The 56,687-nt window shown below is 60.5% G+C and carries 55 protein-coding genes and 2 pseudogenes (1 of these 57 running past the window's edge); 27 read left to right on the top strand and 30 right to left on the bottom strand.

Going from position 1 to position 56,687, the window contains the following annotated elements:
• Positions 1-490, top strand: the 3' portion of a protein-coding gene (locus tag EOS_RS07270; RefSeq protein ID WP_047845927.1) for a S1C family serine protease. Its footprint begins 539 nt before the window's first position; 490 of the gene's 1,029 nt are visible here — the last part of the coding sequence; its start codon lies beyond the left edge, outside the window; the stop codon is at positions 488-490.
• 36 nt (positions 491-526) lie between these two features.
• On the opposite strand, the gene EOS_RS07265 is transcribed toward EOS_RS07270, so the two are convergent.
• From EOS_RS07265 to EOS_RS07245, 5 genes and pseudogenes are all read right to left on the bottom strand, one after another.
• The gene (locus EOS_RS07265) at positions 527-1,066 is read right to left on the bottom strand and encodes a cytochrome b (protein ID WP_047845926.1); all 540 of its coding nucleotides are present in this window, start codon (positions 1,064-1,066) and stop codon (positions 527-529) included.
• Positions 1,063-2,156 (bottom strand): annotated as a pseudogene (locus tag EOS_RS07260) (catalase family peroxidase). Before EOS_RS07260 ends, EOS_RS07265 begins: the two are co-directional and overlap by 4 nt.
• Before the next feature lie 226 nt (positions 2,157-2,382).
• Entirely contained in the window at positions 2,383-3,246 is an 864-nt protein-coding gene (locus EOS_RS07255; RefSeq protein ID WP_047845925.1) for an anti-sigma factor family protein, read from the bottom strand.
• Positions 3,243-3,761 carry an RNA polymerase sigma factor gene (locus EOS_RS07250; RefSeq protein WP_047845924.1) on the bottom strand — a complete coding sequence of 173 codons (519 nt, stop codon included), beginning with the start codon at positions 3,759-3,761 and terminating at the stop codon, positions 3,243-3,245. Before EOS_RS07250 ends, EOS_RS07255 begins: the two co-directional genes overlap by 4 nt.
• Before the next feature lie 151 nt (positions 3,762-3,912).
• Positions 3,913-4,641: an anti-sigma factor gene (locus EOS_RS07245; protein ID WP_047845923.1), complete on the bottom strand. Its 729-nt coding sequence runs from the start codon at positions 4,639-4,641 to the stop codon at positions 3,913-3,915.
• Between the two features lie 245 nt (positions 4,642-4,886).
• Between EOS_RS07245 and EOS_RS07240 the strand changes: the two genes are divergently transcribed.
• The 5 genes from EOS_RS07240 to EOS_RS43465 all read left to right on the top strand — a co-directional run bounded on the left by EOS_RS07240 (position 4,887) and on the right by EOS_RS43465 (position 7,891).
• Positions 4,887-5,159: a DUF4148 domain-containing protein gene (locus EOS_RS07240; RefSeq protein ID WP_047845922.1), complete on the top strand. Its 273-nt coding sequence runs from the start codon at positions 4,887-4,889 to the stop codon at positions 5,157-5,159.
• 72 nt (positions 5,160-5,231) lie between these two features.
• Positions 5,232-5,552 carry a DUF4148 domain-containing protein gene (locus EOS_RS07235; protein WP_047845921.1) on the top strand — a complete coding sequence of 107 codons (321 nt, stop codon included), beginning with the start codon at positions 5,232-5,234 and terminating at the stop codon, positions 5,550-5,552.
• Positions 5,553-5,706: 154 nt separating this feature from the next.
• The gene (locus EOS_RS07230) at positions 5,707-6,126 is read left to right on the top strand and encodes a secondary thiamine-phosphate synthase enzyme YjbQ (RefSeq protein WP_047845920.1); all 420 of its coding nucleotides are present in this window, start codon (positions 5,707-5,709) and stop codon (positions 6,124-6,126) included.
• 81 nt (positions 6,127-6,207) lie between these two features.
• Positions 6,208-7,452, top strand: a complete 1,245-nt coding sequence (locus EOS_RS07225) for an aspartate carbamoyltransferase (RefSeq protein WP_047845950.1) — start codon at positions 6,208-6,210, stop codon at positions 7,450-7,452.
• A 94-nt stretch (positions 7,453-7,546) separates the two neighbouring features.
• Positions 7,547-7,891, top strand: a complete 345-nt coding sequence (locus tag EOS_RS43465) for a hypothetical protein (RefSeq protein ID WP_053063791.1) — start codon at positions 7,547-7,549, stop codon at positions 7,889-7,891.
• A gap of 9 nt (positions 7,892-7,900) precedes the next feature.
• Here the strand turns inward: EOS_RS43465 and EOS_RS07215 are convergent, their stop codons facing one another.
• The 3 genes from EOS_RS07215 to EOS_RS07205 form a co-directional block, all read right to left on the bottom strand.
• Positions 7,901-8,608: an aspartate/glutamate racemase family protein gene (locus tag EOS_RS07215; RefSeq protein ID WP_326972907.1), complete on the bottom strand. Its 708-nt coding sequence runs from the start codon at positions 8,606-8,608 to the stop codon at positions 7,901-7,903.
• 70 nt (positions 8,609-8,678) lie between these two features.
• On the bottom strand, positions 8,679-9,443 hold the full coding sequence (locus EOS_RS07210; protein ID WP_047845947.1) for a CDP-diacylglycerol diphosphatase: 765 nt from the start codon (positions 9,441-9,443) through the stop codon (positions 8,679-8,681).
• Between the two features lie 87 nt (positions 9,444-9,530).
• Positions 9,531-10,922, bottom strand: coding sequence for an aminotransferase-like domain-containing protein (locus tag EOS_RS07205; protein WP_047845919.1), 1,392 nt, complete (start codon positions 10,920-10,922; stop codon positions 9,531-9,533).
• Between the two features lie 403 nt (positions 10,923-11,325).
• Here EOS_RS07205 and EOS_RS07200 point away from each other — a divergent pair, with 403 nt between their 5' ends.
• The 8 genes from EOS_RS07200 to EOS_RS07165 are packed head-to-tail and all read left to right on the top strand — an operon-like array spanning position 11,326 to position 18,244.
• Entirely contained in the window at positions 11,326-11,808 is a 483-nt protein-coding gene (locus tag EOS_RS07200; protein WP_047845918.1) for an MSMEG_0572/Sll0783 family nitrogen starvation response protein, read from the top strand.
• A 36-nt stretch (positions 11,809-11,844) separates the two neighbouring features.
• Entirely contained in the window at positions 11,845-12,864 is a 1,020-nt protein-coding gene (locus tag EOS_RS07195; protein ID WP_047845917.1) for a Nit6803 family nitrilase, read from the top strand.
• Positions 12,857-13,933, top strand: coding sequence for an MSMEG_0568 family radical SAM protein (locus EOS_RS07190; RefSeq protein WP_047845916.1), 1,077 nt, complete (start codon positions 12,857-12,859; stop codon positions 13,931-13,933). Before EOS_RS07195 ends, EOS_RS07190 begins: the two co-directional genes overlap by 8 nt.
• Before the next feature lie 2 nt (positions 13,934-13,935).
• Entirely contained in the window at positions 13,936-14,496 is a 561-nt protein-coding gene (locus EOS_RS07185) for an MSMEG_0567/Sll0786 family nitrogen starvation N-acetyltransferase (RefSeq protein ID WP_047845915.1), read from the top strand.
• Complete coding sequence (locus EOS_RS07180; RefSeq protein ID WP_047845914.1) at positions 14,493-15,476, top strand: sll0787 family AIR synthase-like protein; 984 nt, start codon at positions 14,493-14,495, stop codon at positions 15,474-15,476. The genes EOS_RS07185 and EOS_RS07180 overlap by 4 nt, the downstream gene beginning before the upstream one ends.
• Positions 15,476-16,642, top strand: coding sequence for an MSMEG_0565 family glycosyltransferase (locus tag EOS_RS07175; protein WP_047845913.1), 1,167 nt, complete (start codon positions 15,476-15,478; stop codon positions 16,640-16,642). Before EOS_RS07180 ends, EOS_RS07175 begins: the two co-directional genes overlap by 1 nt.
• Positions 16,643-16,651: 9 nt before the next feature.
• Positions 16,652-16,936: an MSMEG_0570 family nitrogen starvation response protein gene (locus tag EOS_RS07170; protein WP_047845912.1), complete on the top strand. Its 285-nt coding sequence runs from the start codon at positions 16,652-16,654 to the stop codon at positions 16,934-16,936.
• 27 nt (positions 16,937-16,963) lie between these two features.
• Positions 16,964-18,244: an MSMEG_0569 family flavin-dependent oxidoreductase gene (locus EOS_RS07165; protein WP_047845911.1), complete on the top strand. Its 1,281-nt coding sequence runs from the start codon at positions 16,964-16,966 to the stop codon at positions 18,242-18,244.
• 81 nt (positions 18,245-18,325) lie between these two features.
• On the opposite strand, the gene hydA is transcribed toward EOS_RS07165, so the two are convergent.
• From hydA to EOS_RS07140, 5 genes are all read right to left on the bottom strand, one after another.
• Positions 18,326-19,804, bottom strand: a complete 1,479-nt coding sequence (gene hydA / locus EOS_RS07160; RefSeq protein WP_047845910.1) for a dihydropyrimidinase — start codon at positions 19,802-19,804, stop codon at positions 18,326-18,328.
• A 152-nt stretch (positions 19,805-19,956) separates the two neighbouring features.
• Positions 19,957-21,465 carry an NCS1 family nucleobase:cation symporter-1 gene (locus EOS_RS07155; RefSeq protein ID WP_047845909.1) on the bottom strand — a complete coding sequence of 503 codons (1,509 nt, stop codon included), beginning with the start codon at positions 21,463-21,465 and terminating at the stop codon, positions 19,957-19,959.
• A gap of 134 nt (positions 21,466-21,599) precedes the next feature.
• The gene (gene preA / locus EOS_RS07150) at positions 21,600-22,892 is read right to left on the bottom strand and encodes an NAD-dependent dihydropyrimidine dehydrogenase subunit PreA (RefSeq protein WP_047845908.1); all 1,293 of its coding nucleotides are present in this window, start codon (positions 22,890-22,892) and stop codon (positions 21,600-21,602) included.
• Between the two features lie 30 nt (positions 22,893-22,922).
• Positions 22,923-24,260, bottom strand: a complete 1,338-nt coding sequence (locus tag EOS_RS07145) for an NAD(P)-dependent oxidoreductase (RefSeq protein WP_047845907.1) — start codon at positions 24,258-24,260, stop codon at positions 22,923-22,925.
• 52 nt (positions 24,261-24,312) lie between these two features.
• Positions 24,313-25,578, bottom strand: coding sequence for a Zn-dependent hydrolase (locus tag EOS_RS07140; RefSeq protein WP_047845906.1), 1,266 nt, complete (start codon positions 25,576-25,578; stop codon positions 24,313-24,315).
• 333 nt (positions 25,579-25,911) lie between these two features.
• Here EOS_RS07140 and EOS_RS07135 point away from each other — a divergent pair.
• Positions 25,912-26,653, top strand: a pseudogene (locus EOS_RS07135) (TetR family transcriptional regulator C-terminal domain-containing protein).
• Between the two features lie 242 nt (positions 26,654-26,895).
• Here the strand turns inward: EOS_RS07135 and EOS_RS07130 are convergent.
• From EOS_RS07130 to crcB, 4 genes are all read right to left on the bottom strand, one after another.
• Entirely contained in the window at positions 26,896-27,228 is a 333-nt protein-coding gene (locus EOS_RS07130; RefSeq protein WP_047845904.1) for a DUF4148 domain-containing protein, read from the bottom strand.
• A gap of 330 nt (positions 27,229-27,558) precedes the next feature.
• Complete coding sequence (hutC, locus tag EOS_RS07125; protein ID WP_047845903.1) at positions 27,559-28,254, bottom strand: histidine utilization repressor; 696 nt, start codon at positions 28,252-28,254, stop codon at positions 27,559-27,561.
• Positions 28,255-28,295: 41 nt separating this feature from the next.
• Positions 28,296-29,819 (bottom strand): histidine ammonia-lyase, encoded by a 1,524-nt coding sequence (gene hutH / locus EOS_RS07120; RefSeq protein ID WP_047845902.1) that lies wholly within the window; start codon positions 29,817-29,819, stop codon positions 28,296-28,298.
• A gap of 234 nt (positions 29,820-30,053) precedes the next feature.
• Positions 30,054-30,431: a fluoride efflux transporter CrcB gene (crcB, locus tag EOS_RS07115; protein WP_047845901.1), complete on the bottom strand. Its 378-nt coding sequence runs from the start codon at positions 30,429-30,431 to the stop codon at positions 30,054-30,056.
• A gap of 191 nt (positions 30,432-30,622) precedes the next feature.
• Between crcB and EOS_RS07110 the strand changes: the two genes are divergently transcribed.
• Together EOS_RS07110 and EOS_RS07100 are read left to right on the top strand one after the other, a co-directional pair.
• On the top strand, positions 30,623-31,945 hold the full coding sequence (locus tag EOS_RS07110; RefSeq protein WP_047845946.1) for a mechanosensitive ion channel family protein: 1,323 nt from the start codon (positions 30,623-30,625) through the stop codon (positions 31,943-31,945).
• 147 nt (positions 31,946-32,092) lie between these two features.
• Positions 32,093-33,124, top strand: a complete 1,032-nt coding sequence (locus EOS_RS07100) for a LysR family transcriptional regulator (RefSeq protein WP_082163249.1) — start codon at positions 32,093-32,095, stop codon at positions 33,122-33,124.
• On the opposite strand, the gene EOS_RS07095 is transcribed toward EOS_RS07100, so the two are convergent.
• Positions 33,125-33,430: a YciI-like protein gene (locus tag EOS_RS07095; protein ID WP_047845899.1), complete on the bottom strand. Its 306-nt coding sequence runs from the start codon at positions 33,428-33,430 to the stop codon at positions 33,125-33,127.
• 427 nt (positions 33,431-33,857) lie between these two features.
• On the opposite strand from EOS_RS07095, the gene EOS_RS07090 reads away from it, so the two are divergent.
• Positions 33,858-34,733, top strand: a complete 876-nt coding sequence (locus tag EOS_RS07090; protein ID WP_047845898.1) for a lipid A biosynthesis lauroyl acyltransferase — start codon at positions 33,858-33,860, stop codon at positions 34,731-34,733.
• 12 nt (positions 34,734-34,745) lie between these two features.
• Here EOS_RS07090 and EOS_RS07085 read toward each other — a convergent pair whose 3' ends face one another.
• Positions 34,746-35,243: a hypothetical protein gene (locus tag EOS_RS07085; protein WP_047845897.1), complete on the bottom strand. Its 498-nt coding sequence runs from the start codon at positions 35,241-35,243 to the stop codon at positions 34,746-34,748.
• Between the two features lie 251 nt (positions 35,244-35,494).
• On the opposite strand from EOS_RS07085, the gene EOS_RS07080 reads away from it, so the two are divergent.
• Complete coding sequence (locus tag EOS_RS07080) at positions 35,495-35,749, top strand: GlsB/YeaQ/YmgE family stress response membrane protein (RefSeq protein ID WP_047845896.1); 255 nt, start codon at positions 35,495-35,497, stop codon at positions 35,747-35,749.
• A gap of 131 nt (positions 35,750-35,880) precedes the next feature.
• On the opposite strand, the gene EOS_RS07075 is transcribed toward EOS_RS07080, so the two are convergent.
• The 4 genes from EOS_RS07075 to EOS_RS07060 form a co-directional block, all read right to left on the bottom strand.
• Positions 35,881-37,071: an ROK family transcriptional regulator gene (locus tag EOS_RS07075; protein WP_235442729.1), complete on the bottom strand. Its 1,191-nt coding sequence runs from the start codon at positions 37,069-37,071 to the stop codon at positions 35,881-35,883.
• 18 nt (positions 37,072-37,089) lie between these two features.
• Positions 37,090-37,872 carry an ATP-binding cassette domain-containing protein gene (locus EOS_RS07070; RefSeq protein ID WP_047845894.1) on the bottom strand — a complete coding sequence of 261 codons (783 nt, stop codon included), beginning with the start codon at positions 37,870-37,872 and terminating at the stop codon, positions 37,090-37,092.
• 12 nt (positions 37,873-37,884) lie between these two features.
• Positions 37,885-38,871 carry an ABC transporter permease gene (locus EOS_RS07065; RefSeq protein ID WP_047845893.1) on the bottom strand — a complete coding sequence of 329 codons (987 nt, stop codon included), beginning with the start codon at positions 38,869-38,871 and terminating at the stop codon, positions 37,885-37,887.
• 111 nt (positions 38,872-38,982) lie between these two features.
• A complete protein-coding gene (locus EOS_RS07060; protein ID WP_047845892.1) occupies positions 38,983-39,978 on the bottom strand; it encodes a sugar ABC transporter substrate-binding protein in 996 nt (331 codons plus the stop codon).
• A 344-nt stretch (positions 39,979-40,322) separates the two neighbouring features.
• On the opposite strand from EOS_RS07060, the gene EOS_RS07055 reads away from it, so the two are divergent.
• The gene (locus EOS_RS07055; protein ID WP_047845944.1) at positions 40,323-40,532 is read left to right on the top strand and encodes a hypothetical protein; all 210 of its coding nucleotides are present in this window, start codon (positions 40,323-40,325) and stop codon (positions 40,530-40,532) included.
• Between the two features lie 835 nt (positions 40,533-41,367).
• On the opposite strand, the gene EOS_RS07050 is transcribed toward EOS_RS07055, so the two are convergent.
• From EOS_RS07050 to EOS_RS07040, 3 genes are all read right to left on the bottom strand, one after another.
• Complete coding sequence (locus EOS_RS07050) at positions 41,368-44,334, bottom strand: EAL domain-containing protein (RefSeq protein ID WP_047845891.1); 2,967 nt, start codon at positions 44,332-44,334, stop codon at positions 41,368-41,370.
• 122 nt (positions 44,335-44,456) lie between these two features.
• Positions 44,457-45,305: an N-acyl amino acid synthase FeeM domain-containing protein gene (locus EOS_RS07045; RefSeq protein WP_326972906.1), complete on the bottom strand. Its 849-nt coding sequence runs from the start codon at positions 45,303-45,305 to the stop codon at positions 44,457-44,459.
• A gap of 630 nt (positions 45,306-45,935) precedes the next feature.
• On the bottom strand, positions 45,936-46,358 hold the full coding sequence (locus EOS_RS07040) for a hypothetical protein (protein WP_031357205.1): 423 nt from the start codon (positions 46,356-46,358) through the stop codon (positions 45,936-45,938).
• A 275-nt stretch (positions 46,359-46,633) separates the two neighbouring features.
• Between EOS_RS07040 and EOS_RS46125 the strand changes: the two genes are divergently transcribed.
• Together EOS_RS46125 and EOS_RS07035 are read left to right on the top strand one after the other, a co-directional pair.
• A complete protein-coding gene (locus tag EOS_RS46125; protein ID WP_152693091.1) occupies positions 46,634-46,840 on the top strand; it encodes a hypothetical protein in 207 nt (68 codons plus the stop codon).
• The gene (locus EOS_RS07035; RefSeq protein WP_047845943.1) at positions 46,840-48,093 is read left to right on the top strand and encodes an EAL domain-containing protein; all 1,254 of its coding nucleotides are present in this window, start codon (positions 46,840-46,842) and stop codon (positions 48,091-48,093) included. Before EOS_RS46125 ends, EOS_RS07035 begins: the two co-directional genes overlap by 1 nt.
• Here EOS_RS07035 and EOS_RS43960 read toward each other — a convergent pair.
• Entirely contained in the window at positions 48,085-49,254 is a 1,170-nt protein-coding gene (locus tag EOS_RS43960) for an alpha/beta fold hydrolase (protein ID WP_235442727.1), read from the bottom strand. The two genes, EOS_RS07035 and EOS_RS43960, sit on opposite strands and share 9 nt — an antisense overlap.
• Before the next feature lie 219 nt (positions 49,255-49,473).
• Between EOS_RS43960 and EOS_RS07025 the strand changes: the two genes are divergently transcribed.
• Entirely contained in the window at positions 49,474-50,187 is a 714-nt protein-coding gene (locus tag EOS_RS07025) for a lysophospholipid acyltransferase family protein (RefSeq protein ID WP_047845941.1), read from the top strand.
• A 51-nt stretch (positions 50,188-50,238) separates the two neighbouring features.
• Here the strand turns inward: EOS_RS07025 and EOS_RS07020 are convergent, their stop codons facing one another.
• Both EOS_RS07020 and pcaQ read right to left on the bottom strand, forming a co-directional pair.
• Positions 50,239-50,607 carry a response regulator gene (locus tag EOS_RS07020; RefSeq protein WP_047845889.1) on the bottom strand — a complete coding sequence of 123 codons (369 nt, stop codon included), beginning with the start codon at positions 50,605-50,607 and terminating at the stop codon, positions 50,239-50,241.
• A 291-nt stretch (positions 50,608-50,898) separates the two neighbouring features.
• Positions 50,899-51,879, bottom strand: a complete 981-nt coding sequence (gene pcaQ / locus EOS_RS07015; protein ID WP_047845888.1) for a pca operon transcription factor PcaQ — start codon at positions 51,877-51,879, stop codon at positions 50,899-50,901.
• A 99-nt stretch (positions 51,880-51,978) separates the two neighbouring features.
• Between pcaQ and pcaH the strand changes: the two genes are divergently transcribed.
• The 3 genes from pcaH to EOS_RS07000 all read left to right on the top strand — a co-directional run bounded on the left by pcaH (position 51,979) and on the right by EOS_RS07000 (position 53,657).
• Complete coding sequence (gene pcaH / locus EOS_RS07010) at positions 51,979-52,689, top strand: protocatechuate 3,4-dioxygenase subunit beta (RefSeq protein ID WP_047845887.1); 711 nt, start codon at positions 51,979-51,981, stop codon at positions 52,687-52,689.
• A gap of 2 nt (positions 52,690-52,691) precedes the next feature.
• On the top strand, positions 52,692-53,282 hold the full coding sequence (gene pcaG / locus EOS_RS07005) for a protocatechuate 3,4-dioxygenase subunit alpha (protein WP_047845886.1): 591 nt from the start codon (positions 52,692-52,694) through the stop codon (positions 53,280-53,282).
• Between the two features lie 69 nt (positions 53,283-53,351).
• On the top strand, positions 53,352-53,657 hold the full coding sequence (locus EOS_RS07000) for a DUF2288 domain-containing protein (RefSeq protein ID WP_047845885.1): 306 nt from the start codon (positions 53,352-53,354) through the stop codon (positions 53,655-53,657).
• 39 nt (positions 53,658-53,696) lie between these two features.
• On the opposite strand, the gene prpR is transcribed toward EOS_RS07000, so the two are convergent.
• Entirely contained in the window at positions 53,697-55,586 is a 1,890-nt protein-coding gene (prpR, locus tag EOS_RS06995; RefSeq protein ID WP_047845884.1) for a propionate catabolism operon regulatory protein PrpR, read from the bottom strand.
• Between the two features lie 188 nt (positions 55,587-55,774).
• Here prpR and prpB point away from each other — a divergent pair, with 188 nt between their 5' ends.
• Positions 55,775-56,659: a methylisocitrate lyase gene (prpB, locus tag EOS_RS06990; protein ID WP_047845940.1), complete on the top strand. Its 885-nt coding sequence runs from the start codon at positions 55,775-55,777 to the stop codon at positions 56,657-56,659.
• The last annotated feature ends 28 nt before the right edge of the window (positions 56,660-56,687 follow it).

Raw genomic sequence — 56,687 nt, 5'->3', positions numbered from 1 at the left:
CGATGTCATTCAGACCGACGCCGCGCTGAATCCCGGCAACTCGGGCGGCCCGCTGATCAACTCGGCGGGTCAGGTGATCGGTGTGAATACCGCGATCATTGCCGGCGCACAGGCGATCTCGTTCGCGACCGCCATCGACACCGCCAAGTGGGTCATCATGCAGCTCTTCGCGCACGGACGCGTTCGGCGTGCGTACATCGGCGTGGCCGGCACGACGTCGCCTATCTCACGCCGCGTGCAACGTTATTTCGACCTGCCGGCGGCGAGCGGCGTGCATGTGATGGAGGTTGTGAAGGCGAGTCCGGCTGCGCTCGGCGGATTGCATACCGACGACAGGATCGTTGCCATCGATACGCTCGCGGTAGATAGCGTCGATAGCTTGCAGCGCGCACTGGATGTTTCGCGGATCGACCGGGCGGTGAAGGTCACCGTGTTGCGCGGTTCGCAAAAGCTGGAACTGGAGGTGACACCGGTCGAACAGGCCGGTTGAAGCTGAAGCGGCCGGCGTGTTTAAGCGGAACGCAGCTTAATCACGCCCCTTCGCCATGCTCGAGAACACGCCGTCGCGTCGGATCAGACCATGAAACAACGCGGCGCCGAGATGCGCGAGGAAGGTCGCGAACAGCAACAAAGCAAGGACCGTATGCGCTGAACGGAGCAACGCGTAAAGTTGCACATCCTGCGGGACGATGGGTGGCAGGTTCACCGGCCCGAACAGATGAATCGGAAATCCGCCAGCCGACAGCATCGACCAGCCGACCAGCGGCATGGCGAATAACAAGGCATAGAAAACCCAGTGCGACAGATGCGCAATGTGCTGCTGCCAGCGCGGCATGTCATTGGGCAACGGCGGCGTGCGATGAGTCAAGCGCACGATGAACCGCACGCTCACCAGCCCAAGGATCGCTATGCCCAGCGGCTTGTGAATCGCGAGCAGCGTCTGATGCCATGAAGATAAAGTGGCAACCATCCCCACGCCGATAAACAGCATCGCGACGACCAGCGGCGCCATGAGCCAGTGAAGCAAGCGGGCTGGCGGACTAAAGTGTTTTTGATCGGCGCTCATTCGTGATCCCGTCCCGGTTGTTGAGCGGAGGCCAGACGCTGCGCCTCTTCATGCGTGCGGCGATTGTAAGAGACCGCGTAGGCGGACGAGCGCGCAGCCAGTAGCGGATCGGCGGACAGCTTGAGTCCATCGGGGAGGATGGTCGGATCGTAATTGATGTCACGGCAATCGCCGTCGCTCTGCGCGCTCTCGTGTTCTATCACCAGCGTACCTGCATCGATGTGCGGCCGGTCGTCAGGCCACGCCTGAGTTGCATCGGTGGTCGGATCGCCGGGCCTGGCTACCGTCAGGATCAGATGCCAGCGCAGCGGGCCGCTTGCCAACCGGCTGCGTAGTTCGTTGTCGAGGAAATCATGCTGGCTCTTTTCCTCTGCGGTGACGGGTTCGTACGTAGCCTCGGGCACCATCGACCACCGGATGAAGTAAGTCTTGCCACTTGCATCGATGGCACGAAATGCGTTAATGCCGTAATACGCCGCATTGCCGAAACTCGACGACGGCGGGTGGCTTTTCACCCAGCTCTGAAACGGCCCGGTCTCGGGGTGCGCGGCAAAGAACGCCTTGAGCTTCGCCGGATCGGCTTGCCCGTTGCGGGATCGGGTCTCGACGCCACCAGTTGAGCGAAGAAAGCCCGTGGCGTATTGACGATAAACACCGGCGTATTGTTCATGCCCGTGCGCCATTGCTGACCATCGGGCAGCTTGAAATCAAGCGCCATGCTGCGCACCGGCACGCTGGCATCCGGCGCCGACGGATTGCTACCCGGAATCGCAAAGCGGCCGATGACCGGCGTCCGCACGGCCTTGAACACGCCAGCGCGAGAGATGTCCCCGGCCTGGCCGTTGCCTTCGAAATATCCCGCCACGCACACGCCCTTCGCATGATTGCGGCGAAACCCCGGATGAACACCCGCGTTCGCTTCGAAGGTATTGACGATACGCTGCGGCGTCAGGCGATGCGGCGTGACGAAACCACCAACATAGACGAAAGCACCGCCGATGGCCGCCACGACCGCGCCGATAGCCGCTAGCCGGAATATCGGGACCGCTTGCCGCCCGCGAGGATGCAGTGAAAATGGGGCATTCTTCATGTGAATTGATCCGGTTACATTGCTGTCGTGATTGATTCGATATCCTGACCGAATCAATCACGACGACCAGCATAATTTACCTTTCGATGTCTGGAACTCAACAACAGGGCGAACGACGTTGCTTAGCCACTTATTCCAGGCCGTCACAATTATTGATCCGGCGCGATGACCGGGAACAAACGCAGCCACGGCGTCGTTCGCCGGACACCGTGGCTGCAAACCCATTTTATTGCGTAGAGACAGGCGCGCTGCCGGGCGCCCTGGCGCCACCCATCGCGGTCAACTGCGAGTAGACGTCATGCGACAGGTCGAGCAGCACCTTGCGGTCGATCGCGCCTGATACGGCGTAGCCGAAATCGCCGTCGATCCAATAGAACACGTTCACCGAACCGTCCTGATACAGCTTGAACGCGGTCGTGTCCGAGCTGACCTTGCGATGCGAGATGCACAGCGTAATACGCTCGCCCTTCGCGTCGTGGTACATGAACTGGGCGACCGGACCGTCGTCGCCGGGCAGCAGACGGCCGCCCATCAACTCGAAGCCCGAGCGGGTCAGGATGGGCGGACGCACGTCCGTGCCCAGCCGGTTCGAGACCCACTGCACCAGTTCCTGCTCGCGGTCCGCACCCACTTCCACCGGCCGAGTCACTTCCGGCGCGTACATCACATGCGCGATGGCCGACTGCCGTGCGAACGACTCGCCGACGCCATAGCTTGCGCGCTGCACGGATCCCCCATTGCTTCCCGGCACCATCGCGTCACGGCCCATGTTGCCTGTCATGCCCGCCACGCCGATTCCCACGCCCAGCACGAGAGCCGCCGCCATGCCCGCGAACTGCGGCCAATTGGCGGCGTCGCGCCAGCGCGTGCGCTCGGGCGGCAGCAGGCGCTGCGGCACGGGTTCGCTTAGCACGCGGTCATAGCGGTCATGGAACATGCTGTTCAGCGAAAAATAGTCGCTGATCTTGGCAGCCAGCGCCTCGTCGCGTTCAAGCAGGCGATCAATCTCCTCGCGGCGATGTTCCGCCAGCGATCCGTCGACATACGCGTGAATTTCGTCTTCACTGATCGGTGTTTGTTGGTCGCTCATCTCACCACCTGTAATTTAGCGCCCGGTTGCGCGCCGGCCATCAGCGCGCGCAGTCTTTCACGTCCGCGCGACAGGCGCGACATGACAGTCCCGATCGGGATTTCAAGCGCCTGCGCCACATCCGCATAGCTCATTTCTTCGAGTCCCACCAGCAGCACGACCTGGCGCTGATCGAGCGGCAAGCGCTGCAATGCGAAATCGAGGTCGCGCATTTCGAGGGACTGCGTTTGTGTGCCCGGCACAGCGAATTCGCGCTCGGAGATGTTCTCGTCATCGACGGAAACATGCACCGCTCGCACGCCCGCGCGACGCGCCTGATTGGCGAACACGTTGTGCATGATCGTGAACAGCCACGCCCGCAGATCGGTGCCGGACTGAAACTTCTCGGTATGCCGGAGCGCGCGTTCGAGTGTGTCCTGAACCAGATCGTCGGCGAGATCGCGATTATTGATCAGCGCGCGCGCGTAGCGGCGCAATCGCGGCACATGTTCCATTAACTCGTCACGGACGCCCATCGGCCTTCCTTCATTTTGTAAGCATATGCAGACGTTCGATATATAAAAAACAAAACGCCGCTCCAATGATGGGCTAACACCGGGCCGTGGCGATTATTCCCGCGTGCGGCGATTTTATGCCGTCGCCGGTTTGCCGGTGTTTCACCGGTGACTAACTACCTGTCATCAGGTCAGCCGCCAGCATCAGGCCGCGAGTCTTGGCACGCCCAGCCAGCACGTAACGCTTGCCACCCGCGGTCCATGCAAGCAAGCGGCTTGCACCTACGCGACGGGCCTTCCACTGCGGCTGAGGATGGGCAAATATTCCCGGCACCACGAGCAGCACGGCAGCCTCGCCGCCTCGATTGCGATAAACGAATTCTGTCGCTGATACGAATGGACCCACGGGCATCGCGCGGCGGGCAATCGGATGGAAACCGACATTGGACAGATTCGGGGCGCTTGCCAAGGCCTTCGCCGAGCTTTCATAGCCGCTCGCGCCCGATGTCATGTCCTGGGCCGCTACCGCTTGTTCGAGCGCCATCATCGAGGCATTGTCGAGCGCCGAGTCGGAAATGTCGAATGCGAAGATTGCCGCGGCGGCGAATGCCAGCGCCGCTATTGTTGCCACAAGCAGCGTGCGAAGGCTACGTTTTGACATGCGCTGCGTGGATTTGGGCGCGGGCGCTTGCGCTCCTTCCTCGTCTTCGGGTTCGTGAAAGGTGTTCTGCATCTGCCAGTTCAAGCGGCCGTAAAACGCGACCCGATGCGCCTCGTCAGGACGGCTTTTCAGGTAAGTCTCTACGCTCGCAGCACGCCTGGGATCGAGCATGCCGTCGGCGAATGCCTGGACATCGGACTCCGAGAGTCTGGGTTCCGCTGGGGGTTTGGCTATGGGCATGATCGGGCGATTTTGGGCTGTTCGTATAGGGGCCAACACCGGGTGCGGGGGTTTATTCCGCATCCGGGCATAAAAAATCCCCTACGCGCGTAAACACCGTCCCCGACGGGTTATTCCGCGAAAACTCAAATAATCTTTCAATTCCTCCGATCGTAAAAATAATCGGCTCCATCGGGAATATCCCTCTCCGACTCCGGGTTCTCTCTATTGCAAGCCGCACACATTCAACCTCTCAGGAGCGAACCATGAAAACTCTCACCGTCGCCGTCATCTTCCTTGCAACCATTGCCTCGGCAAACGCATTTGCCCAATCCAAGACCCGCGCCCAGGTCTATCAGGAACTGATCCAGGCCCAGCAAGACGGGCGCGATTTCGTCACCGATACTTCGTATCCCGACGTCAACCCGGTCTTCGCGCACCAACTCGAACAGCAACAACAAGCACGCCTGGCGCAAAACCAGACGACCAACGCGGTGGCCAGCTCAACCGCCACCAACACCCCCAGCGCAACGAACTGATTCTTAGCGCTTAGTCAACCCGTGCAAGCCGGTTAAATACACCGGAATCCTAAATTTATTATTGAGGTCATCATGAAAAAATTCCTTATCTCCGCCCTGGTACTGTCGTCGGCCCTGGCCGCTCCCGCCTTCGCTTTTGCGCAAAACAACGCCCCGGTCACCCGCGCCCAGGTCAAAGCTGAACTCATTCAACTCGAAAAAGCCGGCTACAGCCCTGGCGGCGAAGACGTCAACTACCCGCAAGACATCCAGGCCGCTGAACAGCGTGTCGCGGAACAACAAAGCGTCGCGTCCTCGTCGTATGGATCGTCGGCCAACGGCACGTCGGCATCGGGTATGCATGCCAGCGTCGCACCGGACGACGCCGCCAAATCGACCTACTTCGGCCATTGAGCCGCATGCATGGCAAGACGCAAGCGCGCCATGACTGCGACAACGACCCGGTCAGTCCACGCGCTCGCAGTCTGCCGAAACCCTCTCCAGCCGATAAACTTCGAAGGCACGCGCGACCGCTTCCCGTCGCGCTTTTCCTTCCGGAGACATCGACATGAAGCAGGCGCTCCACCATCTGACCGTAGACACCCGCACGCGCGGTCTGCACGAAATTACCCGCGACATCCGCCAATGGATCAACTTTCAAGACATTGAGACCGGTCTGCTGACCGTATTCCTCCGGCACACCTCGGCGTCGCTGTTGATTCAGGAAAACGCCGACCCCGATGTCCGCACGGACCTCGAAAACTTCTTCGAGACCATCGCACCGGAAACGCCAGGGCGCTACGTCCACGACGCCGAAGGCCCCGACGACATGCCCGCGCATCTGCGAACCGCGCTGACGCAGGTTCAGTTGTCCATTCCCGTGGACGCCGGCCGCATGGTCCTGGGCACGTGGCAAGGGATTTATGTCTTCGAACACCGACACGCCGCGCATCGGCGCGAAGTCGTATTGCACCTTCTCGGCGAGTGATTTACTATACGCATCGCGTATATAACTATCTCCGGAGCGTCCACCGTGCAAGCTCAACAGCAAACCCTCCTGCGCGACGCCATGCGCCGCCTGAACATGACACGCGACACCTTCGCCAACCGGATCGGTGTGTCGCGACGAGCACTCGACACGTGGCTGCTCCCGGATGAATCGGCCGAATCGCGCGCCATGCCCGAGATTGCGAGCCGCTACGTGATGGAACTGGTGGAAAGAATTCCGTCCGGCGACGAATATGCGCAACGCGTATATTCCCCGTCCATTCTCCATGAAGGCCGGCCGCACCTGCTGTCTGTCGACCAGTTTTCCCGCGACTCGGTCGAGGCGCTGTTCCAGGTCGCCGACACAATGCAACCCATCGCGCGTCGTCAGAAAATCACGCGCGTACTGGAAGGCGCGGTTCTCGCCAATCTGTTTTTCGAAGCCAGCACACGTACGCGCGTGAGCTTCGGCGCGGCGTTCTGCCGGCTCGGCGGCTCGGTGTGCGACACAACCGGCTTCACGTTTTCATCGATGGCAAAAGGCGAATCGATCTACGACACCAGCCGCGTGATCAGCGGTTACGCCGATGCACTTGTCGTGCGTCATCCGGAGAAAGGCTCCGTGGCGGAGTTCGTGCGCGCGACCAATGTTCCCGTGATCAATGCCGGTGACGGCCCCGGCGAACATCCCAGCCAGGCGCTGCTTGACCTCTACACTATCCAGCGCGAATTCTCGCGCGTGGGGAAGATTGTCGACGGCTCGCATATAGCCATGGTGGGCGACCTTAAATACGGTCGCACGGTCCATTCGCTCGCCAAGCTGCTAGCGTTGTATCGCGGACTGAAGTTCACGCTGATCTCGCCCGCATCGCTCGAAATGCCAGCGTCTATCCTCGACCAGATCAATCGCGGCGACCACGTGGTCGAGCAGACCAACGACTTGCAGACGGGGTTGAAGGGAGCCGATGTTGTGTATGCAACCCGCATCCAGAAAGAACGTTTTGCGGACGAATCCATAGAGGGTTACACACCGGATTTCCAGATCAATCAAGCGCTCGTAGAGAGCGTTTGTGGGCCCGATACACTGATCATGCATCCGTTGCCACGCGATGGACGGCCAGGCGCCAACGACCTGAGCACCGACCTCAACCACGATCCAAGGCTTGCCATCTTTAGGCAGACTGACAACGGCATCCCGGTCCGCATGGCAATTTTTGCGGTGCTCTTAGGCGTAGAACGCCAAGTCCAACATTCCATGCGAGATGCAGCATGGCGCTCACCGGCCTACATCGGACCGGACGATGCGGTATTTCACGGCATTGATTAACCGATCTATACAATGCGGCCAGAAATATTAACGCAACGTTTACGCACAAAAAGATACGCTACAAGTGACCCCGAATACAGGAGCTTGCAGCGTTATGAATCTTGTCCTCGAACGAATTGACGACTCGGCTTCGGCTACCCAGAAAAAATCTACCGCGCAGGAAACAACGTTAACGCCCTGCGTCTCCCGCGTTCATCTCTCGGCTGTGCTTCGCAGCAAGCAGGATGAAGCCGCGCGCGAACGCATCAGGCGGCTGTTTCACTCCCCGCTTGGCGTGTACGTTAGTCAGGCATCACGCGATCACGACGACCTTCGGCTGATCTTCGACGTAGCGATGGAAGACCTCGACTTCACGGTCCGCACGCTGCATCAGGTGCTGCCGGAGGCGGTGATTGAAGCCGTGCGTCCGCGAATATTCACGCATCGCCGCGAGCATTGAACCGCGGCTTTATGCCTGCGCCAGCGAGAAATCGACCGCGGCGCGGGCGTGAAGCGTGGTGGTATCGAGCAGCGGCACGGGGCTGTCGGCTTCATTCACCAACAGCATGATCTCCGTGCACCCCAGCACGATTGCTTCGGCGCCGCGCGCCGCGAGCCCGTGAAGGACATCGCGATACAGCTTGCGCGAATCATCGTTGACGATTCCGAGACACAGCTCGCGATAGATGACGTCGTGAACAATCGCTTGCTCGGCAGGCTCAGGCACGAGTGTCGAGATGCCATGCCGTTCTTGCAGGCGATCGCGGAAAAAACTTTCGCGCATCGAAAACGCCGTGCCGATAAAACCTACCTTGCGAATGCCTCGCTTTTGCGCCTCGATGCCTGTCGGATCGACAATGTGAAGGAACGGCACGGACACCGCAGCGGCAATTTGCGGTGCAACGATATGCATGGTGTTCGTGCAGAGCACGATGCAATGCGCACCACCCGCTTCAAGATCTCGCGCGGCTTCGGCCAGCCGGATGCCCGCGATGTTCCATTGCCCGTCGCGTTGCAAACGTTCGATCGGCGCGAAATTCACGCTATGCAGCAGCGCTTGCGCGGAGTTCAGGCCGCCGAGTCGCGTGCGCACGTCCTGATTGATCAACCGATAATATTCAGCCGTCGATTCCCAACTCATCCCGCCGATCATTCCAATGGTTCGCATGCTGTTCATGGTGCCCGTCCTTCTTGTCAGGTAAATCGAAGCGACATGATGCCGCGAAACCCGGTCGGGCGGGTTGATCTTATTGGCTGCGTGCCACGGCGCAGGTATGGTCCTGCAATTCTTCCGATGACGCGAAGTCGCCCGTGGCGTACCGTACGTGATCGTTGAGAAGGAAGAATGCGGGCTTGCCGTCGGGTGCGGTTGCGCCCGCCAACAGCAAGGTCTGGTCGGCCATGGTTTCGCCTTCTTTCGCTACGTCGGGGGCGAGGAGTTTGAAGGGATCGGTGGAGTCGAGGTTGGCGTCGTCTATACGCCGAATGCGATACGCATGTCCGCGCAGCAGCGTTGGAAACGCAGTCCACTCGGTGCCGATCTTCGGACCTTGCTCGCGCAGTGCACGAACAATATCGGGCGCCAAGCAATCGATATGAATGTGCAACTGGTTTTGCGTGCGCCCGCTGGTCGAGTTGATCGCGAGCGAGAGTTCGTCGCGGGGAAGTTCTTCACCGAGTTTCGCTTCGACAAAGCGTCGTGCTTGCCACGCTGCACGCCAATAATTCGGTGAGTCGGGGGAAAGCAGATCGGGGCTTTCGATACCACCCACGCGTGCGGTCGGAATCAACAGATACTGAGCGATGCCGTTGAGATCCTTGAGGACGGCGAAGCCGTGCGAAGCATCCACATCGATACACTTTTGCGGGACATCGGCACCGCGCGCGGCTGGCTCACACGAGTTGTGGACGATCTGCCACAACGCGTCGGGGTTGCCCGCGCGCGCGATGGAGAAGAAAAGCGCTACGGCTGTGAGTGAGGCCAAGCAAGCGAGGAGCCGGACGTTCCGCATGGGGTCAGTGGTCGACACGAAAGCCTGCATCGTAACAAGGCTGCGTGACAACCGCCGACTGCGCGGAAGAAGGTCCCCGGCGAGACCTCACATGACCGGTAAATGCAAATGATGAGGATGTTCGACCGTATCGGCGATAAGCCTGAGCGCGTCTTCACATTCATCGAGATTCTTGGGGCCGCCAAGGCACACGCGAATCGCTTCGGGCGGATTGCCATCGGTAGCAAAAGCAGCCGCTGAAACCGCACCGATCCCTTGCGAACGCAACTGCAACGCAAGCTCGGAAGCGTTCCATCCGCAATCCGCCGGAATGGGCATCCAGAAATGAAACCCGGCCGGATCGGCGTCGAACTTCCACTCGGACAGCACCCGCGAAGTGAGCTCCTGCCGGGCCGCGGACTCGGCACGAATTGCATCGAGCATCACGTCGGCGGTGCCGTCGCTAACCCATTGCGTCGCCAGCAGAACGGTAAAGGGGCTAGCCATTACCGTCGTCGCGCGCAACGCTCCAGCAAGATGTTGGGAACGCCGGGCGGAAGGCGAACGAATGTAAGCAACGCGCAGACCGGCGCCAAAACTCTTGGACAGCCCGGTGACGTAATACGTTAGGTCGGGTGCTAGCGTAGCCAGCGCCTCGGGTGCCTCGACCGGCAACATGCCATAAGCATCGTCTTCGATAATAGGCACGCTATACCGCAGCGCGACGTCGGCCAGCGCCTCGCGACGCTTCGACGGAAGCGTCACCGTACTGGGATTCTGGATCGTCGGATTGACGTAGAACGCGCTAGGCTTGTCACTTTTGCACAACGCTTCGAAAGCATGGGCAAGCGGACCATCGTCGTCGCGCGCCAGCGCCTGCAAACGCACGCCCAGTTGCGCGGCAATCGCCTTGATGCCCGGATAAGCCAGCGTGTCGAGGCAGATAGTCCCGCCCGGCCGCGCAAGCTGCGACACCAGCGCAACCAGTGCGCTATGAATGCCGGGGCAGACCAGCACCTTGTCTTCATCGCAATCGTCGAAACGACGCTTCAGCCATTTCGTGCCGGCGGCACGATCGTCAGCAGTGCCACCGAAATCCTGATACCGCAGTAATCGATACGGGTCTGTCGCCGAAAACAGCCGCGCGGCTGAATCGCGCAAGCGCGCCGCGAGTTCCGCCGGCTCGGGAGGCATGTTCATCGTCATCTCGACACTGCTGCCGCCGGACAGCGGCAGTGTCGCGGTCCGGCCGCGCACGAAGGTGCCGCTGCCGGCACGCGAATCGAGCAGTCCGCGTTTGCGCGCTTCCGCATAGGCGCGCGCAACGGTCGTGTAATTGAGCTGCAATTCGTCGGCGAGATCTCGCAGGCCCGGCAGCCGATCGCGCGGCCGCAAACGCCCGCTAGCCAGATCTTCTTCGATTAACTCAGGAATCAGCAAGTAAGCCGGCTTGCGGCTTTCTGTCAGTTTTTTGATCCAGTGATGAGTAAGACTGGCCATGAAACGCTCTCGAATAAAGGCAGTTAAAAAACGATAGCACGAAAAAAACAATTGATCGCATTGAATGATTGTATGGAGAATCCGATAAACCATCGGTCAATGCACACATCAGGTGTTTATTGCACCAGACCGGCGCGGCCGCACCGCCGTGATCACTCCATGCTGGTGCAGGGCAATCGTCCCATCAGCCTTGAATCCAGGCCCGGAAGGCTCATCCGAGTCGAAATCAAAAAATTTTCGTGGCTTCGCATGCACTGATCGTTTGAATGATCGGGTATTGATCGCATTAACTCACTCATTGAATGGCACGCGCGTTGCATTAACAGTTTCGTATCCCGCAGTTCGGCGCCGGGTTAAAAACTCTGATGCCACCGATTAAATCGTCTATTTACTGGAGATTAGAATGCCTGCCGTCAATATCCCGATACACAAGAAAGGCGATTATCTTGTCGATTATGAAGAGAAGGTGTTTGAGGACGTAAAGGCCGCGCCTGGCGAGAAGGCGCTGGTGACATTCCATACGGTCGCGTTCGAAGGTTCCATCGGCTTCGTCAACCTGCTGCAAGCCACCCGGCTACTGCGCAAGGGCTTCGAAACGTCGGTGCTGCTCTACGGTCCCGGCGTGACGCTCGGGCTACAGCGCGGCTTCCCGACGTTGGGCGACGAAGCGTTTCCTGGTCACCTGAACTTCAACAAGCAGATCCAGAAGTTCATGGAGGAAGGCGGCAAGGTCTATGCATGCCGCTTCGCGCTGCAAGCGCTGTACGGGCAGGGAGAAGCGTCGCTGATCGAAGGCATCAAGCCGATCAGCCCGCTCGACGTGCTCGACATCCAGTTGCTGCATCGCAAGGACGGTGCGCTGATCATCAACACCTGGACCGTCTAAGCCGCGTCTGAAGCCTCTTCTCATCACGGAACGACCATGCCAGAAAAGAGAATCGTCCGCGCTGCCGCGGTCCAGATCGCACCGGACCTCGAACGGCCCGGTGGCACGCTCGAGAAGGTCCTCGAGACGATCGACGACGCCGCACGTCAGGGCGTGCAGTTGATCGTCTTCCCGGAGACCTTCCTGCCCTACTACCCGTACTTCTCGTTCGTGCGGGCGCCGGTGGCATCGGGCGCGGAACATATGCGGCTCTATAACGAAGCCGTGGTCGTGCCCGGCCCGGTGACGCATGCCGTGGCGGAGCGGGCGCGCCGGCATGGCATGGTCGTCGTGCTCGGTGTGAACGAGCGCGATCACGGCAGTTTATACAACGCACAACTGATCTTCGATACTGACGGAGAGTTGCTGCTCAAGCGCCGCAAGATCACGCCGACGTTTCACGAACGGATGATCTGGGGCATGGGCGACGCAGCCGGTCTGAAGGTAGCGGAGACCGGCATCGGCCGAGTGGGTGCGCTCGCATGCTGGGAGCACTACAACCCGCTGGCGCGTTATGCGTTGATGACGCAGCACGAAGAGATTCATTGCAGCCAGTTTCCGGGCTCGCTGGTCGGGCCCATCTTCGGCGAACAGATCGAAGTGACTATTCGGCATCACGCGCTCGAATCCGGTTGCTTCGTGATCAATTCCACGGGCTGGCTGACCGAGCCGCAGATCGAATCGATCACGAAAGATCCGGGCCTGCAGAAGGCGCTTCGCGGCGGCTGCAACACGGCGATCATCTCGCCAGAAGGCCAGCATCTCGCACCGCCGCTGCGCGAAGGCGAAGGCCTGGTGATCGCGGACCTGGACATGTCGCTCATCACCAAGCGCAAACGCATGATGGATTCGGTCGGCCATTACGCGAGGCCCGAGTTGCTGAGCCTCGCCATCAACGACCGGCCGGCCGTCACGTCGGCACCCATGAACAGCTTCTCACCTTCAACCGGGGGATTGCACCTTGACCGCGAACGCGAGCGAGACCTTGTCGGCCGTGAGCCGGCAATTGATGACTGAACTGCAATCGGCGGGCTTGCGTCTCGCCGATCCCGGCGCGGGTCTCAGCGTGGCGAGCCGTCGCGGCGGTGCGGGTCCGTCCGATCATAAGGCGGTCACCATCGACGGCGTGACCATCATGGTGCCCGTGCATACGAACACGGCATGGCATTCGCCGTTCGTGGCATCCGCACCCGATGCCCAGGGCAGCAGCGCGTTGCTGCGCGGCTCGATCCCTATCGCGAACATCAGCTTTCCGAAGGCGCCGCGTTTCTACGCCCTGCAGACCTTCGACGGCGTGCCCTACTCGCACATCGCGACCTTGCATGGCTCGGATGTGCTCGCCACGACCGTGCTGCAAACGTGCATCCGTTACGAGAGCCGCAAGAAGACCTGCAAGTTCTGCGCAATCGGGCAATCACTTGCAGCAGGCAGGACGATCGCCCGCAAGACACCTGAACAATTGGCGGAAGTCGCCCGCGCGGCCGTGTTGCTCGATAGCGTCAAGCATATGGTCCTGACCACCGGTACCCCGCCGACCAAGGATCGCGGTGCGCAGATCCTGTGCGAAAGCGCGTTCGCGATCAAGGCCGCCGTTGACCTGCCGATCCAGGCGCAATGCGAGCCGCCCGACGACGACAAGTGGTTCGAGCGCATGCGCGCAAGCGGTATCGATACGCTCGGCATGCATCTCGAAGTGGTCACGCCCGCGCTGCGTGAACAGATCATGCCGGGCAAAGCAAGCGTGCCCATCTCGCGCTACATGGAAGCATTCAGGGCGGCCGTGGCGGTGTTCGGGCGAGGTCAGGTCAGCACCTACATCCTCGCTGGTCTCGGCGACACGGCAGAGGCGATTCTCTCGATCTCACGCGAGCTTGTGGATCTCGGCGTGTATCCGTTCGTGGTCCCGTTTGTGCCGATCAGCGGCACGCCGCTCGAGGATCATCCAGCACCTTCGCCCGAGTTCATGAAGTCTGTCCTGCAACCGCTTGGCGCGATGGTCTCGGCAGGCGGCATGCGCTCCGCCGATATCAAGGCGGGCTGCGGTAAATGCGGCGCGTGTTCGTCGCTATCGTCCTACGAGGTCTGATCATGCTCGCCGATACCGAAGATCTCATGCGCCTCTATACCCCCGCCAGCTACTCGATCAAGTGGACCACGCTGCCGTGGGAAGCGAACGAAGCGTACAAGCTGCGGCGCGCGGTGTTCTGCATCGAGCAAGGGATTTTTATCGGCGATGACCGCGATGAAATCGACGAGCGCGCGCAACTGATCGTGGCGGTGAGCTGTATCGGCGGGATGCCTGAGCAAGTGGTCGGCACGGTGCGCATTCACGAGGACGAACCGGGCGTGTGGACCGGCTCGCGCCTTGCCGTGCATGCAGCGTTCAGGCGGCACGGCAAGATTGGTGCAACGCTCATCAAGCTCGCGGTGAGCAGTGCGCATGCGCTCGGCTGCACAACCTTCCTCGCGCATGTGCAGAGCCAGAATGCACCGTTGTTTCATGCGCTGCACTGGAGCACGCTCACCGAAGAACTCATGCATGGACGGCCGCATCATCTGATGCAGGCGGACCTTGGCTTTTACCCGCCTTGCGTGACGCCGCAAAGCGGGTTCATGACCCAGTATTCACCCGTGCGGAGTACGCCATGAGCGTGGCCGACCTCGTCGCCGCGCTAAGGGAAACACGCGGCTTTCGCCACAAGACCGACATTGCCGGCGTGATGTCGTCGCTGGCCCGGCATGTGCCGCGCGACGCCTCCGGCCACCCGCAAGTTGCCCTGGGAGACGACTGCGCGGCCATCGCCGACGGCGACGGTTACCTGCTGTTCGCCATCGAAGGTCTGGTCAGCGACTTCGTGCGCGACATGCCGTGGTTCGCGGGCTACAGCAGCGTGATGGTCAACGTCAGCGACATCTACGCGATGGGCGGTCGCCCGATCGCCGTTGTCGATGCGCTTTGGAGCGACGGCTTGCGCGCGGCGGAAGACGTGCTTGGCGGCATAGCGGCGGCATCGTCCGTGTATGGCGTGCCGATAGTAGGCGGCCATAGCAACACGCGCAGCGATCAAGCGCAATTGGCGGTATCCATTCTGGGGCGCGCGAACAAATTGCTGTCCAGCTTCAACGCCCGGCCCGGCGATCGACTGATGATGGCGGTCGATCTGCGCGGCGCGTTCGAAGAACCCTATCCGTTCTGGAATGCATCGGTCGGTGCACCCGCAGCACGCTTGCGCGCCGACCTCGAGTTGTTGCCCATGCTCGCCGAAAGCGGTCTCTGCGATGCCGCCAAGGACATCAGCATGGCCGGCGCGCTCGGCACTGCGCTGATGCTGCTGGAATGCTCGGGCGCGGGTGCGAGCATCGATCTTTCGCGTGTGCCTTCGCCCCCCGGGAAGGATCGCTTGCGATGGTTGAGCGCGTTCCCCAGCTTCGGCTTCGTGATGTCCGTACGCGAGGAATACGCGGCTGAGTTGGAGCGGCTGTTTATTGAACGTGAGCTCGCCTGTGCAGTCATTGGCACGGTTGATGCATCGCGCAAAGTGGTGCTGCACGACGGCGGCGACTCCGCCGAGTTATGGAATTTCGACGATGACGCGTTCATCGTGGGAACGTCAGGGAGTGCAACGTGATGCCTGCCATGATGCGGATTGCCCTCACCACGCATTCGGTCAATCCGCGCGGCGGTGTGGTGCATGCGCTCGAACTCGCGAGCGCACTCGTGGATGAAGGCCACGACGTGACGCTCTTCGCCCCCGCCGCACGTGGGGAAACGTTCTTCCGCGAGTCGCCGTGCCGGGTGATTCTCGCGACCATAGAAGGCTCGCAGTACGACACGGTCGCACTCGTCGACGCGCGGCTTCGGGCGCTCAAGACGAGCGTGAAAGCCTGCGACCCGCGCAGCTTCGACGTGCTGCACGCACAGGACAGCATCAGCGGCAATGCGCTTGCCGAGTTGACTGCCGAAGGTGAAATAGCGGGCTTTGTGCGAACCGTTCATCACCTCGATCACTTCGACAACCCGCGCCTCGCCACATGGCAAACGCGTGCGTGGCAGGACGCGGATCGCGTGCTGTGCGTGAGCGAGATGTGGACGCGGGTGATGCGCGCTACCTACGGGGTAGAAGCGGCGACGGTGCCGAACGGTGTTGACTTGAAACGCTATTCGACCCGGCGTACAAAGCACGATGACATGGTGCGCCAGCGTCTTGGTTTGCAAAACGGTGCACCGGTTGTGCTCGCGGTCGGTGGTATCGAGGCGCGCAAGAACACGCTTGGTCTGCTCGATGCATTCGCCGAACTGGTCAAACGTCGTCCCGATGCGCACCTGGTGGTCGCGGGTGGTGCAAGCTTGCTCGATCACAACGCGTACACGCGCGCCTTCATGGAGCGCGTGGCTGGACTCGGTCTGACGCGAGCGGTGACCATCACCGGCCCACTCGACGACGCCGACGTGCCCGCTCTGTTCCGTTGCGCCGATGTCCTCGCGATGGTCTCGCTGCGTGAAGGTTTTGGCCTCGTCGTACTCGAAGCGCTTGCGTGCGGCACGCCGGTGGTAGCGTCGAAAATTGCGCCGTTCACCGAATATCTCGACCACTCGCTGTGCTGCTGGGCCACGCCCACCGATACGGCGTCAATAGCGAACGCGCTGGAACGGGTGATCGATGGCCGCCATCGAACCGACTTCAACCACGCCGTGCCCGCCCTGCTCAATCGCATGAGCTGGCAGGCGTCGGCACGAAAACATCTCGACATTTATAGCGCCTTGCTTGCAAGCCGCTCTCTTCCAACACTTTAGGAACCCGTCATGCCGGTCATGCATTTTCGAATCCAGTGGCCCGATAACAGCGAAGCGAACTGTTATTCCCCATCGCAAGTGGTCAGCGACTTTTTTACGCCGGGCCAGGACTATCCCGTCCATGATTTTGTCTCGCGCGCCCGTGAAGCGCTGAACATCGCCTCGGAACGCGTGCGCGAAAAGTACGGCTTCGCATGCTCGGCGGCAATGGACCAGCTCGCGCAGATCGAAGTCGAGGCCGAACGTTTTATTAGTGAGCCGGACGCCAGGGTCAAGGTCATCGCGCTCGTCTGAACGCCACACTTTTCGAAAGGACGCATCATGTCGCAGACATCGGACAGCACAACACACTTCAGCGTAATCGTAGTGGGCGGCGGCCAAGCAGGTTTGTCGGTCAGCTATTTCCTGAAGCAGGCGGGAATCGATCATCTCGTGCTGGAGAAAAATACCATCACGCATACATGGCGCACGCAGCGCTGGGACGCGTTCTGCCTCGTGACGCCGAACTGGCAATGTGCACTGCCCGGCTACCCTTATACCGGCGACGATCCGCATGGCTTCATGAGGAAGGACGAGATCATCGATTATCTCGATGGTTTCATCAGGACCGTCGATGCCCCCGTGATCGAGCATACCGAAGTGCAGCGGGTCGCGCGTAACGGCGAAGGCGGATTCAGCGTATCCACCAGCCAGGGACAGTTCACGGCGGACCAGATCGTGGTCGCGTCCGGGGGTTATCACACGCCTATCGTGCCGCGCATGGCGGAACGCTTGCCGCGTTCGATCGTGCAGGTCCAGTCGTCGGAATATCGCAACCCGCAGGCCTTGCCTGAGGGCGCGGTGCTGGTGGTCGGGTCGGGGCAATCGGGTGCGCAGATCGCGGAGGACCTGCATCTCGCGGGACGTAAGGTGATCCTTGCGGTGGGTGAAGCGCCGCGTTGCGCGCGCTTCTACCGGGGCCGCGATGTGGTCGACTGGCTCGCCGACATGAAGTATTACGACATGCCCGTCGATCAGCATCCGTTGCGTGAAGGTGTGCGCGACAACACCAATCATTATGTGACCGGCCGTGATGGTGGCCGTGATATCGATCTGCGCAAGTTCGCGGCCGAAGGCATGGAGCTATACGGCCGGCTTCAGGATCTGCAGGACGGTGTGCTTCATTTTGCACCCAACCTGACCGGGAATCTAGACGACGCGGATAAGACCTTCAACGGCATCAATGCGGGCATTGACGCCTATATCGCGAAGAATGGCATCGACGCGCCACCGGGATCGCGCTACGAAGCCCTGTGGTCGCCCGCCGAAGAACGCACCACGCTCGATCTGCAAGCGAGTGGAATCGGCTCGATCGTGTGGTGTATCGGCTTCACGCCGGACTTTAGCTGGCTCGATGCGCCCATCTTCAACGGCCGGGGGTATCCTGCGCACACGCGCGGTCTGACGCCGCTGGACGGCCTCTACTTCGTCGGCTTGCCATGGCTGCATACGTGGGGCTCAGGACGCTTTTCAGGCGTTGCCCGGGACGCCGGATTTGTTGTGGAAAAGATCGCAGCCTGCCGGGACGTGAAGGTGTTAGTGCACGACGAAGCGACCGTCTGAATAGACAGAGGCCCCACATAAATGAAAGCGGAAAAAAGCCGGCGCGTAAAGCATCGGCTCGTTATCACATTACCGTAAAACCTAAGCCGCCTTAGTGACCTTGTCACCGGCGCGATGGATCGGATGCGGTTCCTTCAACTGGTTCGCGATCCGGGTAGCGTCGAAGTAAGCGCCGTTCGGCGGACGCTTCAGATAGTGCCCCGCGCCACGTACCGCGCGCAGGTCGCCGTCCGCCCATGCAAGCGCACCGCGCGTCAGCGTGTGGGTCGCGACGCCCTGCACGGTCATGCCTTCGAACACATTGAAATCCACTTTCTGGTGATGGGTCTTGACCGAGATCGTCCTGCTCGCCGCCGGGTCCCACACAACGAGATCGGCATCGGCGCCCACCTGGACCGCGCCCTTGCGCGGGAACAGGTTGAAAATCTGCGCAGCGTTCGTGGACGTCACGCGCACGAACTCGTTCGGGGTGAGGCGTCCCTGATTCACGCCGTGATGCCAGAGGATCGACATGCGGTCTTCCACGCCGCCGCAGCCATTGGGAATGCGCGTGAAGTCCTCGCGGCCCATGGCTTTCTGCGATGCACAAAACACGCAGTGGTCGGTCGCCGTGGTATGCAGTTGCCCCGATTGCAGACCACGCCACAACGCCTCGCGATGCTCGCTGGTACGGAACGGCGGACTCATCACGTGCGCGGCGGCGCGCGTCCAGTCCGGGTCGCTATACACCGATTCATCGATCACCAGATGCCCCGGTAGCACTTCGGCGAACACACGTTGGCCTTCGCTGCGTGCCCGCGTGATGACATCGACGGCATCCTTAGACGACACATGCACGATGTAGATGGGCACGCCCAACACCTGCGCAATCCTGATCGCACGGTTCGCCGCCTCGCCTTCCACTTCAGGCGGCCTCGACAACGGATGCGCCTCCGGTCCGGTGAAACCACGCGCGAGCAATTGCTTCTGGAGTTGAAACACCAGCTCGCCATTCTCCGCATGCACGGTGGGGAGTGCACCGAGTTCCAGCGAGCGGGCGAAGCTGTTCACGAGGACTTCATCGTCGGCCATGATGGCGTTTTTATATGCCATGAAGTGCTTGAAACTGGACACGCCATGCTCGTGCACAAGCGTTCCCATGTCGCGATGCACCGACTCGTCCCACCACGTCACGGCCACGTGAAAACCATAGTCGGCCGACGCCTTTTCAGCCCAGCCGCGCCACTCGTGAAACGCTTCCATCAGCGGCTGCTTCGGACTCGGAATCACGAAATCGATAATGCTCGTCGTGCCGCCCGACAACCCTGCCGCCGTCCCCGTATAGAAGTCATCGCTCGCCGTGGTGCCCATGAACGGCAGCTCCATATGCGTGTGCGGATCGATACCGCCGGGCATCACATACTGCCCGGATGCATCGACTGTTTCGGTACCCGCCGGCACATCGAGATCGAGGCCGATCTGCAGGATCGTGCCGCCGTCTTGAGGGTCTGCGCACAACACATCCGCACGATAGGTACGGTCCGCGTCAATCACCGTGCCGCCGCGAATCAGGATCGTCATCTTGCTGTCTCCTGTGTCGACCAGAGTTGGCGCTTTAGCGCCTTACTCTGGTCCCATGCAACTTCAGTTGCGGTCGACCAGAGTTGGCGCTTTAGCGCTTACTCTGGTCCCATAGCGCTTACTCTGGTCCCATTCAATGGTTGCTGTAAAAATCAGGCGCTGGCAATCCGCGCCGTCGGGCGCTTGCCCATCTTCATCCATGCGCCATAAACAATCGATGCGAGCGCGAGGCCCACGAACCATGCATAGGTGTAAAGCGTGTTGAAGAATGCGGGTACGTTAGGGAACGCCGCGGGGAATGCGGTATGCAGGAAACCGGGCAAGTTGGGCAATACGCCCACAAGCAGGGCGACCACGGCGGCCATGTTCCAGCCACCGGTGTAACTGTATTCGCCATTCTCGTTGAAGAGTTCGCGAGTGTTCAGGCGCGTGCCGCGAATCAGGAAGTAGTCGACCATGAGGATGCCCGCCACCGGCCCAAGCAGCGCAGAGTAACCCACCAGCCACGTGAAGATGTAACCCTGCGTGGTCGCCAAAATCTTCCACGGCATCATCACAATAGCGATGAGCGCCGTGATCATCCCGCCCACGCGATACGAAATGCCCTTCGGCCAAAGGCTCGAAAAGTCATACGCCGGACCCACGAGATTGGCGGCGAGATTGCAGCTCATGGTGTCGAGCGTCAGGATGACCAGCGCCACGCCCACGCCAATACCTGTCATGCGGCTAGTGAGATCGATAGGGTCCCAGATCGCCTTGCCGTAGATCACCACCGTTGCTGACGTCACCACCACCGAGATCACCGACAGCAGCGCCATGGGAGCCGGCAGGCCGATCGATTGCCCGATGATCTGATCCTTCTGCGAGCGGGCGAAACGCGTGAAGTCAGGAATGTTCAGCGCGAGCGTGGCCCAGAAGCCGACCATGGCCGTGAGACCCGGCCAGAACGTGGCCCAGAACAAACCCTCTTTCTTGCCGCCGGCTACGAACTGCGACGGCTGCGCAAGCATGGAGCCGAGACCGCCCGCCTTCGATGTTGCCCACCACACCAGCGCGAGGCACATCACGACCTTGATCGGCGCGGACCAGCTTTCGAGGAAACGAATGGAGTCCGTGCCGCGCAAGATGAAATAGACCTGGATGAGCCAGAAGAACAGGAAACACGCGAGCTGCCCGAGCGAGATGTCCAGGAAGGGCAGCGGCGTACCGTGCGTCGTGTTACCGGTGAGGATATTCAGGAGCGTATAGATTGCACTCCCGCCAAGCCATGTCTGGATTCCGTACCATCCACACGCAACGATTGCACGCAGCAGCGCCGGCAGTCTCGCGCCCTTGGTTCCGAACGACGAACGCACCAGCACTGCATAGGGAATGCCATGCTTCGCGCCTGCGTGACCGACCAGCAACATGGGCACGAGCACGATCATGTTGCCGAGCAGCACGGTCAGCACTGCCTGCCACGGCGACATGCCCTCTTCCGTCAGCCCGGCTGCGAGCATGTACGACGCAATGTTCATCACCATGCCGACCCACAGCGCGGCAAAGTGATACCACTTCCAGGTCCGCTGCGCGGCACTGGTTGGCGCCAGGTCGTCGTTATATAGACTGCCGCTGGCGCCGGCCGCGAACTGCGGGTCGGCAGAATGCGCTGTCTGCTTCATCAGGTTGATCTCCTCAGATCGTTGCGGTCCGCGCCTGCGGATCGTTTTGTGAATCATGGTCAGGCGTCGGCCGTCAGGGGACGGTAATAGCGACAAGCGCTGCTTTATGTTGCTTTATGTAAGGCTTCTAAACTCTATGCGGCCTTGACGTTTTCTTCAACGTCGGCGTCCACGCGTGAGGGATTGTTCGGATGCGTCGTCCAGTTCGCATATTCGCCGGCATCCACGCGTTCCATCGTGATGCATTGCTCGACCGGGCACACATGCATGCATAAATTGCACCCGACGCATTCCGAATCGATCACTTCGAAATGGCGCTTGCCATCTTTCTCGCGCATGATGGCCTGATGCGCCGTATCTTCGCAAGCGATGTGGCACAGGCCGCACTCGATGCACTTGTCCTGGTTGATGCGAGCCTTGATGTCGTACTTCAGATTCAGATACTTCCAGTCCGTCACATTCTGCACGGCACGTCCGCGGATATCGTCGAGCGTGGCATAGCCTTTTTCGTCCATCCAGTTCGACAGGCCGTCTGCAAGGTCGGAGACAATGCGAAAGCCGTAGTGCATGGCCGCTGTACAGACCTGCACGTTGCCCGCGCCCAGCACCATGAACTCGGCCGCATCGCGCCACGACGAAATCCCGCCAATGCCGGAGATAGGAAGATCCGGCGTTTCCACATCGCGCGCAATCTCCGCGACCATGTTCAGCGCGATCGGTTTTACGGCCGGGCCGCAGTATCCCCCATGCGTACCCTTGCCGTCGACTGTCGGCATCGGCGCCATGAGATCCAGGTCGACGGCGACAATCGAGTTGATGGTGTTGATCAGCGACACAGCGTCCGCGCCGCCCTTGTATGCCGCTCGCGAGCTCGTGCGGATGTCGCTGATATTCGGCGTCAGCTTGACGATGCACGGCAGCTTAGTGCCCTCCTTGACCCAGCGCGTAACCATCTCCACGTATTCAGGCACCTGACCGACCGCCGCACCCATGCCGCGCTCGCTCATGCCGTGCGGACAGCCGAAGTTCAGCTCGACGCCATCGCAACCGGTGTCTTCCACCAGCGGCAAGATCCATTTCCAGTCGCGTTCGTTGCACGGCACCATCAGCGAAACGATCAGCGCACGATCCGGCCAGTCGCGCTTGACCTGCGTGATCTCCTCCAGGTTGACATCGAGCGGCCGGTCGGTGATCAGTTCGATATTGTTCAGTCCCGCGATGCGCTGGCCGTTCCACTGCACCGCGCCGTAACGTGAGCTCACGTTCACCACGTGCGGGTCGAGGCCCAGCGTTTTCCATACGACACCGCCCCAACCTGCTTCGAAGGCGCGATTGACGTTGTAGGCTTTATCGGTAGGCGGTGCGGATGCGAGCCAAAAAGGATTCGGCGACGTGATGCCGGCAAATGTATTGCGAAGATCGGCCATGAGCTGGCTCCCTTATCGTGGGGTATGTTTTTACGCGGCCTTGATGGCCGTCGCCGCAAAGAATGTGTGGATGGATTCGGCGGCAATCTTGCCGTCCTGCACCGCCTGCACGGTCAGATCCATGCCTCCGCTGGCCGCGCAATCGCCGCCGGCCCAGACGTTATCGAGCGAGGTACGGCCGCTCGAATCCACCGCGATACGGCTGCCGTCGAGCGTGAGCATGCCGCTTTCGAGACCTTCTGACACCAGCGTTTGCCCAATCGCCTTGAGCACCATGTCGGCTTCAATGAGGTAGCGTTCGCCTTGCGGGTTCTCGAACTCGACGCCCGTGGCCTGACCGTCTGTATCGAGCAAACGCACGGGCTTCGCGTGCGTGATGATCGTCACGCCATTGGTCTGTGCGAACTCCCGTTCGGCCCAGGTTGCGCCCATGGTCTCCACGCCACGCCGATACACCATCGTGACCGTTTGAGCACCTAGCTTGCGGCTTTGTACGGCCGCATCGATTGCCGTGTTGCCGCCGCCGATCACCACCACGCGACGCCCCACCGGCACCCTCGCGAGATCTTCCGCCTGACGCACCTGCTCGATGAAATCGACTGCGTTGTACACACCCTGCAAAGTCTCACCTTCCAGTTCGAGCGCACGCACGCCGGCCAGTCCGATTGCGAGGAACACGGCGTCGTGCTGTTTTCGCAAGTCGTTCAACGACACATCGCGGCCGAGCACCACGCCGTTCTTCACTTCGATGCCGCCCACCGAGTACAACCATTCCACTTCGAGTTGAGCGAAATCTTCCACCACCTTGTACGCCGCGATGCCGTATTCGTTCAGGCCACCGGGCTTGGGCAAGGCATCGAAGAGCGTGACCTTGTGACCATCAAGCGCGAGACGATGCGCGCAGGCCAATCCAGCCGGGCCAGCCCCAACCACGGCCACGTGACGCCCTGTGTCCGCAGCGCGCTTGAAGAGCGGCTCGCCGCGTGCCATCGCCCAGTCGGTGGCGTGACGCTGCAATGCGCCGATCGCAACTGGTTTGTCATCCTGATGATTCCTGACGCATGCCCCTTCGCAGAGTATTTCAGTCGGACACACGCGTGCGCACATGCCGCCCAGGGGATTGGCCGACAAGATGTCCATTGCCGCGCCCTTCATGTTGCCGTTGCCGATCTTGCGAATAAAGCTAGGTATATCTATTTTCGTGGGGCACGCGTTGATGCACGGCGCGTCGTAGCAGTAGTGGCAACGGCTCGAAGCAGCCGCTGCCGCGGTGGCGTCGAGCAAGGGTGCCACATCCGAAAACTCGCACGCCAGTTGCGCTTGCGAAAGCCGATGGGAGGCAATATCGCCAATGTGCTTCATGGTCATACACGTTCCTTCGTCTGGGTGAAGAAGCGAATGATCTGCAACTAAGGCTTATTCAGGCTTGCTGAGCCGCGCGTTCGAGCATGGCGTGAAGCAGCACGTTTGCGCCCGCTTCGATCCATTCCTCCGATGCATCCTCGATCTCGTTATGACTGATACCGTCGACGCAAGGCACGAACACCATCGACGTGGGCGCGACTCTGGAGAGGTAACACGCGTCGTGTCCCGCGCCCGACACCATGTCCCGATGCGCATAACCAAAGCGTTCGGCAGCGGCGCGCACGGACTTTACGCACGCGGCGTCGAAGGCGATAGGCGCGTAATAGAAGATCTGTTCAAGCTGCGTTTCGAGCCCCGCGCCGCTCGCGATTTTTTCCACGCCTGCGCGCAACGCCGCGTCCATTTGAGCGAGCACGGCGTCGTCGGGATGACGAAAATCCACTGTGAAAAACACCCGTCCCGGGATCACGTTGCGCGAATTCGGATGCACTTGCATCATGCCGACCGTCGCACAGGCAAACGGCGCATGATCGAGCCCGATGCGGTTCACCAACTCGACTACCCGCGACGCCCCAAGCAACGCATCGCGACGGCGCGGCATGGGCGTGGGACCCGCATGCGCTTCCTGGCCGGTCAACGTGATCTCGTACCAGCGCTGTCCTTGCGCGTCGGTGACTACACCGATCGTCATGTTTTCCGCTTCGAGAATCGGCCCTTGTTCGATATGCAATTCGAACGCCGCGTGCAGCTTGCGTCCGCCGCACGGCTCATCGCCCGCGTAGCCGATGCGCTTCAGCTCCTCGCCAATCGTCTTGCCGTCCACATCCTTGCGGGACAACCCATAGTCGAGCGTGAACTCACCGGCAAACACACCGGACGCGACCATGGCCGGCGCGAAACGCGAGCCTTCCTCGTTGGTCCAGATCACGACTTCCACCGGATGTTCGGTTTCAATGCCGCGATCATTGAGCGTTCGAATCACCTCGATCCCGCCGAGAATGCCGTAGATGCCGTCGAAGCGGCCGCCCGTCGGCTGCGAGTCAGCGTGCGAGCCGGTCACGACCGGCGCTGCATCTACATTGCGGCCGGCGCGCCGCATGAAGACGTTACCCATCTGGTCCACCTTGACCGTGCAACCCGCTTCCTTCGCCCAACTGACAATCAGGTCGCGCCCTTCGCGGTCGAGATCGGTGAGGGCAAGCCGGCATACGCCACCCTTCGGTGTCGCGCCAATTTTCGCCATCGTCATGAGGCTGTCCCAGAGACGTTTGCCGTTGACTCTGATCGACGTATCCAGCGCTGAATCGGTTACCGCGTTCATTTCGCGTCCTCCTTACATGTTGCTCGATTTAAGGGTTTCGACTGATACGAATCTGGTGCATCGGCGTCGGCTTTTGGGGCGTTGGCGCACGGCAGCGGTGCAGTTTCAACGCGATCATCCCATCCGCTTCAAAGCCTCGAATTTGTCACAATCTGCCGCCTTCCAAATCCTGTCCAACTGGACAGGTTGTAGCCGATTAATATTTGCAAATCAACGTCTTTCGGGGTTTCCGATTAGAGTAAAAGCATAGCGAGAAGCGTGCCATTGCAATGCAGCAGAGTCGTCAGGAAGCCCACGAACCGGCAAAACAGCAGTGGCGTTAAAACGCATAGAATGAGGCGCGATCCAGACAGAGAAGGCGCGAGAGCGCCGTGCAAGGAAAATAATGAGAGATGACGAAGCGGCAGCCGAGGCGCCGAAACACGACGCCGCGCCCATTCCATTGCGGCGGCGCAAGGCACACATTCGTGAGACCAATGAGGCGCATCTTTTAGCGTGCGCCGAGGCCGTGTTCGCTGAGCGTGGACTGGAAGGCGCAAGCACCGCGATGATCGCGGAACGTGCAGGCTTGCCGAAAGCCAACCTGCATTACTACTTCCCGACGAAGCTCGCGCTTTACCGTCGTGTGCTCGAAGATCTGTTCGAAGACTGGCATCGCGCGGCCGATACCTTCGAGTCCAGCGACGATCCGGTCGAAGCAATCAGCGGCTACGTGCGCACGAAAATGGAGTTGTCGCGACGGCGCCCGCTCGGCTCGAAGGTGTGGGCGAGCGAGATCATCCATGGCGCGGTACACATGCAGGACATCTTGAACGAGAGCGTCAAGCCGTGGCTTGAAACGCGGGTAATCGTGATCGACGACTGGATCGCGCGTGGCTTGCTCGCTCCCGTCGATGCGCAGACGCTGATGTTCATGATCTGGGCGACCACGCAGCATTATGCGGATTTCGACGCGCAGATCCGGGCGTTGAAGGGCAAGCGTGCGTTGTCGCAGAAAGCCTTCGAGGCCTCCACCGAGGAAGTGATCAAGCTTGTTATCCGCGCGTGCGGGGCTAAATCGCCGGAGCGAAAGTAGTTAATAGTGGTAAAGAGATCAGCTAAGACATAACGACCACAGACCCTGAAAGCAGCAACCGGGCATCAACCCCGACCACTACGCCCCAAAATCCCACCAACCAGAACCCCGTCCACCGGCGCGAGCGAAAAAAACTCGCCGTGCCGCTTTCCAGCGGAGGGCGAGTTTTTCATTTGGCGCGTTATCTTGGACAATCAAGTCCCACGCCGGACCCGGTCAAGCCAGGTCCACTTCAGCGCTCCTTATTGACCGAAGAACACCGAGCCAGGGGCATTTTTTGCCGGCGCAGCCGAGCTACGAACACCTACTGCCGAGGTGCCGCTGGTCGAAGGACCATACGACGTTGCTGCCTGGCCGTTTTCTGCATCCACGCGCGCTTGTGCGGCTTGGATGTTGGCCGGATAGTTGATCTGGTCGCCAGCCGGGTTGTAGCCGGCCTTTTCCAGTTGAACCAGTTGCGCCTTCACTTCAGCACGCGTCAGCGGGCCGTTGTTGTCGGTGCTTTGAGCAAACGCGAACGTCGGAGCTGCAAGTGCCGACACGATAACAACTGCGGGAATAAGTGACTTGAACATGGTGATACCTCCAGTATTTTGTTTGTCGTCTCGAAACAATCTCAGAGGGATATAAGCGCTTTCTGAATCTGTTTCGGATGTAAGAAGTCTATGCTTCGAAACCTTGAGGGAAAACCCTTATTTACGCGAAACATCATTGTTCGATTAGCAATAATCGCGTGGAAATGGCCGACCGGAGGAACTTTGGAGGGGAATTTCGGAAGTTATTACTGGGAAAAGCGCGTGGGGCGCTTCAAAATTCGGGGAAAGCCCGCGCCGCGATGAGTAGTAGTGCAGTTTTCCGCAAGAATCCCGCCGAACCCGAGGCTGGGCCCGGCGCTGGCGCCGGGTCTAGAAATGACCCGTGAATTGATATCGATCGCCGGGATGCCAAAGGTTCGCCACTGACGCCACCGCGTCCCGCGACCAGGTCCGCCGATGCAGCATGAGGCACGGCTCGCCGGCTTTCATCGACAGCGCGAGACCCGTGCTCTCATCGGGAAGTGCCGCTTCAATCCGATATTCAACGCGCTGCAAAGGCGCGGCGACCATCAGGTATTGATTCGGCGTAATCCGCGTGAAGTCCTGGCGCGCGTATTCCGGCGCGAGGGCGGGATTGACCCAGCGTTCTTCCAACTGGATCGGCAGATCGTTTTCGAAGTGCAGCACACGCGAGTGAAACACCGGGCTGCCTTCGGTGAGCTGCATTTCGAGCGCGAGACGTTCGTCGAGTACGGACGCGCCCAGATGCATCACCTCCGCCCGATGCGAATGTCCACGTCCGATGATTTCGTCGGAGATGCTGCGGATTTCGACAAGCGTCGACGCGTATTTCGGCTGCGCCACGAACGTGCCGGCACCTTGCACGCGTGTCAGGATCTGCTCGGCGGTCAGTTCGCGCAACGCCCGATTGACCGTCATGCGTGCGACTTTGAACTCGCGCGCGAGCTCGTTTTCGGAAGGCACCTGGTCACCCTCCTTCCACTCCCCCGCGTGAATGCGCGTGAGAATGTGATCCTTGATTTCCTGATACGCGGGCGTACTCATGCTGGGCGTGTGGCGTCCGGTTAAACGTGCGATTGAGCTTCCTAAACTTCCGAAACAAATGAAAGCGGGCAATGTTTCGCGATCTCGCCGCTTTGCACCTGCTTCGCAATGGCCGCGATATCCGGAGCGAAATAATGATCGAGATCGTAGTGCGCGACTTCCGAGCGCAAGGTCTTCATCACTTCGGCCAGGCGCGGGCTGGTTTGATGCGGCGCGCGCAAGTCTACGCCTTGAGCGGCAGCGAGCAATTCGATCGCGAGAATATGCGCGACGTTCTCCGCGATATAACCCAGCTTGCGGGCCGCGAACGTTGCCATGGAAACGTGATCTTCCTGATTCGCCGACGTAGGCAATGAGTCGACCGACGCCGGATGCGCGTAGGTCTTGTTCTCTGAAGCAAGCGCCGCAGCCGTCACGTGAGCAATCATGAAGCCCGAGTTCACGCCGCCATCGCGGACGAGAAACGGCGGCAAGCCGGAGAGTGTCGCGTCGATCAGCAACGCGATCCGGCGCTCCGCCAGCGCACCAATTTCCGCGGCAGCAAGGGCGAGGTTATCGGCGGCGAACGCAACGGGTTCCGCGTGGAAGTTGCCGCCCGAAAGCACTTCGCCGGTGTCCGGGAAGATCAGCGGGTTATCCGATACGGCGTTCGCTTCGATCAGCAAGACATCAGCCGCATGACGCATCTGGTCGAGGCACGCGCCCATCACTTGCGGCTGGCAACGCAGGCTGTACGGGTCCTGCACCTTGTCGCAATCTTGATGCGAGAGATTGATCGCAGAGCCTGCCAGCAAGGTGCGATACGCAGCGGCCGCATCGATCTGTCCGGCGTGGCCGCGCAACGCGTGAATGCGGGCGTCGAAGGGAACGACGGAACCCATCGCGGCATCGACTGAAAGCGCGCCCGATACCAGTGCCGTGCGGTACAGGTCTTCAATAGCGAACATGTTGTACAGCGCCAGCGCGGTGGAAGCCTGCGTGCCGTTAAGCAGCGCGAGACCTTCTTTCGCCTGCAACGTCAGAGGCTCGAGACCGGCGACTCGCAGGCCGTCCAGCGCACTCGCGCGCTCACCGCGAATCGTCACGTCACCAATACCCAGCAACGCCGTCGACATATGCGCGAGCGGCGCGAGATCGCCCGATGCGCCGACCGAACCCTTGACCGGAATCACTGGCAGGACATCGGCGTTGAACAGCGTGATCATCGCGTCCATCACAACGCGCCGGATGCCCGAGTGGCCGCGCCCGAGGCTCGACAGTTTCAATGCCATCAGCAAACGCACGACCGGCCGCGACATCGGCTCACCCACGCCCACCGCATGCGACAACACCAGATTACGTTGCAGCAGCTCCAGCTGATCGGCGGGAATGTGCGTACTCGCCAGCCGGCCGAAACCCGTATTGATGCCGTAGGCCGGCTCGCCCTTGGCGGCGATATCGGCAACGGTTTGCGCGGAGGCGTCGATGGCGGCAAAGCTGGCCGGATCGAGTCTTAGGTCATCCGATCCGCGCGCGATCCGGCGCAAGTCCGCGAGGGTGAGGTGTCCGGGAGTCAATTCGATCATGGCAAATCCTGTCTATACAAGTTGCGGCCCAGTCTAAACAAACAAATGCCCCAAAACAAGGTCGGGAAACACCTAAATTGGTTTCATCAGTATCGACATGCCGATTTTTCCGCCCGGTTGTCTATACAGCGATCGACCGCTTCTCCATCCGGAAGTTTGTCAGTTGCTGGTCTCGCAACGCCACGACTTGCGAGCGGACGACCTTGAATCCGTGCGCCTCGAAGCATCGCTGAATCAGCGCGTCAGCGAGACCGTCGCTATGCCCAGGATGGTCATCGCGACCGACGCGGCCACGTGAATCGCGATTTCGCCCGCGGCCCAGCCATAGCGCCCTTGCTGCAGATGCGCAACGACTTCGGCCGAGAACGTCGAGAAGGTGGACAGGCCGCCCATCAAGCCGGTAATGACGAACAGCCGCCATTCCATCGATACACCAGGGAAGCGCGCGAACCACGCCACCGCCACGCCGATCACATAACCCGCTATGACGTTCGCCGCAAGCGTCCCTAGCGGGAGATTGGGGAACAACGCGTTCAGGCGCAGGCCGAGCGCCCATCGAAACAGGGAACCGAGCGCGCCGCCAATACCGACAGCCAGAATCGACAGATACATGAGCGAAGGGAAAAGATCAGGGAGAAATCAGGGACAAGCGAGCGCAATACTCGCGAAGGGTGCACAAGGGCGTAATGATAATGGAGCGCACGCAGTCGTCGATGCAGAAAGCGCCGCTCCGCCATTCATGCACAATACGGGTCGCATCTCGTTCGCCCCGCGTTCGCCCTCTTATGCCTCACATTGTCCGCATGAATCTAGACGACCTCGTAGACACCGTCACAGACGCGCTGCAGCAGCACTACCCCACCCATCACTGGGCGCAGTTCGCGCTCGGCATGCTGACGCTCGTGCTGGCCGCACTGTTCGCGCAGTGGGTGGTCGCGCGCATCGTGCTGTATTTCGCGCACCGGCTGCTCGTGCTGACCGAACGTGAAACGTGGGACAAGGCGCTCGCCCGGCATCGCGCGTATCACCAGCTTTGGTATGCGGTGCCGTTCGCGGCGGTGGCGATCGGTATCGGCGATGTGCCGCATATTGGTCACGTGGCGCAGGTGATCGAGCGGCTCGCGCACGCCGGCGCATGGGTCTGCGTCTTCTTCGCCATGGGCGGCGCGCTCAGCGCATGGCAAGACGTGTACGCGGCAAGCATGGAGGCGCAGACACGCTCCATCAAGGGCTACATTCAGATCGGCAAGCTCGCGCTCGCGTTGATATGCGGCGTGCTGGTGTTGTCGATCGTGATCGACCGCTCGCCGCTCTGGATGCTGTCGGGCCTCGGCGCGTTGTCCGCGGTGCTGCTGCTCGTGTTCAAGGACACGTTGCTGTCGCTGGTGGCGAGCACGCAGCTCACGTCAAACGATATGCTGCGCATAGGCGACTGGATCGAGATGCCGCAATCCAACGCCGATGGTTTCGTGAAAGACATCGCGCTGCATACCGTGAAGGTGCAAAACTGGGACAACACGGTGACCACCGTGCCCACGTATAAGCTCTTTTCGGAGAGTTATCGAAATTATCGGCAGATGTTTGAATCGGGCGGGCGGCGTATCAAGCGGACGTTGCGAATAGATGCAACGTGCGTGCGTTTTCTCACCGATGAAGAAACCGCGCGCCTCAAGCAGTTCCGCTTGCTGCACGATTATCTGGAAGAGAAGCAACTCGAAGTCGACCAGGCGAACAAAAACCTCGGCGAGCTCGCAAGCGAGCCGGCCAACCGGCGGCGGCTGACGAATATCGGCACCTTCCGCGCGTATGGGCTCGCATATCTGCAGCGGCATCCGGAGATCAGGCAGGACATGTCGATGATGGTGCGCATGATGGAACCACAGTCGGAAGGCATTCCCGTCGAGGTCTATTGTTTCACCGCCGTCACCGCATGGACACAATACGAACGCATTCAGGGCGACGTATTCGATCACCTGCTGTCGATCCTGCCGGAGATGGGACTGCGGCTGTATCAAGCGCCGTCCGGTGCTGACATGAGCGGACTCGTGAGTGGACGGATTGGCACCGTAAGCAGCATTGGCAGTGCGCAAAGCGGACGCTTACGCGGCGAGTTGCCCACGGTCTAGCTGGAGAAGCAGGCAAGAATCCGCGATTTTTATGTATTCACGCGAAGCTTTCTGATCCTTAAAGTGTGAACCTTGCCGGCATTCCTTCTGCATCACCCGAAGGTGCTCGCCGGTCAACGCATTCATCGCTTCTACAGGAAAACTCCCGTGACCGATCGCGTTCATGCCATGCGTGTTTTCATCCGTGTCGTCGATACCAACAGTTTCTCGCGCGCCGCCGAATCCCTCGGCATGCCGCGTGCAAGCGTCTCGACGACCATTCAACAACTCGAGGCACTGCTCGGCGTGCAACTGCTCGCACGCACCACGCGGCGTCTCAATCTCACGGCCGAAGGGGCCGAGTGTTACGAACGCTGCGTGAGGATTCTCGCGGACATCGACGACCTCGAAGCCGGCTTTCACGGCCGCGACGAGCGTCTGCGCGGCCGTCTGCGCATCGAGCTGCCCGATACCGTCGCGACCGCGCTGGTCGTGCCCGCGCTGCCGGATTTCCATGCCCGTTATCCGCATATCGAGTTGTCGATCGGCATCAGCAACCGTGCCGTCGATCTCGTCGGCGAAGGGGTGGATTGCAGCGTGCAACTCGGCGAATTGCCCGATTCCGGGCTGATCGCACGGCGGCTCGGCAGCTTCGAGCACGTGACATGTGCAACGCCGGCGTATCTGGAAGCGCACGGCACGCCGAAAACGCTCGACGAGCTCTCGCAACACTTCGCCGTGAATTGCGTGTCGGACCGTACCGGCCGGCCATGTGATTTCGACTTCGAAGTCGATGGCGAAGCAGTGACCGTGAAAATGGCGGGGTTTGTACAAGTCACCGACGAACACGCGTATCTCGCCTGCGGACTGCAAGGGCTCGGGCTGATTCAGCCGCCGCGCATTGCCGCGTTGCCGTATCTGCGTTCCGGGCAATTGCGCGAAGTGCTGCCGCAATGGAAGTCGATGCCGATGAATGTCTCGGTGGCGTTCGTCAAGAGCCGGCAAGCGGCGCCACGTGTGAGTGCGTTCGTGGACTGGCTGGCGGAATTGTTCGAGCGCACGCAGGAAATGGACGACACGCTCACGCGCCTGTTCCGCACGGCACGCCGCCCGGCTTCTGCTCCGATCAAGGCCGCAGCGCCGGTGCGTGTGACTCGTGCGGCCCGCGACGAGGACGCGCACGAGGAAACCGCAAGCTAGTCACGACGCCGGCCTGACCGGCTGCGCCGCCCCCTCGCCCGCCACCGTATTCCACTTGCGCACCTCCCAGCGCGTGACCAACCCCTCGGTCACATACGGATCGGCCCGCGCGAACGCCTCCAGCACCTCGGGCGAATCCGCATCGAACAGCAGCATCGCCCGGTCGGCGGGCGCCTCCAGCGCCCCGCCCAGCAACAACTCGCCGCGTTCCGCCGATTGCCACGCGAGCGTTAAATGACGGTCGCGGAACGCCGTACGGCGGTCCAGGTAATCGGCGCTCAATTCGTAGATCAATAAAAAGTGCATCAGCTTGTCTCCAGTTCCGGGCGACGGGACGCGCTCGTTGCGCTTATACCCCCAGCCTCATCCTATTACGCCCGCCCATTACACCCATTACGTCCGTTACGCTCGGTAAGCAAAAGTGCATATGCACAAAGTGTCAGAAACTGTATGTCGCGCACCGTGTGTGCGATCATGACGGGACTTTCGACGCATTCCTTCCGCGCGCCCGTGAATTCCCGGCGGCGGCAAGGGGTCAGGCGGTGCCGGAAGCTAGCCGGAACGCGCCCATTGGCTGCCCGTCCGGCTCCTTTTTCGCCTCCTTTCCCGGTGATTCCCGCTGCGCTTGCTTCGCCGTTACTCCTCTTCGACATCCGGCTCCAGCCAATCGTCGAAGTTCATATTCACCCGGCGCTCGTCATATGTATTTCGCCGCCCGTTTCAAGGGGCAAGTTTGAACAACATCGGTTTCGCGCTGGTCGTAGCACTGCTCCGCGCACTCGCTCACCTGCCCTACGGCCTCGTCGCGCGGTTCGGTAGCGGACTGGGCGCGCTGCTTTATCTCATTCCGAGCCGTCGAAAGCATATTGTGCAGGTCAATCTGCAATTGTGCTTTCCCGGCAAGACCGCCGCCGAATACGAATTACTCGGACGTTCGCATTTCCGCCACGTCGTGCGCAGTTACGTGGAGCGCGGCGTGCAGTGGTTTGGTTCGGCTAGTGCCATCGAAAAACTGGTGCAGCTGGAAAGCCGCATTGACCTCGACGATGAAAACGCACCGCCCACCATTTTCATGGGCTTCCACTTCGTTGCCATTGAAGTGGGCTGCATGCTGTACTCCATGAAGCTGCCTATCACGGCGCTCTATACGCCGATGTCCAGCAAACGGCTCAACACGCTCGCCGTCGAACAGCGCGGCCGTTTCGGCGCCGACATGGTGATGCGCGCCGACAGCGCACGCCGCATTCTCAAGCTGCTGCGCAACGGCGGCTCCGTCATGCTGGCCGCCGACATGGATCACGGCATCGAAAACTCGGTATTCGTGCCGTTCTTCGGCGTGCCGGCCTGTACGCTCACGTCCGTGTCGCGGTTGGCGCGCCTTGGGCACGCGCGCGTGGTCCCGTTCGTCACAGAAGTGCTGCCGGACTACAAGGGCTACAAGATGACAATCTTCGAGCCGCTCGCCGACTTTCCCTCAGAAAGCGACGAAACCGATGCACGCCGCATGAACGAGTTTCTCGAATCGCAAGTGGTGCGTTTTCCGGAACAATACTACTGGGTGCATCGCCGCTTTAAACACCGGCCGGAAGGTGTACCGGCGGTTTATTGAGCGCGCTCAGTATCAGTCGGGCTTGCGGAAGTCGTTGTCCACCCAGGCCTGCGCGCTGGTCTTGGTGAGCTTGAATCCCGCCGATACCCGCACCTGGGCAAGCAGCGCACCGAACGAGTCGAGCGCCCTCAGGTCCGCGTAGGGATCGTCCTCGTCGGGCACTATATCCAGCGTCACTGTCACATCTTCGCCATCTGCGCGAACCGTAAAATCCTTGTGAAGCATCGCGTGGCGCTGTTGCTCGTGACGGCGCAATACTTCGGACGCCGTCTTGACCAGTGTACGGAACGCGTTCGGATCGAGCGGCTTGGGGTTCTTCTTGTCGCGGCCCATGGTCCACGGGCCGGTGAGCGCCGGTTCGGCTTCGCCGTCCTTGATCATCTCGACCGCCCAGCCGTCGTCGTCCTCGTTCTTGATCACCCGCGCAGTCCAGCCGTCGTCGCGCCAGAGGCGGTCTTCGTGGAGCGTGGTGTCTGCGTCGGCGTGGAGAGCGGGATCTGAATCGGTCATGGGGAATAGGTGGTTCGCGTTGCTTGAAACAGGTTGGGAGCACGTCAGTGTTGCACCGTGCATAAGCGACGAATTTTAACCTGCAAGAAGCCCCGGCATCGTCGAAAATGCCCACACGCGGGCTAATCGGTCTACTCGACGGGCACGTTGCGCGCCACCTGCCTTTTTGTCGCAGGAATCTTGTGCGCGAATGTGTGCCGGCGCGCGCCCGGATATCCCGGGCCACTCGCCAACACTACGGAGGAATCATCATGCTTTCACTAATCGGCACCATTATCGTCGGCGGCATCATCGGCTTGATTGCGCGGGCAATTAAACCGGGCGACGACAGCATGGGCTGGATCATGACGATCGTGCTGGGCATTGCCGGCTCGCTCGTCGCAGGTTATGTCGGCCGCGCGCTGGGCTGGTATCACGAGGGGCAGGTAGCGGGGTGGATTGCCTCGGTGGTCGGCGCTATCGTCCTGCTATTCATCTGGGGGCTGGTCGTACGCCGCCGGGCTTGAAACCTGTGAGGCTCGAACCGCGCGAGTGAGGATTTTGGTGAAACTAAAAAGGCTGTTCCAACTTTCGTTGGGACAGCCTTTTGTTTTTCGTTCGATCGAGGGCCGGGCCAGCAAGAACCGCGAGTCCGATATCACGCGCTTAAACCCGACTTCAGGAACAATACATGCCGGGGCGCAAAGTGCGCATACAACGGCAAGATTGCGCCGCCCATTGCCCGGGCATCGGCGCCAATCTCTCCTTCGACCAGTCGAGGGCGCAACATCCCCTGCCAGTCGAAGGCGTCGAGCGCGGTATCGGTACGACTTAATACTTCCCGCAACAACTGCCGATCCAGTTCCCCATCAATCACGATCCCGTCGAGATCGACCAGCGCCGCCGCCGTCGCAATCGCCGCGGCCAAGGCCGGACAAGCGGCATCGAGCCAGGCCTCGCACAAGGGCCACAATTGCGCCGACAGCGCGCGCTGATCGTGAGCAGCAGCGGCTGGAAAACCGGCGTCGGTGAAGCGCTTTTCCAGCACATAGACGGACGCCACGTTAAGCAATTGCGGCGTGCCTTCGCTCATCAGGGGAAACGAGCCGACCGCGCCGGCGTTTCCCTTGGGGCCGGCATGCAGCCGTCCATCGATGACCAGCCCGCCGCCAATGAACGTCCCGATAAACACGTAAAGAAAGTCCCGCAATCCGCGCCCTTGCCCCATCAGCAATTCGGCGGCACACGCAGCGGTCGTGTCCTTCGCGAACTCCACCGGCAACGCGGTCAGCGCCTGGACCCGCGCGCGGATATCGATCTCGTTCCACGCGGCGAATACCTCAGGCGGGGTATCGAAGAAATTGCGCCAGCCGCCAAGCCACAACGGTGCGGCAACGCCAATCCCGACGATTTTGGCGGCGTCATCGCCGAGCGTGGCCATCATGTGGTCGAGTTTCCTGCTGAGCAAAGAGAACACCGTGCGCGGATCGGGATACGCGTACTCGAGCACTTCACGCGCGTGCACGTGCCCCGCGAAATCCATGGTCAGCACGTCGAGACTCCGGCGCCCCATCTTCACACCGATGGAAAACGCCCCATCCGCGCGCAATGAGATCGGCACCGACGGCTGGCCCATGCGTCCCTGCACACGCGTTCGTGCTTCCCGAGCGAGCAGCCCGTCATCTATCAGGCGATCCACGATCAGCGAAGCCGTCTGCGTGCTCAGATGCGTCAGGCGCGCGATATCGGACTTGGGGCATGGGCCGTGGACACGCACCGCCTGAAGCACGATGCGCTCGTTCATCTGCCGCATGCCCACCGACTTCGGCGTTGCCGTACTTGCGGGCATCGAAGGGCTCATCGTCTATCAGGCAATGGCCTGTACGTCGGCTTGCTTCGCACCGGTCATGATCGCCACCGCCTCGGACATGTGGATGTCTTTCGTATTGACGAGCGCCGCGCGCCGGCCGAGCCGCTGGATATGAATACGGTCCGCGATCTCGAACACGTGTGGCATGTTGTGGCTGATGAGAATCACGGGCAGCCCGCGATCGCGCACCCGCCGGATCAACTCCAGCACCATGTTCGATTCCTTCACGCCGAGCGCAGCGGTCGGTTCATCGAGGATCACCACATGCCGCGCAAACGCCGCGCTGCGCGCCACCGCCACGCCCTGGCGCTGACCGCCGGAAAGCGTCTCGACTGCCTGCTTCATCGAGCGGATGCCGATCTGCAAACCCTCCATATGCGCGATGGCTTCCTGCAACATGCGCCGCTTGTCGATCATCATGAACACAGAGCCGAGAATGCCGGGACGCCGCAACTCGCGCCCAAGGAAAAGATTCTCCGCAATGCTCATTGCCGGCGCGACCGCAAGGTCCTGATAGACCGTTTCAATGCCTTGCGAACGCGCATCGAGCGGACTGCGAAAATGCACGGGTTTTCCGTCCAGCAGGATCTCGCCTTCGTCGGGCACGAGCGCGCCGGACAGCGCCTTGATCAACGACGATTTGCCTGCTCCGTTATCGCCGATCACCGCCATGATCTCGCCGGGCAACAGTTCGAAATCGACGCCGTCGAGTGCGGTCACGGAGCCGTAGCGCTTGATGACGCCGCGTGCTTCCAGAACGGGTTTGAGTGTGTCGTTCATGAGCTTGGCTCCTCAGGCGCGGGGACGCGCGAGTTTATCGGCGGCGACCGCGAGAATCACCAGAATGCCTGTTATCAGAATCTGATAAACCGACGACACTCCGATCAGCGTCAGTCCATTGCGGAACACGCCGACAATCAACGCGCCCAGCAAGGTACCGACAATCGTGCCGCGTCCCCCGAAGAGACTCGTGCCGCCGAGTACCACGGCCGTGATGCTGTCGAGGTTCTCGGTCTGGCCCGCCTGCGGATCGCCGACGCCGGTTCGCGCCACCGACAACAGCGCCGCGATGCCGTAGAAAAAGCCCGCGAGCGTGTACACGGTGATCAGGATTTTCTGCGACGAAAGTCCCATCAGCCGCGCGGCTTCCGCGTTGTTGCCGAGTGCGTAGAGATGGCGGCCGGGCACCGTATCGCGCAACACGAACCACACCGCGAGATACATCAACAGGGTCAGCACGGTGCCGTACGTGACCTCCGCCCCGCCGAGATGGAACGTGTTGCCGAAGAACATCATGGCGTCCGGCAGGTTCGAGACGCTCTCGGCGTTCGAGTACACCTGCGTGAGCGCGAACGCTATGTTCAGCGTCCCCAACGTCACGATGAACGCCGGCAATTTGATCTTCGTGATGAGTGTACCGTTCAGTAATCCAAACAATGTGCTCGCCGCTACCCCACACATGATCGCGATCACGGGCGGCACGCCCATCGTGACGGCGAACTTCGTCATCACGATGGAACCGAATGCCATCACCATGCCGCACGACAAATCGATGCCGCCGGTCAGCACGATCAGTGTCTGGCCGATCGCTATCACCGCCACGACCATGGTCTGCTGAAGGATCAGAGAGAGATTTTGTATCGATAAAAACCGGTCACTTTGCCAGATGAAGAAAGCGCACGCGATGACGAGTGCCGCAAGCGGACCGATATCGGCAAGCGACGGCAGGCGGTCGGAGAACGCCGCTCGGCCGGCCGTGGGAGAGGTGGATTGCGTCATGACTCTGGACCTCGACAGCAACATCGAAAAAATGCGCCGCACGCGGAGCTCGGGCCTGAAACGTCTTGACGCTATAGGCCCGGGCTGTACGTTAAAACGCGGCGCGACGGCTTACTTATTGCCCCAGCAGTTGTCCAGCCCGAACTTCGTGTCCTTGGCGGCAACACCGGGCACGGGTTTGTCGGTGATGAGCGTGACGCCGGTGTCGTGATAGCCGGTCGCCTTCTTGCCCGTCTTCGCGTATTCGATGCCCGCCTGCACGCCTTGCTGTGCCATCAGCAACGGGTACTGCTGCGAGGTGGCGGCGAAGCTGCCGGCTTTCACGTTGCGCACGCCTTCACAGCCGCCGTCGATGGACACGATCATCACGTCCTTGTCCTTGCCAGCCGCTTTGAGCGCGCGATACGCGCCGGCCGCCGCGGGTTCGTTGATCGTATAAACGAGGTTGATGCCCGGCGCCTTCTGCAGGCAGTTTTCCATCGCTGTCTGGCCCTTCGACTGATCGCCGCGGGTGTCCTGGCTGCACACCACGGACGGGTCGCCCTCTTTCACGCCGAAGCCCTGCAGGAAGCCGTTATGCCGCAGGACACCGACGGACACGCCGGGCGCGAGGTCAAGCGTGGCGATCTTCGCGGGTTTGCCGGCGAACGCGGCTTTTGCGTATTCGCCGATCAGTACGCCGGCCTTGAAGTTGTCGGTGGCGAAGAGCGCGTCGGTGGCGTCTTGCGGTTCTGTCGGGGTGTCGAGGGCGATCACGAGAACGCCTGCCGCACGCGCTTTCTTGAGCGTCGGAACAATGGCCTTGGTGTCGCTTGGCGTGATGAGGATGGCTTTCACGCCAGCTGTCATCATGTTTTCGACCGCGGTCACCTGGGTTGCGTTGTCGCCGTCGAACTTGCCGGCTGCCGTGATGAGTTTCACGCCGCCTTTCGCGGCGGCTTCTTCGGCGCCCTGTTTCATCTTGACGAAGAACGGGTTGGTATCGGTCTTGGTGATCAGGCCGATAGCAATCTGGTCAGCAGCCAGTGCCGCGCCCGAGCTGGCCAGCGACGCAACTGCAAGTCCGAGGAAGGACGCACGTGCGACAGCACGCCGAAGATTTTTCATGTCTCGCTCCATAGGTTTTTATCCGCCCGCGGCTTCGAAAAGAAACACGCCGGACGCGTTCGCCGACTAAATCAATTGACTTTATTTAGTACAGCAGTGCCGCGGAGACAAGTCAAGAAAATGAAGCGAAACCCAAACGATGCAGTGCAACATAAGAACGATCAGATCGCGAACTTTGGTCAATGGGGGCAATGCATACGGAGATTGTTGCGTTGCGTCTACGTAAAAACACTGACTGACTGAGTTGGGGCTAAAAAAGTGCTGAATTGAATTGTTTTCCGGTTTTTTATCGGGTTATGGTTTACCAGCATTCTTACCAACCTACCATCCTGGTCTCCCGCACCATGAGCGCACTCGAAGCCCTTCACGCGATCGTCACCGACGAAGATTCGCCCCAGATCATCCGCGACCACATTGTGGATTCGCTGCAGTTTGCGTTACGTAACCAGCCCGGCTTTTTCACGACAAAGGAAGTGCAATGGCTCGCGCAATGGGATGACACGCGCATTCCGATTGCCGCGACAAAGATCCTGAACGAGATGAAAACGACCTGAACGGGATTTTCGTTCGCACTCAGGGTAGGTTTGGGTCTGTCGGTGCTCGTGGGGCTGGGTTAATGCCGGGTTGGTGCTTTCGGCGTTAGTGGTCTGCTAGTGGTCTGCGTGAGTTAGCGGATTCTTTATCACTGTTAGCCACTGTGCTTGGCGGCACTTCATTTTTGCAAACGCGCAAAGAAACGAAGCAAAGAAACGCGTTCCAACCATCGGCAAGTTAGTGTCCCTAGCGTGCAGGCTAGAAGTTTCTGGCACCTGATAGCACGGGGCTCGCAAGACTCACCGATGTTTGAACCCCTCCTTCTCGCGAATCCTGACACGAACACGCTTCGCCCCCAACGCTCTCGGGCTAGCACCATGCCCCCCAGACCATGACGGCCTCACGTGTGCTGGTTGCCCCATTTCGTGGTGGGTTGGCCACGTGGACTGCGAGGTTATTTCTTGAGGGGGTTGTACGCGGATAGCGCGGGGTGAACCTGTGGCAGGTTCAATCACTGGTGGCGAAGCGTGTGGGTATCTGTGTTCGGAGAGGTCGGGCTTCAAACATCCTTCAGTCTGGCGAGCACCGTGCTATCAGGTGCCAGAAACTTCTAGCCTGCACGCTAGGGACACTAACTTGCCGATTGTTTGAAAGCGCTTTCTTTGCTTCGTTTCTTTGTCGCTTTCCCTGGACAGAAACGACGGGCCGCCACGCACAGTGGCTAATAGCGATAAAAAATACAGCTAACTCACGCAGACCACTAACGCTGAAAGCACCAACCCGGCATTAACCCAGCCCCACGAGCACCGACAGCCCTAAACCCACTCCGAGTGCGAACGAAAACCCCGTCCACTTTCAATGCAAACCAGCTTTAGCCGGAACATCGTAAGTAAACGCCAGTGTCTTATCCTGCCCGACAATACTGTCGATAAACTGCACCACTGCTGGATCCTTCACAAAACTGGCCGCCGACGTAGCGGCAAGAATCGCACCGCTTTCCTGGGGCTTGGCAATAAGATAGCCCTGTACGTAATCCACGCCTATTTCCTTCAGCGCGCGTAGCGTATCCACATCTTCGACCCACTCGGCTACGCTGCGCATTCCAAGATTGCGAGCCAGCGCGACAATAGCCTCGACAATGGCTATATCAGCCGGATGAGCGCACATCGTCCGAATAAACTCGCCGTCGATCTTGAGTGCATCGGCGGAAAGATCCTTGAGATATTTAAACGACGTGTACCCGGCGCCGAAATCGTCGAGTGCGATCTTGCCGCCCATCTCATGAACCCGTGCGATAAAGCGCTGCGTATTGCCGAGATCATGCAACGCGACGCTCTCGGTAATCTCGAGACAAAGATACGGCACGATATGCCGAAAGCGAGCGAACAACGCAAAGACGTCTTCCATGAACTGTTCGTCATTCAGCGAACCGCCACTGAGATTGACGCAAATGAATCGGGTATTCGTGAGTGACGCCTGATGCTTCTCGACCCATTCGAGCAACGTGGCAATCACCCATTTATCGATGGCGGCGATATTGCCCGACTCCTCCGCCGCCACGATCACCTTGCCGGCCGGCAGCGTTGCGCCATCGGGCGCGCGCATGCGCAGCAGCACCTCGAAATTGAGCGACTCGGTAGGCGCAGTCAGCGACATGATCGGCTGCATCACGAGGAAAAGACCGGGAGGCAATCGATTGCGTCCCAGCGTTTCAACTAGCTTCAATTCTTCTGCACGCTCCTCGAACGCGGCCGCTCCCTTGCGATACGTCACCATCCGCGTGTTCGAACTTTTCTTGGCCTCGCGGCACGCGCGGTCCGCATGCGAAAGCGCATCCTGCACACGCACGCCGTGCGAGCACTCCACCAGTCCGACCGACGCCTTGACCTGGAACGCACGGTTGCCGACCTGATAAGGCGTGTCGCTCAGCGCGCTGATCAGGTGATGACAGCAGTCGATGGCTTCGTCTATCGACATGCCGCTCATCACGCAGACGAACTCATCGCCGCCTATCCGCCCGAACGGAAAGCCGGCCGAAAACAACGCCCGCGTGCGCGTGGCGACCTGCTTCAGGACTTCATCGCCCGCGCGATGGCCGAACAAATCATTGACGAGCTTGAAGCGGTCCAGATCCACATAAGCAAGCGCCCAGGCCGCCCCTTCCTCGCTCTGTGCAGCGATGGCCTTTTCCACGCCGCGCCGGTTGAGCGACCCCGTGAGCGGGTCGTGTTCGGCCAGGAAACGCAATCGTTCGATCGCCTTCGAGCGCTCTGTCACGTCCTGCAGCGAGCCTTCGATCCAGCTGTTCGAACGCGTAGCCTTCAGCAGGAAGCGCCGCTCGCCGTTGCCGCGCGCTACCGCGCCACCCATTTCCAGTTCACCTTCACTTCCCTTCGATGCCAGCGCCTGCAACGCGCCCCACGCGCCTGATTCGAAGTAGTCGTTCCAGTGCCGCACTTTGTACTCGGTCTTCTGCAGCGAGAGCATGGATCGCAACGCCGGATTCGCGCGCACGAAGTGACCGGCACTGTCGAGCGTAAAGAGACCGATGGGCGTGACGTCATAGGTGTTACGCAGTTCCGTTTGCGCCTGCCGCCGATGCTCGCGCTCGGCGCGCATTTGCTCGGCGATCGCGAAGGCCGCCATCATGCTCGACGACAACGCGGCCATCACCGTGCTCACGCCGCCCGAGAGCGACTTGATGCTGAATGCAGCGCCCAGCACATCGGAGAACGTGGCGAACAATACGATCGCGAGCGACCCGACGTACCAGAGCACGGTACGCGAGCGGGCGAGCCAGACGATCCGGGCGAGCAAAAAGATCAACACGCCTATGCCGATCCCCCCTAGCAGCCAGAGCGCTGGAATGAAGCGCGAATAGGGCAGCGCAACGGAGCACACAAGCAAGGCGATGCCGATATATTGTCCAAGCCCAAGCAGCCAGTGATATCCCACCACTTTCAGTTCACGACGGAATAACTGGCTAAAAAGCGCCCCCGTCAGCAGATAGTAGGCAGCGAAGGTGAATTGACGCAGCGGCTGCAGAAAGTCAGCCGGGATTGTGCGGCCGGTCCACTGCATGTCCCAGCCCATCGCGTTCGCGCACAGTCGCAGATTGCCGACCAGCCATGCGGCGAAGATCACGTACGTCCACTCGCGGTTGATCAGCGCGGTGACGAACACGAATACGGCAAGCGTCAGCAGGCCGCCTCCGATCATGCCCGAGCTTTCCTGGAAATCTAGCGCGGAAGTACGCAGACTTTGGCCGTCCCACCCGAGCGCGCTGATCTGCGCGGGACCGGAGAACGTGCCGCGACACAAGACTGGAACCGGTTGCGCGAGATGTCCGAGATGAACAGAAAAACCCGCCTTGACGGCACTGATTTCGTTGGTGGTGCTCTGGCGGTTCGCTACGCCCAGCGGCTGCAGCGTCGAGGCTATCCAGCAAGCGAGTGTCTGCGCGTGGCGCGACGGCAGTTCCACATAGGTGGACTGCTCGAGACTCATGTTGGGAACGTTGAATAAAAACCAGACCGGCGTTTCCGCCAGTTGCGTGCTGAAGCGGCCGACCTCGGCCTGATCTTCAAGCGCCTTCACGGCGCCGGCGGGATCAAGCGCGCTGCGGGGGTCTTTAATGACACGCAGCGGCAGCACAACGGCCCCGTTCGATTCGAACTGGTGCGGCGCCCACAGCAGGGTTGCGACCGTACCCACCGCAATCAGCGCCGGGACGACGAAGACGGAGAAGGTGTACAGGAGCCGATCCATGAACGAACCGGCGCGCCCGTACTTTGATCGCGAAAATAAAGCAACCGACGCCATACCTGGTGTTTCCCCCTGGTTGCACGAACCCATGCCGCACGGGCGATGGCGGCCAGTCATGGATCGCCATCGCCTCGTTCTGTCCCACGCAAACGTACGACCGGGTTATTGTTTATTGTTTATTACCTGCCATAAGCAACCTGCGGAGCTTCCGGGCATCCTACCGTTTCTCGCTCGAAAGATAAATCTGCGGTCCGCAAATCGATATCAGGATGATGCGTTTGAAACACGAACTGAAATAACGGGTGCTTCGCTTCCTCCCAGCGTTGACGCGCGACGCTCACTTCGCCGGCCAGAACCCGATGCGGCAGATTGCCGACGTGCGCCATTGGGATGAATTGCCGATCGCCGAAAACGTCCTCGAACAGCATGGCTTCGTATTCGCGATCCAGCGGCGCGCGCGCCGTAATCACCGTCCAGTCGATCTGCTGCTGCTCACAATATAAAAACAACGATTTGAACAGCATCATTTTTACCACGCGGCCGATCATCCCGCCGGCCACGCCAAGGCGAGTCGCTTCCGCAAGGCGCCCCGTGCTTAACCAGCTCGGCAATTCGACCGATTCCTGCACAGCGAGCGGTGCATATTCGTTGGTTTGAATACGCATGGTGCCGAGCGGCGCGCCATCAAGTTTCGATTCCGCCAGCAGAATCACCGTACCGGGATCGCGATCGCACCCTTCGACTGCCATTTTCTGCGCAAAAGCCGGCAAATGGCGGCCATAGGCCATGCGCCGGATCTGTATGGCTTTCTGAAGGTCATGATCCGCCGACACGATGCGAATCGTAAACGGCATCGACTCAGGCTTCTTTAGTGCCTGTACCGCTGTTAGTTCCAGCCGCTCTGCACGTTCACGATGTTCAATATGCTGGCTGTGAAAAACACTGCTTCGACCTGCTTTATTAAGCTGTTCCATTTGTGTACCCCATTTTTGGCGAGAAGGAGGATGCCGTGGAACGTTTGACTTCACGCAAACGACACACACGACAGATTTAGTCTCGCCCAAAGGCAATTGATGGGGTGCGCGCTACCAAATAAATCTTTATAAAAACGTCAAAAAATTCTGTATTTTCAGTGCTTTTCGTGTCCGACGACCCGAATCACCTCTCCGCATTTCGTATCATGAAAAATTTCCGGCGAGTAAGGAGATGTCGAATGCGTGAAACGGGATTTCTTTTTCCATTAATAAGGGGTAGCAATATTCCAGAGTCATGCTTTTCCTTACGCTGTCTCCGGGACTGCACCATTACTGTGCTTATGCATATATAACGGATTTTTTATCGGCGACTTTATATCGTGGACAATTAGCGCGCAGGCGAAGCGACTAGCCCGGCAGCAGAAAAAATGACTCGCTCGCGAGAGCGTCGACTATTAAACCGACGAATGCGGGCCAATGCAAATAAGCCCTTATATCAGTATGGAATTTCGCTTTGGAAACCAGACGCAATTCGGCTACGTATTCTGTTACCGCGTGAGAAATCGGGAAAGAATTCCGGCTGAGCGAGGAGTCAGTGGCGAGTTTCGCCGGATAAAGAAGATCAGGAGGGCGGATGCAGGGCGCATCCGCCGGATTGTCCAGGATAAGGCCGCGGGCCTTTCCTCAGTCTTCGTCGTCGAGCCAGGGAATGTCCACGTCGGTGATGAACGCCACCATGGCAAGCGGGCGTCCTTCCTGGCGGCCGATCTTGCCGTCGGCGCGTTGCCATTCGCATCGAAACACGGTTGCCGGCGTGTCGGCCATCAAGGTGACCGTGCGCAATTCGTCCGGGTCCGCGTCTTCCACAGGGCCATCGAGCGACACCAGCAATTGTTGCGGCCACATGCCGTCCGCGGGATCGTAGATTTTGTCGCCGTCGTGAATCACGACAAACGCTTCCACGCCGATGGTCGCCGAAGCCTCCACAATCATCTTGCCAAGCGCGCGCAGAACGGCTGTCGCGCGGCCGGAGTTGGCCTGGCGGATCGCGAGATCGCCGCGCGTCAGCGCCTGCTCCAGCTTCGGGTTGGTTTTCTGTTGGGCCATCGGTTCGCCTCCGTATCTTGATTCACTATTCGACGGGCGTCGCCCGCCGGCTTGCAAGGCGCGATCGTACCATTCCTGTCCCGAATTTACCGTTCGGCCGCCCCGCCCTGAAATTTTTGGCCTGCCGCAAACGCCCGCCCATCAAAGCAACCGCCGTTCGGCCGAGCCGTGGCATGATGACTCCGCATTCAAGTCAGTCGGGCTTTGTTCCGATAATATGTTGACCGGCCTCAAGCGTTGCCGAGCCTCGTCCCACTCACGCGCAGACCAACATCATGTTCGAACTGTTTTTGGCTCGCGATCTTCCAGCCGATCTGACCGGGCAAGTCCACCTCCATTGCGTGGCGAGAGGAAAAACGCTGCCCGCATGGCTCATGACGTCCATCCTGCTCGCGTTTTCGATGTCCGTCGCGCAGCGTATTGCGCCAACGGCAATAGCCACGCCGCCGGGCAACACCGCTCTCCTCTGCCCGGCCTCCTGATGCGGCGCGCACTCGGGAAAGCTCCGCCGCAGGCTGCGTTCGACGGCATCGTGCTCTGCTCGCTCTTCCAGCCGATCTACAGCTTGCCGCACCAGCGCCAGGTCGGTTACGAGGCGCTGTTGCGCGGCGTTCCGTCGACCGGAGATTTACTGGCGCCGTTCGAACTCTTCGCCAAGGCGATTGTGGAGAGCTCGACCAGCACGCTTGACCGCCTGAGTCATGTCACCCATCTGCACAATGCCGCCAAATGGCTACCCGGCCAGACCTGGCTGTTCCTGAACGTGACGCCGGCAAGTTTCATCGATCCCGGGTATGCGCAGCAACTCGCCGACGTTGCGCGTGGATCGGGCATACGGCCGGAAGAAATCGTGATCGAGCTGCTCGAATCGGGTGGCAGCGATGTCTGCGCATTCGCTCAGGCCACGCAGGCGTTCCGGTCGCACGGCTTTCTGGTGGCAGTCGATGACTTCGGCGCCGGGCACTCGAATCTGGATCGGTTGCTGACCTTGCGGCCGGACATCGTGAAACTGGATCGCAGTCTCATCCATGCGCATCAGCCCGACTTGCGCGAGTCGGTGATGCCGAAGCTGGTGAGCTTGCTGCACGAGGCCGGCATGCTGGTGGTTGCCGAAGGGGTCGAGACCGAGGAAGACTTGCTGCTGGCGGCACGCTCGGGCGTGGACTTCGTGCAGGGTTTCCTGTTTGGCCAGCCGAGCCCCGGGTATTCACCCGAGGACGAGGCAACGCAGCAGATTGAAACCGTCTTCGACACCCTCGCCCACACGCGCAAGACCAGTCAGCTCGCCATCGATTTACTGCTGATGCCGTACCGGACGCTCTTCGCGGAGGCAGCCGAACGAATGTGGGCCGGTGCGTTGCCCGAAAAGGCCTGCGAGGATCTGCGGGCGCTGCCGTGTACGGTAAGCTGCTTTTTCCTCGATCAGGGCGGTCGTGAATGTATTCCCATGATTGCGGGCGCCGGCGCGGTCGAGATCGAGGTCGCTTCCCATCTCGCGCCGCTGCGCAAACTGTCGATCGGACGCTGGGACAACCGGCCGTATTTCGTCGATGCCCTCGCGCAACCCCAGCGGCTGATGGTGAGCGCGCCGTATTTGTCGGCGACCGGTGCCGGGCTTTGCGTGACGCTTTCCATCTTCATCAACTATCGCAGCGAGCCGCTCGTGTTCGGCGCGGATCTCAACTGGGAGCGCCTCGCCGCGCCGGCGGCCGGGCTGCTGCCGCCTTCAGCCTGACGTCGACGCTGGCGTGAGCGCTTGCGCCAGATACTCGCCGCCGGCTTTCAACGCGGTCACGTTGCCGGGTTCGAAAGTCCAGTGGCCCGCTGCATCGACAATGGATAGCTGCGCACCCGGCCAGACATCGGCAAGAGCGAGCACCTGATCGGCGGGACACACCATGTCGAAGCGGCCATGCACAAGCACGCACGGCAGATGCGCGATCCTGCCGATACGCGGCAACAGCGGCTCCGGCGGCAACTCGTGCGCCATGTAGTGATGCTCCAGCAACGACATCGAAATCGCGGCAGCGTTGGCCTCGCGGGTTGCCTCGGGGGTGGCCGGGTCAGCCGGAGTTGCATCGGTTTGGGCCGCTTCGGGTAGCGTGGCGGTGGCTTGGGCAGCATCGGTTTGAGGTGCTATGGCCGGAGCCTCGCCTTTCGACTCGTCCTTATGCGCTTGCTCATCGCCCTTCTTCGGCACAGGTTTATTCACCACCGACAACGTCGCTTCGAAGCCAGACCACGCGCGTGCGAGCTTGATGCCGGCGTCGTCGAAACGGGCGAGCGGCTCGCCGGTCAGCGCCAGGATCTCGGCGGCATTACCCGGACGCTTACCGCTCGCTGTCTCGATGGCATCCAGGAACGCCCTGTGCGCGTCCGGAAACACACGCTGCACGTCCCACAAGAACCAGTCGATATCCTCCTTGCGGGCCAGGAAAATCCCGCGCAGCAGAAAGCCGACGCAGCGCTCCGGATGTGTCACGCCGTAGCTGAGCGCAAGCGTGGTGCCCCATGAGCCGCCGAACAGCGCCCATTTTTCGATCCCGAGCGCGACCCGCAGCTTCTCCATATCGCCGATGAGATCGTTCGTGCCGTTGTGCTCGAGCTTGCCGAACGGCGTGGATTTGCCGCAGCCGCGTTGATCGAAGAAGACCATGCGCCACTTCGACGCGTCCAGCACGTCCCCCCACTTGAGATTCATCGCGCCGCCCGGGCCGCCGTGGACAATCAGCATCGCGGGGGCATCCTTCGGCCCTTGGGCGCGCCAGTAGACGGCGTGGCCATCGCCGACGTCCAGCATGCCGTCCTCGAATGCAACGGCCGTCTCGCCGGCTGATTTAGCCGATGCCTCGCTCGTCAACCCGACCTTCACTTCGCTGTTTGCTTCGTCCGTCATTGGAACTCCGTTAAAGAGAGACCTGTGCCTCTCTGACTGTCATCGGCCGGGCGTGCGGGACAAGAACCCAAGGACACGAACCGGGACATGGACCGCCGCACAGGCTATCCTTCGGGTTTCGCGCGCCGGGCTGAACCGTCGGGCCGGTCACGGTACCGCAAGACGCCTCGCAGCCCGCCGCACCACTTTGACCACACTTTTACCATCGCCCATTCTTTAATGCATCGAACCTTCGTCAAGTGGCTGTTCGCCACCTACCTGCTTGGCAGCGGCACGGTGTGGTCGATCCTGATTCTGCCTTTGTTTCCGTTCGTCGGCCGCGGCGGTCGCTACTGGCTCGCCAAACAATGGTGCCGCGCGATGCTCAAGATGATGCGCGTGATTACCGGCGTATCGTGTTCGGTCGAGGGACTGGAGAACCTTCCGAACGAGCCCTTCATCATGCTGTGCCGGCACGAATCGACGTGGGAAACGCTCGCGTTCATGGCGCTGTTTCCGCGCCGCATCAGCTTCGTGTTCAAGAGCGATCTCAAGCGCATCCCGTTCTTCGGCTGGGTGCTGAAAGGTCTCGATATGGTAAGCCTGGATCGCGGTTCGCCGCGTCAGGCGCATCAGGCCGTCACGCGAGAATGCGCGGAAAAGCTCGCACTGGGCGACGTGGTGGTGATCTTTCCGGAAGGCACGCGGGTTGCGCACGATGCGCCGCTTAAGCTCGCCTCGGGCGGCGTGCGGCTTGCGTGTTCCACCCAAGTCCCCGCAGTGCCGGTCGTGCATAACGCCGGAAAATACTGGCCGGCGAAAGGCTGGCCCGATCAGCCCGGCCACATACGCGTGATCGTGCTGCCGCCCTTGCCCGCCGATTGTGTGGTGCCGCAAGAGCTGAACCGGCTTGCGCATGACCGGATGGAAAAGGAACTGGCGCGGCTCGCCTGAGCCTCGCACCGCAATGTGCAGGAGCGCGACGTAAGCAACCGCTCCGTGCGCTTAGAAAGGCCGGCGGTGCTTCGCAGCGCACAGCCGGTCCACCGCCGACAACAACGCCTCAGTCTCCACGGGCTTCTGTAGATAGCCATCGTAGTGAACAAAAGCCGGTGGATGCGGATGGCCCGAGATCATCAGGAAAGGGATGTGCGCGAAGGCCGAGTTGGTCTTCATTGTCTGGCATAACAGCGCGCCGCCGAGGCCCGGCATCATCCAGTCCGACACCACGATATCCACGCTGTGCTCGCCCAACAACGCAAGCGCGCCGTTGCCGTCGAACGCGGACAGCACCTTGCAGTCCTGCGACTGCATGCACAGAGTCCAGGCTTCGATGGTGGCGGGGTCGTCGTCGACGAGCAATACGGTTTTCATCTTGCTGGCGGCTTTGATGGGCGTCCCGGTGATGGAAGAGTCGCGGAGTCAGACATCAGAAAGCAAGCTTTGGTTGCAGGCAAATTCTGTTGCGCTTGCTTACAGTACGGTTGTTTGCAGCCCTCACGGTTTTCACGCATCGTCAACGTGAGCGTATTTGCGCCGCCGCGTTGCGTCACCGCTTTGGGCCACTTATATAGCTTTTATCGCACGTATGCTAATGGGGTTTTGCCGATGCCGCATTTGCGGTAACAAGTGCCTGAAGCAAGCGCGCATCCGGCTCGCATGTGGCTATTTCATACCGATACGAACCGCTTCTCGCTGCCTTCCCGCCTCACGGATCGCATCGATAAGACTATCCAGCGCGGGCGATTTGGCGCGGTCGTGCCGCAGGATCAGGCCGATGGGTTCATCGGCGCCGGCGAAGGGCATCGGCAAGCGAGCCAGCAGCTTCAACGCAATATCATGTTCCACCACACTCGATGGAACAAACCACACCGCGTCGTTGTGCAGTGCAAGAGCGCGCCCGAGAGATACCGATAACGTTTCGATCAGCGAACTCAGTGCCTGCGCGCCGAACGCCGTCAACACGCTTTCCGCAGACTGGCGGATCAGCGTACCGAACGGCGGCACCACCACGGGAAAGCGCGCGAGCACCGACGCCGTGATATTGCTTTCATGCACGAGCGCATGGTCGTGGCGCACGACGACCGTCAGCGGCTCGCGATACAACTGCTCGAAGGTCATCCCCACCATGCTTTCGGGTTCGGAGAGACGACCGATGACCAGATCGGTATCGGCGGATTTCAGGCGTTCGAGCAGTTGCGAATTCGAACCGGTCCATACCCGCACCGATACATCCGGCCAATGCGCCCGAAATGCGGCGAGCGTGGGAGGAAGCAACGCGGGCGCAACCGTTGGCAGGACGCCCAGCGCGACCGTGCCGGGCACGTCGACGCCATGCCGCGACAACTCATCCACCCCTTCGCGCAACGCCCCTACACAGGCCGCGGCGTGCGGCGCAAATAATCGGCCCTCGCGCGTCGGCGCGGCGCCCCGGCGGCCCCGTTCGAACAGCCTGACGCCCAAGATGGATTCAAGCTCGCCAATCGTCTTCGATACCGCCGGTTGCGTGATCGAGAGGCTATCGGCGGCGCGCTGCACGCTGCCGAACTGCATAACTGCGAGAAAGCACTGCAGGTGGCGGAATTTGATCCGGCCGCTGGTCAAATTGGCGATGGGCGCAGCCGATGGCGTAATGTCGTTATCCATGACGATCAGTTATGTCTGAATGCATAAAACGTCATTTTCCATAACTTCATCGCTTCGATAAAGTGTTGATTCACATTTTAAAAGTCGGAGACACAAAAAATGGATTCCCCCTCTCTCATCCTGACGCCCCGCGACTGGGATTCGCATCCGCCCTATTGTCATCCGGGCTACAAGTCGTCGGTATTACGCAGCCCGTCGCTGCCGCTGATTCCGTTGAAAGAGAAGCTCAAGGATCGGCGCGTGCCCGTTTATGGCGCCGACGATCTCGGCAAGCTGGACCACGACCTCACGCGCAACGCCGCGAAAAATGGCGAGCCGCTGGGCGAACGCATTATCGTGACGGGCCGTGTGCTCGATGAAGGCGGCCGGCCGGTGCGCAATACGCTCGTCGAGATCTGGCAAGCAAACGCAGCCGGGCGTTATGTTCACAAGGCCGATCAGCATGCGGCTCCGCTCGACCCGAATTTTCTCGGCGCGGGCCGTTGCGTGACCGACAACGAAGGCCGTTACCGCTTTCTCACGATCAAGCCGGGCGCGTACCCGTGGGGCAATCATTCGAACGCGTGGCGTCCGAATCACATTCACTTCTCGCTGTTCGGCGACTACTTCGGCTCGCGTCTCGTGACGCAGATGTATTTCCCCGGCGACCCGCTGCTGGACCTCGATCCGATCTTCCAGGGCACGCCGGAACACGCGCGTAATCGGCTGGTCTCGCGCTTTTCCATCGATACGACCGAGGAAGGTTATGCGCTCGGTTATGAGTTCGACATCGTGCTGCGCGGCGCGAACCAGACCCCGACGGAGGCTTGAGCATGACTACCTATCAACAAACGCCGTCGCAAACGGTCGGACCGTACTTCGCTTATGGCCTGTGCCCCGAGCAATACAACTTCGATCTGAAGAGCTTGTTCACGCCGTCGATCGCGGACCGGGAATCGGCGGGGCAGCACATCAGCATCGTGGGGCAGGTGTTCGATGGTGAAGAAAAAGTGATCGGCGACGCCGTGATCGAGATGGTTCAAGCCGATTCCACCGGCCATTATGTGAGCACGCTGGATGAGACGCGCAAGTCAGGTTTTCGAGGCTTCGCGCGTGTGGGCACGGGTACGGACCCGGAACTTCGCTACATAGTCGATACGGTCAAGCCGGGCAGTACAGGGGGTGATTCGGCGCCGCACATCGATGTGATCGTGTTGATGCGCGGCATGCTGCTGCACGCCTACACGCGCATCTATTTCGACGATGAAACCGAAGCCAACGCACGTGACGATGTGCTTGCCCTGGTTCCTGCGGAACGGCGCGGCACGCTGATCGCCAAACGCGAAGCAGGCACGTCGAATACGATTTATCGCTTCGATATTCATCTGCAAGGGCCGAAGGAAACCGTTTTCTTCGATCTTTGAGAGGTAGCTCTGGGCGTCCGGCGTGATGGTTTATGATGTCGGACGCTCGAACCTGCCTGCTATTCCCCTATGAAAGACGCTGAGTCCCCTAGTCCGCTGTATCTCAAACTTCTCGCCGAAACCGCGCAGATCGAATGGTCTGAACTTCAGCGTTTTTTCGCGCGCGGCGTGTTGTTGAAAGTGGCGCGCGATATCGATTTGGTGAGCGTGGCCGAAGCTGTTGCCAGCGACAATACGAAGCAAGTCACCGAGTGGCTGTCGGCGGGATTGCTCGAGCGCACGACGCCCGAGACCGCAACCGATCTCGCGGCACGCAATCCCGAGTTGTGGGCAGTGGTGGTGTCGCCGTGGGTTTGTGTGCAGGAGCGTGGGTAGATTGCCCTAGCGCTCGCGCTAGCAGCTGCCACGGCCCTCTCACCGTGCAGCCAGCTTCCGCCATAGCGTGGTTTTGCTGATACCAAGCGCCTTCGACGTCCTATCGCGGTCACCGCCGAACGAATCGAGCATCGCGCGAATCTCGTCGGCCTCAAGTTTGCGGCTACGTTCCTTCAACGTTTCCTGACCTGAGCCCGAGGTATCTTCCTCAAGCTCGGGCGCAATCGACTTCAACAACGCAGACGTAACCCGCGCCGCCGGCATCTCGTCCAACTCCACCGCAACCCGTTCAATCACGTTCTGCAATTCGCGGACGTTGCCCGGCCATCGATATTTCATCAACAACGGCAATGCCGGTTCAAGCACGACATGCGCCGCATCGACGGACTCGACACGCCCCGTCTGCCACAGCAAGTGCGCAGCAAGCCCGGCTATATCCGATAACCGCTCGCGCAACGGCGGCAAAGCAAGATTCAAGATGTTCAGCCGATAATAAAGGTCCGCGCGAAACTGCCCCGCGCTCACGCGCTCACTCAACCCGCGATGCGTCGCCGCGACGATCCGCACGTCGACCTGCAACGGTTCCGTAGACCCCAGGCGCACCACTTCGCGTTCCTGCAGCACGCGCAGCAAACGGCTTTGCAAGGGCAGCGGCATCTCGCCGATTTCATCGAGAAAGAGCGTGCCGCGATGCGCGGATTCAATCAGCCCCGCTTTGCCTCCGCGTCGCGCACCGGTAAACGCGCCCTCCTCGTAGCCGAACAATTCGCTTTCCAGCAAGGTCTCCGGGAAAGCACCACAGTTCAGCGCGACGAACGCGAACTCACGCCGAGCGCTCTCGGTATGGATGCCTTGCGCAACCAGTTCCTTGCCCGTGCCGCTTTCGCCGCGTATCAGCACGGTGGCGTCGGAACGTGCATAACGCCGTGCTCGCTGGCGCACTTGTTCTATCGCTTCGCTCGTCCCGGTCAGATCCGCGATCCGATATCGCGCGACAAGTTGCGGCGCACGTTGCCGGGCGCGCACGGAGCGGTCCATGCGCTGCAACGCTACCGACTCCTGGAAGGTAATGATGGACCCGGAAGCCCCCGCCGATGTGTCGCCCCAAGCACTGCGATGCACGACATAACTCGCCCCGCGAACCGTTTCCAGCGCCTCGCCCGGCTCCTTGGGCACAGCGCCGGCCACCTCGGGCGCAAGGTCGCGCAGCCGCTTGCCCACCGCTTGCGACGGCGCGAGCCGCAACATGTCGGCCATCTTCCCGCTCAACGCTTCGATGCGGCCATCGGCGTTCAACGCGATCACGCCATCGCGCAGATGCTGCAGGACCTGATCCAGCCGCCGGCGCCGCTGCGTTTCCCCCAGCGTGGCGCGCGCGACTTCCAGTGCGGTTTCAAACGCGCCTTGAACAGACGCGCGCGAGTATAAAAACACCGACTTCATGCCCGCCTTCTCGGCCAGCTCCGTCACGAGTCCCGGCCCGACAATAGCCTGCACACCCCGGTCGCGTAGATCGAGCACACACGCCTCCGCGTCTTCGGCCGACAAATACGACGCGCATTCCACGGCCACGTCGAATGCCCGGAAAAAACGTTTGAGCTCGGACGGGGTCTCGCCGTGCATCACGAGGCCAACCGAATCGCCTTCGCGACGCGCCCGCGCCAACGCATGCATCACGTCGAAGCCAGTGGGGTTCACGAGCACAACTGGCACGCTGATCCGCGCCTTCAGATAACTCCCGTTCGATCCCGCCGATACGACCACGTCCGGACGCGCATCGCCCGCATTCTCGACCTCCTGCACCGCGTCCTCGTACCCCAGCGTGACGATGCGCAGATCGGCGACGCCGTCATAGTCCGCCGCGATGTCGCGATACAGGTCGCGCAACTTGCTGATGCCGACTGCCCAAATGCGTGGAGGTGGATTCATGGCTTGAACGTAGGTGAACTGTGAGTGCGATATCGAATTTTAACGCCATTTTTGCAATCCATTATTTCATTTATGAAATTTTACGGAGCGGCGTAGAGCGGCCAATCTCTTAAAAATCAAAAGCTTGGGGATCTGGCAGACAACTTGCGCTCTATCGCGGGGTCAACGGAGACACATCTATGAGTTCAATTGCAACACTTAGCGCCGGCGCGAAGTTCCGCGCGGCGGTCGCGGCTGAAAAACCCTTGCAACTCGTCGGCGCGATCAATGCGAACCACGCGCTGCTCGCCAAACATGCAGGTTTCAAGGCAATTTATCTGTCAGGCGGCGGCGTGTCGGCAGGCTCGCTCGGCTTGCCGGACCTCGGCATTTCAACACTCGACGACGTCCTCACCGATGTCCGCCGCATCACCGATGTCTGCGATCTGCCGCTGATGGTCGACGTCGATACCGGCTTCGGTCCTAGCGCCTTCAACATTGCTCGCACGGTGAAGTCGCTGATCAAGGCGGGCGCGGGCGCGATGCATATCGAAGATCAGGTGGGCGCCAAGCGCTGCGGTCATCGGCCGGGAAAGGCGATCGTCTCGCAGCAGGAAATGGCGGATCGCGTGAAGGCGGCCGTGGATGCGCGTACCGATGAGAATTTCGTCGTCATGGCGCGTACCGATGCGCTGGCGGTGGAAGGTCTGGAAGCGGCTATCGAGCGCGCGCGCGCTTGCGTCGAAGCCGGCGCGGACATGATTTTCCCCGAAGCCATGACAGATCTTAAGATGTACAAACAATTCGTCGATGCTGTAAATGTACCGGTTTTGGCAAACATCACGGAGTTCGGATCGACGCCGCTCTTCACGGTTGAAGAACTGCGCAGCGTGGATGTATCAATCGTGTTGTATCCGCTTTCAGCGTTTCGCGCGATGAACAAGGCCGCGGAGAATGTGTATCGCGCTATCCGCACCGATGGCACGCAAAGCAAGGTGCTCGACACCATGCAGACGCGCGAGGAACTGTACGCGAGCATCGGTTATCACGAGTTCGAAGAGAAACTCGACGCCCTGTTCAATCAGGCGAAGTAACGCGTCAACCCTGTCAGGAGACTGAGAC

The organism is Caballeronia mineralivorans PML1(12) (assembly GCF_001028175.1).
GTDB classification, from domain to species: Bacteria; Pseudomonadota; Gammaproteobacteria; order Burkholderiales; family Burkholderiaceae; genus Caballeronia; species Caballeronia mineralivorans.
The sequence above is the reverse complement of the archived record's forward strand: the minus strand, read 5'-3'. Positions and strand labels throughout refer to the sequence as shown.

Bases quoted from the DNA above. Each gene is read 5' to 3' on its own strand.
- EOS_RS07265 (WP_047845926.1), bottom strand. From the start codon at position 1,066: ATGAGCGCCGATCAAAAACACTTTAGTCCGCCAGCCCGCTTGCTTCAC.
- EOS_RS07255 (WP_047845925.1), bottom strand. From the start codon at position 3,246: ATGAGCGACCAACAAACACCGATCAGTGAAGACGAAATTCACGCGTAT.
- EOS_RS07250 (WP_047845924.1), bottom strand. From the start codon at position 3,761: ATGGGCGTCCGTGACGAGTTAATGGAACATGTGCCGCGATTGCGCCGC.
- EOS_RS07245 (WP_047845923.1), bottom strand. From the start codon at position 4,641: ATGCCCATAGCCAAACCCCCAGCGGAACCCAGACTCTCGGAGTCCGAT.
- EOS_RS07240 (WP_047845922.1), top strand. From the start codon at position 4,887: ATGAAAACTCTCACCGTCGCCGTCATCTTCCTTGCAACCATTGCCTCG.
- EOS_RS07235 (WP_047845921.1), top strand. From the start codon at position 5,232: ATGAAAAAATTCCTTATCTCCGCCCTGGTACTGTCGTCGGCCCTGGCC.
- EOS_RS07230 (WP_047845920.1), top strand. From the start codon at position 5,707: ATGAAGCAGGCGCTCCACCATCTGACCGTAGACACCCGCACGCGCGGT.
- EOS_RS07225 (WP_047845950.1), top strand. From the start codon at position 6,208: ATGCGCCGCCTGAACATGACACGCGACACCTTCGCCAACCGGATCGGT.
- EOS_RS43465 (WP_053063791.1), top strand. From the start codon at position 7,547: ATGAATCTTGTCCTCGAACGAATTGACGACTCGGCTTCGGCTACCCAG.
- EOS_RS07215 (WP_326972907.1), bottom strand. From the start codon at position 8,608: ATGAACAGCATGCGAACCATTGGAATGATCGGCGGGATGAGTTGGGAA.
- EOS_RS07210 (WP_047845947.1), bottom strand. From the start codon at position 9,443: ATGCGGAACGTCCGGCTCCTCGCTTGCTTGGCCTCACTCACAGCCGTA.
- EOS_RS07205 (WP_047845919.1), bottom strand. From the start codon at position 10,922: ATGGCCAGTCTTACTCATCACTGGATCAAAAAACTGACAGAAAGCCGC.
- EOS_RS07200 (WP_047845918.1), top strand. From the start codon at position 11,326: ATGCCTGCCGTCAATATCCCGATACACAAGAAAGGCGATTATCTTGTC.
- EOS_RS07195 (WP_047845917.1), top strand. From the start codon at position 11,845: ATGCCAGAAAAGAGAATCGTCCGCGCTGCCGCGGTCCAGATCGCACCG.
- EOS_RS07190 (WP_047845916.1), top strand. From the start codon at position 12,857: ATGACTGAACTGCAATCGGCGGGCTTGCGTCTCGCCGATCCCGGCGCG.
- EOS_RS07185 (WP_047845915.1), top strand. From the start codon at position 13,936: ATGCTCGCCGATACCGAAGATCTCATGCGCCTCTATACCCCCGCCAGC.
- EOS_RS07180 (WP_047845914.1), top strand. From the start codon at position 14,493: ATGAGCGTGGCCGACCTCGTCGCCGCGCTAAGGGAAACACGCGGCTTT.
- EOS_RS07175 (WP_047845913.1), top strand. From the start codon at position 15,476: ATGCCTGCCATGATGCGGATTGCCCTCACCACGCATTCGGTCAATCCG.
- EOS_RS07170 (WP_047845912.1), top strand. From the start codon at position 16,652: ATGCCGGTCATGCATTTTCGAATCCAGTGGCCCGATAACAGCGAAGCG.
- EOS_RS07165 (WP_047845911.1), top strand. From the start codon at position 16,964: ATGTCGCAGACATCGGACAGCACAACACACTTCAGCGTAATCGTAGTG.
- hydA (WP_047845910.1), bottom strand. From the start codon at position 19,804: ATGACGATCCTGATTCGCGGCGGCACGGTGATTGACGCGGACCGTACC.
- EOS_RS07155 (WP_047845909.1), bottom strand. From the start codon at position 21,465: ATGAAGCAGACAGCGCATTCTGCCGACCCGCAGTTCGCGGCCGGCGCC.
- preA (WP_047845908.1), bottom strand. From the start codon at position 22,892: ATGGCCGATCTTCGCAATACATTTGCCGGCATCACGTCGCCGAATCCT.
- EOS_RS07145 (WP_047845907.1), bottom strand. From the start codon at position 24,260: ATGACCATGAAGCACATTGGCGATATTGCCTCCCATCGGCTTTCGCAA.
- EOS_RS07140 (WP_047845906.1), bottom strand. From the start codon at position 25,578: ATGAACGCGGTAACCGATTCAGCGCTGGATACGTCGATCAGAGTCAAC.
- EOS_RS07130 (WP_047845904.1), bottom strand. From the start codon at position 27,228: ATGTTCAAGTCACTTATTCCCGCAGTTGTTATCGTGTCGGCACTTGCA.
- hutC (WP_047845903.1), bottom strand. From the start codon at position 28,254: ATGAGTACGCCCGCGTATCAGGAAATCAAGGATCACATTCTCACGCGC.
- hutH (WP_047845902.1), bottom strand. From the start codon at position 29,819: ATGATCGAATTGACTCCCGGACACCTCACCCTCGCGGACTTGCGCCGG.
- crcB (WP_047845901.1), bottom strand. From the start codon at position 30,431: ATGTATCTGTCGATTCTGGCTGTCGGTATTGGCGGCGCGCTCGGTTCC.
- EOS_RS07110 (WP_047845946.1), top strand. From the start codon at position 30,623: ATGAATCTAGACGACCTCGTAGACACCGTCACAGACGCGCTGCAGCAG.
- EOS_RS07095 (WP_047845899.1), bottom strand. From the start codon at position 33,430: ATGCACTTTTTATTGATCTACGAATTGAGCGCCGATTACCTGGACCGC.
- EOS_RS07085 (WP_047845897.1), bottom strand. From the start codon at position 35,243: ATGACCGATTCAGATCCCGCTCTCCACGCCGACGCAGACACCACGCTC.
- EOS_RS07080 (WP_047845896.1), top strand. From the start codon at position 35,495: ATGCTTTCACTAATCGGCACCATTATCGTCGGCGGCATCATCGGCTTG.
- EOS_RS07075 (WP_235442729.1), bottom strand. From the start codon at position 37,071: ATGCCCGCAAGTACGGCAACGCCGAAGTCGGTGGGCATGCGGCAGATG.
- EOS_RS07070 (WP_047845894.1), bottom strand. From the start codon at position 37,872: ATGAACGACACACTCAAACCCGTTCTGGAAGCACGCGGCGTCATCAAG.
- EOS_RS07065 (WP_047845893.1), bottom strand. From the start codon at position 38,871: ATGACGCAATCCACCTCTCCCACGGCCGGCCGAGCGGCGTTCTCCGAC.
- EOS_RS07060 (WP_047845892.1), bottom strand. From the start codon at position 39,978: ATGAAAAATCTTCGGCGTGCTGTCGCACGTGCGTCCTTCCTCGGACTT.
- EOS_RS07055 (WP_047845944.1), top strand. From the start codon at position 40,323: ATGAGCGCACTCGAAGCCCTTCACGCGATCGTCACCGACGAAGATTCG.
- EOS_RS07050 (WP_047845891.1), bottom strand. From the start codon at position 44,334: ATGGCGTCGGTTGCTTTATTTTCGCGATCAAAGTACGGGCGCGCCGGT.
- EOS_RS07040 (WP_031357205.1), bottom strand. From the start codon at position 46,358: ATGGCCCAACAGAAAACCAACCCGAAGCTGGAGCAGGCGCTGACGCGC.
- EOS_RS46125 (WP_152693091.1), top strand. From the start codon at position 46,634: ATGTTCGAACTGTTTTTGGCTCGCGATCTTCCAGCCGATCTGACCGGG.
- EOS_RS07035 (WP_047845943.1), top strand. From the start codon at position 46,840: ATGCGGCGCGCACTCGGGAAAGCTCCGCCGCAGGCTGCGTTCGACGGC.
- EOS_RS43960 (WP_235442727.1), bottom strand. From the start codon at position 49,254: ATGACGGACGAAGCAAACAGCGAAGTGAAGGTCGGGTTGACGAGCGAG.
- EOS_RS07025 (WP_047845941.1), top strand. From the start codon at position 49,474: ATGCATCGAACCTTCGTCAAGTGGCTGTTCGCCACCTACCTGCTTGGC.
- EOS_RS07020 (WP_047845889.1), bottom strand. From the start codon at position 50,607: ATGAAAACCGTATTGCTCGTCGACGACGACCCCGCCACCATCGAAGCC.
- pcaQ (WP_047845888.1), bottom strand. From the start codon at position 51,879: ATGGATAACGACATTACGCCATCGGCTGCGCCCATCGCCAATTTGACC.
- pcaH (WP_047845887.1), top strand. From the start codon at position 51,979: ATGGATTCCCCCTCTCTCATCCTGACGCCCCGCGACTGGGATTCGCAT.
- pcaG (WP_047845886.1), top strand. From the start codon at position 52,692: ATGACTACCTATCAACAAACGCCGTCGCAAACGGTCGGACCGTACTTC.
- EOS_RS07000 (WP_047845885.1), top strand. From the start codon at position 53,352: ATGAAAGACGCTGAGTCCCCTAGTCCGCTGTATCTCAAACTTCTCGCC.
- prpR (WP_047845884.1), bottom strand. From the start codon at position 55,586: ATGAATCCACCTCCACGCATTTGGGCAGTCGGCATCAGCAAGTTGCGC.